Source organism: Acidovorax sp. 94 (assembly GCF_003634645.1).
In the GTDB taxonomy this organism is placed as follows: domain Bacteria; phylum Pseudomonadota; class Gammaproteobacteria; order Burkholderiales; family Burkholderiaceae_C; genus Acidovorax; species Acidovorax facilis.
On record NZ_RBJA01000001.1, the window covers coordinates 56806 to 112731 of the forward strand.

Annotated in this window: 50 protein-coding genes, 1 tRNA gene, 1 pseudogene and 1 riboswitch (1 of these 53 only partly in view); of the genes and pseudogenes, 17 read left to right on the forward strand and 35 right to left on the reverse strand. The window is 65.7% G+C overall.

What is annotated here, in order from left to right; translation table 11 throughout:
- Nucleotides 1–4 precede the first annotated feature (4 nt).
- The 4 genes from C8C94_RS00260 to C8C94_RS00275 form a co-directional block, all read right to left on the reverse strand.
- A complete protein-coding gene (locus C8C94_RS00260; RefSeq protein WP_055395087.1) occupies nucleotides 5–994 on the reverse strand; it encodes a tripartite tricarboxylate transporter substrate binding protein in 990 nt (329 codons plus the stop codon).
- Between the two features lie 80 nt (nucleotides 995–1074).
- Complete coding sequence (locus C8C94_RS00265) at nucleotides 1075–1767, reverse strand: response regulator transcription factor (protein WP_055395089.1); 693 nt, start codon at nucleotides 1765–1767, stop codon at nucleotides 1075–1077.
- Nucleotides 1764–4007 (reverse strand): PAS domain S-box protein, encoded by a 2244-nt coding sequence (locus tag C8C94_RS00270; RefSeq protein WP_233573348.1) that lies wholly within the window; start codon nucleotides 4005–4007, stop codon nucleotides 1764–1766. Before C8C94_RS00270 ends, C8C94_RS00265 begins: the two co-directional genes overlap by 4 nt.
- A gap of 11 nt (nucleotides 4008–4018) precedes the next feature.
- Entirely contained in the window at nucleotides 4019–5083 is a 1065-nt protein-coding gene (locus tag C8C94_RS00275) for a CDP-6-deoxy-delta-3,4-glucoseen reductase (protein WP_121419283.1), read from the reverse strand.
- Between the two features lie 71 nt (nucleotides 5084–5154).
- Here C8C94_RS00275 and C8C94_RS00280 point away from each other — a divergent pair, with 71 nt between their 5' ends.
- Nucleotides 5155–6111 (forward strand): NAD-dependent epimerase/dehydratase family protein, encoded by a 957-nt coding sequence (locus C8C94_RS00280; RefSeq protein ID WP_121419284.1) that lies wholly within the window; start codon nucleotides 5155–5157, stop codon nucleotides 6109–6111.
- A 25-nt stretch (nucleotides 6112–6136) separates the two neighbouring features.
- Here the strand turns inward: C8C94_RS00280 and C8C94_RS00285 are convergent, their stop codons facing one another.
- From C8C94_RS00285 to C8C94_RS00315, 7 genes are all read right to left on the reverse strand, one after another.
- A complete protein-coding gene (locus C8C94_RS00285; RefSeq protein WP_121419285.1) occupies nucleotides 6137–6874 on the reverse strand; it encodes a DUF4124 domain-containing protein in 738 nt (245 codons plus the stop codon).
- A 55-nt stretch (nucleotides 6875–6929) separates the two neighbouring features.
- On the reverse strand, nucleotides 6930–7448 hold the full coding sequence (locus C8C94_RS00290) for a hypothetical protein (protein ID WP_228899876.1): 519 nt from the start codon (nucleotides 7446–7448) through the stop codon (nucleotides 6930–6932).
- Between the two features lie 329 nt (nucleotides 7449–7777).
- A complete protein-coding gene (locus C8C94_RS00295; protein WP_121419286.1) occupies nucleotides 7778–8740 on the reverse strand; it encodes a chemotaxis protein in 963 nt (320 codons plus the stop codon).
- A gap of 160 nt (nucleotides 8741–8900) precedes the next feature.
- Entirely contained in the window at nucleotides 8901–9206 is a 306-nt protein-coding gene (locus C8C94_RS00300; RefSeq protein ID WP_055395100.1) for an antibiotic biosynthesis monooxygenase, read from the reverse strand.
- Between the two features lie 113 nt (nucleotides 9207–9319).
- On the reverse strand, nucleotides 9320–10183 hold the full coding sequence (locus C8C94_RS00305; protein ID WP_121419287.1) for a LysR family transcriptional regulator: 864 nt from the start codon (nucleotides 10181–10183) through the stop codon (nucleotides 9320–9322).
- A gap of 25 nt (nucleotides 10184–10208) precedes the next feature.
- Nucleotides 10209–10613, reverse strand: coding sequence for a hypothetical protein (locus tag C8C94_RS00310; protein ID WP_055395103.1), 405 nt, complete (start codon nucleotides 10611–10613; stop codon nucleotides 10209–10211).
- 190 nt (nucleotides 10614–10803) lie between these two features.
- A complete protein-coding gene (locus tag C8C94_RS00315) occupies nucleotides 10804–11706 on the reverse strand; it encodes a LysR family transcriptional regulator (RefSeq protein WP_121419288.1) in 903 nt (300 codons plus the stop codon).
- Between the two features lie 312 nt (nucleotides 11707–12018).
- Here C8C94_RS00315 and C8C94_RS00320 point away from each other — a divergent pair, with 312 nt between their 5' ends.
- Nucleotides 12019–12660 (forward strand): NAD(P)-dependent oxidoreductase, encoded by a 642-nt coding sequence (locus tag C8C94_RS00320; RefSeq protein ID WP_121419289.1) that lies wholly within the window; start codon nucleotides 12019–12021, stop codon nucleotides 12658–12660.
- A 54-nt stretch (nucleotides 12661–12714) separates the two neighbouring features.
- On the opposite strand, the gene C8C94_RS00325 is transcribed toward C8C94_RS00320, so the two are convergent.
- From C8C94_RS00325 to C8C94_RS00350, 6 genes are all read right to left on the reverse strand, one after another.
- Nucleotides 12715–13122: a CPBP family intramembrane glutamic endopeptidase gene (locus C8C94_RS00325; RefSeq protein ID WP_121419290.1), complete on the reverse strand. Its 408-nt coding sequence runs from the start codon at nucleotides 13120–13122 to the stop codon at nucleotides 12715–12717.
- 470 nt (nucleotides 13123–13592) lie between these two features.
- On the reverse strand, nucleotides 13593–14873 hold the full coding sequence (locus C8C94_RS00330) for a TRAP transporter large permease subunit (RefSeq protein ID WP_121419291.1): 1281 nt from the start codon (nucleotides 14871–14873) through the stop codon (nucleotides 13593–13595).
- 33 nt (nucleotides 14874–14906) lie between these two features.
- Nucleotides 14907–15476: a TRAP transporter small permease gene (locus C8C94_RS00335; protein WP_121419292.1), complete on the reverse strand. Its 570-nt coding sequence runs from the start codon at nucleotides 15474–15476 to the stop codon at nucleotides 14907–14909.
- A gap of 27 nt (nucleotides 15477–15503) precedes the next feature.
- Nucleotides 15504–16733, reverse strand: coding sequence for a fumarylacetoacetate hydrolase family protein (locus C8C94_RS00340; RefSeq protein ID WP_121419293.1), 1230 nt, complete (start codon nucleotides 16731–16733; stop codon nucleotides 15504–15506).
- A gap of 54 nt (nucleotides 16734–16787) precedes the next feature.
- On the reverse strand, nucleotides 16788–18569 hold the full coding sequence (locus C8C94_RS00345) for an IlvD/Edd family dehydratase (RefSeq protein WP_121419294.1): 1782 nt from the start codon (nucleotides 18567–18569) through the stop codon (nucleotides 16788–16790).
- Between the two features lie 70 nt (nucleotides 18570–18639).
- Nucleotides 18640–19659, reverse strand: a complete 1020-nt coding sequence (locus C8C94_RS00350) for a TRAP transporter substrate-binding protein (protein ID WP_121419295.1) — start codon at nucleotides 19657–19659, stop codon at nucleotides 18640–18642.
- Between the two features lie 157 nt (nucleotides 19660–19816).
- Between C8C94_RS00350 and C8C94_RS00355 the strand changes: the two genes are divergently transcribed.
- The 3 genes from C8C94_RS00355 (at nucleotide 19817) to C8C94_RS00365 (ending at nucleotide 22564) form a co-directional block, all read left to right on the forward strand.
- Nucleotides 19817–20791 carry a LysR family transcriptional regulator gene (locus tag C8C94_RS00355; protein ID WP_121419296.1) on the forward strand — a complete coding sequence of 325 codons (975 nt, stop codon included), beginning with the start codon at nucleotides 19817–19819 and terminating at the stop codon, nucleotides 20789–20791.
- 115 nt (nucleotides 20792–20906) lie between these two features.
- Nucleotides 20907–21392: a hypothetical protein gene (locus C8C94_RS00360; RefSeq protein ID WP_121422611.1), complete on the forward strand. Its 486-nt coding sequence runs from the start codon at nucleotides 20907–20909 to the stop codon at nucleotides 21390–21392.
- Nucleotides 21393–21528: 136 nt separating this feature from the next.
- Nucleotides 21529–21699, forward strand: a riboswitch (FMN riboswitch).
- A 316-nt stretch (nucleotides 21700–22015) separates the two neighbouring features.
- A complete protein-coding gene (locus tag C8C94_RS00365; RefSeq protein ID WP_121419297.1) occupies nucleotides 22016–22564 on the forward strand; it encodes a 6,7-dimethyl-8-ribityllumazine synthase in 549 nt (182 codons plus the stop codon).
- Between the two features lie 94 nt (nucleotides 22565–22658).
- Here C8C94_RS00365 and C8C94_RS00370 read toward each other — a convergent pair whose 3' ends face one another.
- The 3 genes from C8C94_RS00370 to C8C94_RS00380 form a co-directional block, all read right to left on the reverse strand.
- Nucleotides 22659–24260 (reverse strand): methyl-accepting chemotaxis protein, encoded by a 1602-nt coding sequence (locus tag C8C94_RS00370; RefSeq protein WP_121419298.1) that lies wholly within the window; start codon nucleotides 24258–24260, stop codon nucleotides 22659–22661.
- Nucleotides 24261–24649: 389 nt separating this feature from the next.
- Complete coding sequence (locus tag C8C94_RS00375) at nucleotides 24650–25924, reverse strand: CaiB/BaiF CoA-transferase family protein (protein WP_121419299.1); 1275 nt, start codon at nucleotides 25922–25924, stop codon at nucleotides 24650–24652.
- A 265-nt stretch (nucleotides 25925–26189) separates the two neighbouring features.
- Nucleotides 26190–27386 carry an acyl-CoA dehydrogenase gene (locus C8C94_RS00380; protein ID WP_121419300.1) on the reverse strand — a complete coding sequence of 399 codons (1197 nt, stop codon included), beginning with the start codon at nucleotides 27384–27386 and terminating at the stop codon, nucleotides 26190–26192.
- 175 nt (nucleotides 27387–27561) lie between these two features.
- Here C8C94_RS00380 and C8C94_RS00385 point away from each other — a divergent pair, with 175 nt between their 5' ends.
- On the forward strand, nucleotides 27562–28527 hold the full coding sequence (locus tag C8C94_RS00385) for a LysR family transcriptional regulator (protein ID WP_121419301.1): 966 nt from the start codon (nucleotides 27562–27564) through the stop codon (nucleotides 28525–28527).
- Between the two features lie 80 nt (nucleotides 28528–28607).
- Nucleotides 28608–28823 carry a hypothetical protein gene (locus tag C8C94_RS00390; RefSeq protein ID WP_055401611.1) on the forward strand — a complete coding sequence of 72 codons (216 nt, stop codon included), beginning with the start codon at nucleotides 28608–28610 and terminating at the stop codon, nucleotides 28821–28823.
- 25 nt (nucleotides 28824–28848) lie between these two features.
- Here the strand turns inward: C8C94_RS00390 and C8C94_RS25375 are convergent, their stop codons facing one another.
- On the reverse strand, nucleotides 28849–29112 hold the full coding sequence (locus C8C94_RS25375) for a hypothetical protein (RefSeq protein ID WP_147433210.1): 264 nt from the start codon (nucleotides 29110–29112) through the stop codon (nucleotides 28849–28851).
- A gap of 48 nt (nucleotides 29113–29160) precedes the next feature.
- On the opposite strand from C8C94_RS25375, the gene C8C94_RS00395 reads away from it, so the two are divergent.
- From C8C94_RS00395 to C8C94_RS00405, 3 genes are all read left to right on the forward strand, one after another.
- Entirely contained in the window at nucleotides 29161–30039 is an 879-nt protein-coding gene (locus C8C94_RS00395; protein WP_121419302.1) for a DUF6279 family lipoprotein, read from the forward strand.
- A gap of 166 nt (nucleotides 30040–30205) precedes the next feature.
- Nucleotides 30206–30547: a DUF1090 family protein gene (locus C8C94_RS00400; protein ID WP_121419303.1), complete on the forward strand. Its 342-nt coding sequence runs from the start codon at nucleotides 30206–30208 to the stop codon at nucleotides 30545–30547.
- A gap of 205 nt (nucleotides 30548–30752) precedes the next feature.
- Nucleotides 30753–30962, forward strand: a complete 210-nt coding sequence (locus C8C94_RS00405) for a hypothetical protein (RefSeq protein WP_010459877.1) — start codon at nucleotides 30753–30755, stop codon at nucleotides 30960–30962.
- A 236-nt stretch (nucleotides 30963–31198) separates the two neighbouring features.
- Here C8C94_RS00405 and C8C94_RS00410 read toward each other — a convergent pair.
- Nucleotides 31199–31283, reverse strand: a tRNA-Leu gene (locus C8C94_RS00410).
- Nucleotides 31284–31323: 40 nt separating this feature from the next.
- On the opposite strand from C8C94_RS00410, the gene cysM reads away from it, so the two are divergent.
- The 3 genes from cysM (at nucleotide 31324) to C8C94_RS00425 (ending at nucleotide 33136) form a co-directional block, all read left to right on the forward strand.
- Entirely contained in the window at nucleotides 31324–32226 is a 903-nt protein-coding gene (gene cysM, locus C8C94_RS00415; RefSeq protein ID WP_121419304.1) for a cysteine synthase CysM, read from the forward strand.
- Between the two features lie 98 nt (nucleotides 32227–32324).
- Nucleotides 32325–32903 (forward strand): NUDIX domain-containing protein, encoded by a 579-nt coding sequence (locus tag C8C94_RS00420; RefSeq protein ID WP_055401638.1) that lies wholly within the window; start codon nucleotides 32325–32327, stop codon nucleotides 32901–32903.
- Nucleotides 32904–32908: 5 nt separating this feature from the next.
- Entirely contained in the window at nucleotides 32909–33136 is a 228-nt protein-coding gene (locus C8C94_RS00425; RefSeq protein WP_010459874.1) for a sulfurtransferase TusA family protein, read from the forward strand.
- Between the two features lie 99 nt (nucleotides 33137–33235).
- Here the strand turns inward: C8C94_RS00425 and galU are convergent, their stop codons facing one another.
- Together galU and C8C94_RS00435 are read right to left on the reverse strand one after the other, a co-directional pair.
- A complete protein-coding gene (galU, locus tag C8C94_RS00430; protein WP_055401640.1) occupies nucleotides 33236–34123 on the reverse strand; it encodes a UTP--glucose-1-phosphate uridylyltransferase GalU in 888 nt (295 codons plus the stop codon).
- Nucleotides 34124–34220: 97 nt separating this feature from the next.
- Nucleotides 34221–37117: pseudogene (locus C8C94_RS00435) on the reverse strand (valine--tRNA ligase).
- 280 nt (nucleotides 37118–37397) lie between these two features.
- On the opposite strand from C8C94_RS00435, the gene C8C94_RS00440 reads away from it, so the two are divergent.
- Entirely contained in the window at nucleotides 37398–39263 is a 1866-nt protein-coding gene (locus tag C8C94_RS00440) for a M48 family metallopeptidase (RefSeq protein WP_121419305.1), read from the forward strand.
- A gap of 153 nt (nucleotides 39264–39416) precedes the next feature.
- Here the strand turns inward: C8C94_RS00440 and C8C94_RS00445 are convergent, their stop codons facing one another.
- On the reverse strand, nucleotides 39417–40037 hold the full coding sequence (locus C8C94_RS00445) for a VOC family protein (RefSeq protein WP_121419306.1): 621 nt from the start codon (nucleotides 40035–40037) through the stop codon (nucleotides 39417–39419).
- A 216-nt stretch (nucleotides 40038–40253) separates the two neighbouring features.
- Between C8C94_RS00445 and C8C94_RS00450 the strand changes: the two genes are divergently transcribed.
- Complete coding sequence (locus tag C8C94_RS00450; protein ID WP_233573349.1) at nucleotides 40254–42005, forward strand: ABC-F family ATP-binding cassette domain-containing protein; 1752 nt, start codon at nucleotides 40254–40256, stop codon at nucleotides 42003–42005.
- 126 nt (nucleotides 42006–42131) lie between these two features.
- Here the strand turns inward: C8C94_RS00450 and C8C94_RS00455 are convergent, their stop codons facing one another.
- From C8C94_RS00455 to hemC, 7 genes are all read right to left on the reverse strand, one after another.
- Nucleotides 42132–42710 (reverse strand): YceI family protein, encoded by a 579-nt coding sequence (locus tag C8C94_RS00455; RefSeq protein ID WP_121419308.1) that lies wholly within the window; start codon nucleotides 42708–42710, stop codon nucleotides 42132–42134.
- Between the two features lie 87 nt (nucleotides 42711–42797).
- Nucleotides 42798–43373, reverse strand: a complete 576-nt coding sequence (locus C8C94_RS00460; protein WP_121419309.1) for a YceI family protein — start codon at nucleotides 43371–43373, stop codon at nucleotides 42798–42800.
- Between the two features lie 95 nt (nucleotides 43374–43468).
- The gene (locus C8C94_RS00465) at nucleotides 43469–44053 is read right to left on the reverse strand and encodes a cytochrome b (protein ID WP_121419310.1); all 585 of its coding nucleotides are present in this window, start codon (nucleotides 44051–44053) and stop codon (nucleotides 43469–43471) included.
- 338 nt (nucleotides 44054–44391) lie between these two features.
- Nucleotides 44392–45669, reverse strand: coding sequence for a heme biosynthesis protein HemY (locus C8C94_RS00470; RefSeq protein WP_121419311.1), 1278 nt, complete (start codon nucleotides 45667–45669; stop codon nucleotides 44392–44394).
- 13 nt (nucleotides 45670–45682) lie between these two features.
- The gene (locus C8C94_RS00475) at nucleotides 45683–46828 is read right to left on the reverse strand and encodes a uroporphyrinogen-III C-methyltransferase (RefSeq protein ID WP_199731152.1); all 1146 of its coding nucleotides are present in this window, start codon (nucleotides 46826–46828) and stop codon (nucleotides 45683–45685) included.
- On the reverse strand, nucleotides 46825–47637 hold the full coding sequence (locus C8C94_RS00480; RefSeq protein ID WP_121419312.1) for a uroporphyrinogen-III synthase: 813 nt from the start codon (nucleotides 47635–47637) through the stop codon (nucleotides 46825–46827). The genes C8C94_RS00475 and C8C94_RS00480 overlap by 4 nt, the downstream gene beginning before the upstream one ends.
- Before the next feature lie 11 nt (nucleotides 47638–47648).
- The gene (gene hemC / locus C8C94_RS00485; RefSeq protein WP_121419313.1) at nucleotides 47649–48587 is read right to left on the reverse strand and encodes a hydroxymethylbilane synthase; all 939 of its coding nucleotides are present in this window, start codon (nucleotides 48585–48587) and stop codon (nucleotides 47649–47651) included.
- Nucleotides 48588–48719: 132 nt separating this feature from the next.
- Here hemC and ppc point away from each other — a divergent pair, with 132 nt between their 5' ends.
- Nucleotides 48720–51509 (forward strand): phosphoenolpyruvate carboxylase, encoded by a 2790-nt coding sequence (ppc, locus tag C8C94_RS00490; protein ID WP_121419314.1) that lies wholly within the window; start codon nucleotides 48720–48722, stop codon nucleotides 51507–51509.
- Nucleotides 51510–51729: 220 nt separating this feature from the next.
- Here the strand turns inward: ppc and C8C94_RS00495 are convergent, their stop codons facing one another.
- The 3 genes from C8C94_RS00495 to C8C94_RS00505 all read right to left on the reverse strand — a co-directional run bounded on the left by C8C94_RS00495 (nucleotide 51730) and on the right by C8C94_RS00505 (nucleotide 55095).
- Nucleotides 51730–52023 carry a hypothetical protein gene (locus tag C8C94_RS00495; RefSeq protein WP_057225447.1) on the reverse strand — a complete coding sequence of 98 codons (294 nt, stop codon included), beginning with the start codon at nucleotides 52021–52023 and terminating at the stop codon, nucleotides 51730–51732.
- Nucleotides 52024–52374: 351 nt separating this feature from the next.
- The gene (locus C8C94_RS00500) at nucleotides 52375–53694 is read right to left on the reverse strand and encodes an AI-2E family transporter (protein ID WP_121422613.1); all 1320 of its coding nucleotides are present in this window, start codon (nucleotides 53692–53694) and stop codon (nucleotides 52375–52377) included.
- Between the two features lie 165 nt (nucleotides 53695–53859).
- Nucleotides 53860–55095: a spherulation-specific family 4 protein gene (locus C8C94_RS00505; protein ID WP_147433211.1), complete on the reverse strand. Its 1236-nt coding sequence runs from the start codon at nucleotides 55093–55095 to the stop codon at nucleotides 53860–53862.
- Between the two features lie 142 nt (nucleotides 55096–55237).
- Here C8C94_RS00505 and C8C94_RS00510 point away from each other — a divergent pair, with 142 nt between their 5' ends.
- Nucleotides 55238–55926, forward strand: the 5' portion of a protein-coding gene (locus tag C8C94_RS00510) for a hypothetical protein (protein WP_121422614.1). It continues 49 nt past the right edge of the window; only the first 689 of its 738 coding nucleotides appear in the window; the start codon lies at nucleotides 55238–55240; its stop codon lies off the right edge, out of view.

The following is a 55926-nucleotide window of genomic DNA, read 5'->3' on the forward strand; positions in this document are numbered from 1 at the left end:
GGGGTCAATCCACCTTCGCGCCGGACGCCTTCACCACTTGCTGGTACTTGGCGCGTTCGCTGGCCATGAAGCTGTCGAACTGCTGCGGTGTGGTGGGTACGGGTTCGGCCAGCAAGGCGCCAAAGCGGGTCTTGGTTTCTGGCGCATTGAGGGCGGCTACAAAGGCCTTGTTCAGCTTGTCGATGATGGGCTTGGGCGTAGCTGCAGGTGCCACCAGGCCCCACCAAGTGTCGATGGAAAAGCCCTTGAAAGTAGCAGACAGGGGCGGCACGCCCGGCAGCGAGGGCGAGGCGTCCAGCGAGGTCACGGCCAGGGCCTTGAGCTTGCCGGCACGGATGTTGGGTGCGGCGGCCGCCAGGTTGTCGATGTTGAAGTCCACCTCGCCCGCCAGCAGTGCCAGCTGCGCGGGGTTGGCGCCGCGGTAGGGGATGTGCAGCGCAAAGATGCCCGCGCGCTGCTTGAACATCTCACCTGCCAAGTGGCCCGCGCTGCCATTGCCGCCGCTGCCGTAGTTGAGCTTGGCGGGGTTGGCCTTGGCGTAGGCGATCAGGTCGGCCAAGGTGTTGATCTTGAGCTGCTCGGCTTTGGCGGCGTTGATGACCAGCACGTTGGGAACACGCACCATCTGCGTGATGCCCGCGAAATCCTTGCCCGCGTCGTAGGGCATCTTGGCGTACAGCCAGGGGTTCACTGCGTGCGTGGCCGTGGCAGCGATGCCGATGGTCAGGCCATCGGGTGCGGCCTTGGCAATGGCGTCGGCACCGATGTTGCCGCCTGCACCGCCCTTGTTTTCAATGATCACGGTGCCCAGCGAGTCGCGCACGCGCTCGGCCAGTGCACGCGCCGTCACGTCGATGGGCCCACCGGGTGCGTAGGGCACGACCAGCCGGATGGGCTGGCCGGAGTCCTGCGCAAGCGCGACCGAGGCCGCGAAGGGGGATGAAAAAGCCGCTGCAACAGCGGCACTGGCGATGAGGTGGTTTCTGCGGTTCATGGTGCCATTGTGCAAAAAATAATAAGACTGCTTACGAAAACTGGTGGACGGCAGCTGTGGAGGGTGCCTGTGGAGGGCTGTCACAGCGTGCGCAACGTGTTTTCTGCCAGCCCCAGATCTTCCACCAGCATGCCCAGCTCGTGCGACGAGCGGATGTCCAGTTTCAGGAAGATGGCAGAGCGGTGCGTGTCCACCGTGCGCGGGTCGATGGGTCGCTCCGGGTCGCGCTGGGCCAGCGCGCGCGCCACCTCCTTGCTGCTGATGCCGGTGGCCAGCAGGCGCGCCACCTCTTGCTGGCGCGGGCTCAGCGTGTTCCAGCGCTCCCGCAGGGTGTTGCGCCGCTGCGCGCGCTGTGCGTCTTCCAGCGACAGGTTCGCGGCCCGGAGCACGGCGGCCAGCAGGGTTTGCTCGTCGCAGGGTTTTTCGAGCCAGTCCACGGCCCCTTGCTTGACGGCGGTGACGGCCGAGGCCAGCTCGCCATGGGCGGACAGGAACACGGTCTTGAGCACGGCATTGCGCTCGCGCAGGGCATCGAACACCTGCAGGCCGCTCATGCCGTCCATGCGCAGGTCCAGCAGCACGCAGCCCGGGTGGGCGAGGTCGGCGCGGGCCAGGAACTCAGGGCCGCTGGCAAACGTGCGGGGCGCATGGCCACCGGCCAGCAGCAGGGCGGCCAGGGAGTTGCGCACGCCCTCGTCGTCGTCCACGACGTAGACATTCGCGGGAACTGTGGTGTTGACGGTGACGGGAGTGGTCGGATGGCTGTCGGTCATGGTGGGGGCAAGAAAATGCGGGGCAACCGGATTTCAAACACGGCGCCGCCACCGTCGCGGTTGCGCGCCAGCAGCTCGCCGCCCATGCTTTCGACAATGGAGCGGCAGATGTTCAGACCCAGCCCCAGGCCGTCGGAACGGGTGGTGAAGAAGGGCTCGAACAGGCGTTCGGCGATCTCGGGTGGCAGGCCAGGCCCCCGGTCCAGCACTTCGAGGCAGGCAAACCGGGTATCGGCCGTGGTGCGCAGCAATAGTTCGTGCGCCTCGGTCGGCGTGCCATCTGCGCGCATCGCCTGCATGGCCTGCAAGGCATTGAGGCCCAGGTTCAGCACCACCTGTTCGAGCAGCACGCGGTCGGCATTCACGCGCAGCGGGCCGTGGGCCAGGTCCAGCCGCACCGCTACCCCGTGCCGCCGCGCCTCGGCGCGCAGCAGCAGGCCCAGGGACTGGTCCACGGCGGCATTGAGGTCGCAGGGCTCGCGGGCCTCGGGGTGCTGGCGCACCCAGCGGCGGATGCGGCCGACGATGTCGGCGGCGCGCAGGGCCTGGCTGGAGAGTGCGGTGAGGCTGTCGTTCAGCAACTCGGTTTTGCCCTGCGCCGCCAGGGAGCGCGCTGCGGCTGCGTAGTTGACCAAGGCGGCCAGTGGCTGGTTCAGCTCGTGGGCCAGCGTGGAGGCCATCTCGCCCACGGTGATCACACGCTGCACGCGCTGCAGCTGGGCCTCCCGCTGCTGCTGCTGTTCTTCGGCGCGTTTTTGGGCCGTGATGTCCACCACCGAACTCATCCAGCCGATGTGCTGGCCGTTGCCGTCAATGAGGCGTGCGGTGTAGAACATGGTGTACACGTCGGAGCCATTGCGGTGCCGCAGCCGGTTTTCGTTGCCCTGGGGCGCGGCTTTGCCGGCCAGGGCGGTGTCGCTGTCGTTCCAGTGCCGGTCCAGGTCGTCCGGGTGCCAGTAGGGGTAGGGCGGCAGGCAGCCGATCAGCTCGTCTGCGCTGTAGCCCACCATGTCGCACATGGCGGCGTTCACGTAGACGATGCGGCCTTCGAGGTCGCGCGCGCGCATGCCCACCAGCAGCGAGTCTTCCATCGACTGGCGAAATGCTTGCGCCTGCTGCAGTGCATGGGTGCGCTCCTGGACGCGCTGTTCCAGTTCGATGCGGGCCTGCCGGTTCTCTTGCAGGCGCCGTTCGCGCAGCTGCCAGTACAGGGCACCGAGCACCAGCAGGCCCGACGCCAGGCTCGCCAGTGCCCAGGCCTGTTGGCGCGCCAGGGCGATGGCCTTGCTGTCGGCCGTGAGTGTCAGCGTCCAGCCCAGGTCGGGCAGGCGCTCTTCAAGGGCCAGATAGCGCTTGCCGGTGCCGAGCACGAGGATCTCGGTGCCTGGCTGGCCGTCGCGCTGGAGTGTTTTCCAGGGCACGGGCTGGGGTGTCCAACGTGCGCCATACTGCTCGTCGAATTGCACCTGCTGCACGTCCTGCTCGGGCAGTGGGCGCGTGGTGTGGTACAGCCAAGGGAGGACCGAGCCGAGAAAGAGGATGCCGCGCTCATCGGTCACGAAGACCGGGTCGCGCAGTTGTGCCCAGGTGTCCACGATGGGCTGCATCCACACCTTAACGGCCACGACGCCGATCACCCGGCCGTTTTCCACCACGGGTGCCGATGCAAAAAGCCCAGGCTCGCCGGTGGTCTTGCCCACGCCGTAGAACCGCCCCGGCTGCCCTTGCAGTGCATCGCGGAAGTACGGGCGGTTGCCGTAGTTCTGGTTCACGAAGCTGGTGGGGGTGTCCCAGTTGCTGGAGGCCACCGTGAGCCCGTCGGTGTTCATCACATACAGCGTGTCCGAGCCCGCATTGGCATTGATGGTCTGCAGGTAGGCGTTGGCAGCGCTGCGCAGCGGTTGTGCGCCGGGGTTGTGCAGCAACTCGGCAATCAGCGGCTGCTGCGCCACCGTGAAGGGCAGATAGCTGTAGCGGGTGGCCACGCCGCGCAGGGCCAAGGCCTGCACTTCACCCGAGCGGCGCAGGTTGTCCCACTGGTTATCGAGTTCGCTCTGGGTTGCCCATTCTCCCGCGCCCAGCACCAGGAGCACCGCCAGCCCCACCACGGCCGCCATGGGGCCTGTGCCGCGCACTGCGGCGCGCCATCGCGAAATACGCCCTGGTGGGAGCGCAGTGCCGGGAGGCGGCAGCGCCAGCGGCGCACGGGGTGCAGCGGGCTCAGCCGGGGTGGTTGGCATGTGCGCCCCGGTCAGACGCCGTGCTTGTCTGCCTCGGAGGTGAAGGAATCCGCATAGAACTCTTCAGCGGGCAGGCCGCGCTGTGCACTGTAGGCATCGCGGGCCGAGTCCACCACGATGGGTGCGCCACAGGCATACACCTGGTGGCCTGATAGGTCGGCAAAGTCGTCCATCACCGCCTGGTGAACAAAGCCGGTGCGGCCCGCCCAAGCGTCTTCGGGCGTGGCATCGGACACCACGGGTACGTAGGTGAGGTGGGGCATTTCGGCCGCACGCGCCAGCACCCAGTCATGCAGGTACAGGTCGCCCGGCCGGCGGCCGCCCCAATACAGCGCGGTCGGGCGTGTGATGCCCTTGAACTGCATGTGCTCGATCAGCGCCTTGATGGGCGCAAACCCCGTGCCCGAGGCCAGCAGCACGATGGGCTTGTCGGAGTCCTCGCGCAGGAAAAAACTGCCAAACGGGCCTTCCACCCGCAGGATTTCCTTTTCCTTCATCGCGCCGAACACATGGTCGGTGAACTTGCCGCCCGGCATGTGGCGGATGTGCAGCTCCACGCCCGGCGCTTCAGCCTGCGTGTGGGGCGCGTTGGCCATCGAGTAGGCCCGGCGGGCGCCATCCCGCAGGATGAATTCGATGTACTGGCCCGCGTGGTAGCGGAAGGTATCGGCGGCGGGCAGCTGCAGGCGCACCTGCATCACGTCGTGGGATTTTTTTTCCAGGGTAGATACGCGCACCGGCATCTTCTTGATCGGATACGCGCTTTCGTCAGTGACCTGGCGTGATTCGAGCACCACGTCGGTCAGCGGTTGCGCGCAGCAGGTCAGCACCAGGCCTGCAGCCTCTTCATCGGCCGTGAGTGCCTTGGACTGGTGTTCGCCGTGGTGCACGGCGCCGCTGATCTTCTTGCACTTGCACGAACCACAGGCGCCGTCCTTGCAGCCGTAGGGTAGGCCCACGCCGCTGCGGATGGCGGCGGACAGGATGGCCTCGCCCGCATTGGCACTGAAAGCGCGGCCGCTGGGCTGCACGGTAATCTGGAACGCTGCGGGGGTTGCAGCCTCTGCGCTGGTCATGTGTGGGTATCCTTGGAATCGTCTTCGATCAAACTATCGGCCCAGCAAAAGCCAAGCAAACGGACCCAATTTTGCCTTCAATACAAAGCCCCCTTGGCGCCCTCCCTGCGCGCTTTCGCCGTGAACGCCTCCTGATCGTGGGTTGCGGTGATGTAGGTCAACGCATCCTGCGCGATCTGCAATCAGGCCCCGGCGCCGCACGCATGCGGGTGATGGCGCTCACGTCCAGCCCCTCGCGGGTCTCGGGGCTGCGCGCCCTGGGAGCCAGGCCCATCGTGGGCAATTTGGACGATGCGCCTTCGCTGCGCAGGCTTGCCGGGCTGGCCACCCGGGTGTTGCACCTGGCGCCCCCTCCGGGCGAAGGGGCCGGAGGAAATGCCTGGTGGCTGGACCCTCGCACCATCGCCTTGGCCCGCGCGCTGCGGCTGCGAAGCCTGCCGGTGTCCTTGGTGTATGCATCGACGAGTGGGGTGTACGGCGATTGCCAGGGGGCCCTGGTGCCTGAGACGCGGGCCGTGGCTCCCGGCACCCCGCGGGCGCAGCGCCGCGTGAACGCAGAAACTGCAGTACGCCACCTGGGCCGTGCCGGTGTGCGGGCCAGCGTGCTGCGCATTCCGGGTATCTACGCACCTGACCGTGAAGGCGGCACGCCCGAGGCCCGTCTGCGCCGAGGCACGCCGGTGCTGGTGGCCGAAGACGATGTGTTTACCAACCACATCCATGCCGATGACCTTGCGCGTGCCTGTATGGCCGCCGTGTGGAAAGGGCTGTCACAGCGCACTTACAACGTGAGCGACGCCACTCACCTGAAGATGGGCGATTACTTTGACCTGGCCGCCGACCTGTACGGCCTGCCGCGCCCCCCGCGTGTGCCCCGCACTGCAGCGCAGGAGCAGTTGTCGCTGATGCTGCTGAGCTTCATGAGCGAGTCACGCCGGCTCGACAACCAGCGCATGGTGCGGGAACTGGGGTTGCGGCTGCGATACCCCAGCGTGGCCGAGGGGCTGAGCGGGCAGCCGCAGCGTTAGGGCCTGCTGGTGCGCGCCCGTGGCATCAGCAGGGCGCCTGGCCGCCGTTTGAGCGGCAGACACCACCGGGCCCGGGAAACCGCCCCGGACCTGTGCGGGGGTAGGTGTTGCCCAGGTTGTCGGTGCAGCGAAAGTCGCCACATTGGGTGAGGCGTGGTGGGGGTTGTGGGTTACCTGCCTGGGGAAACGGATCGGGGTAGAGAGGGCGGTGCCTGGAGGGTGGGACCACCACCACACGCGGCTGGTTGGCACGTGCCTTTTCGACCTCGGCATAGCCCTGGGGGCCCAGGCAGTCCAGGTCCACCTGCCTCTGGGCCGCTTCGAGCCGCAGTTCCTGCTCATAGGTCGAGCGCGACAGGCCTGCAGCCACCATGTCGAAATTGCGCCGCGAACGTGCACATTCCGGGGAGCGGGCGTAGTCCTGCGGTTGTGGGGCTGCGGCAGCGGCCTGCGCAGCGCGTGCCCGGTCGCGCTCGGCGTTGCGGCGGGCCTCGGTCTCTGCGGCGGTGGCCTCGGCCTGCAGCCGCTGTTGCTTGCGCTCCAGCGCCTCAGCGGCCTGTTCGCGTTCCAGTTGGAGTTCTTCCGGCGTTTTGCGCGCTTCCACTTCGCGCGCCGCCGCTCCGCCCGTACAGGCCCCGTCGGTATAGGTCACCTTGCCGGTGCGGGTGTCGGTGCATCGCACCACTTGTGCGTGGGCCACTGTGCCCAGCCAGGCTGCGCACACACAGAGGAAGAGGGCGAGATGGCGGTTGCGGAGGCTCATGGTCTGCGGCCAAGGTGGGCAAAAGCGTGGCGGTGGGAGCCCTGGTCAGCCCCTGTCAGGGCTTGTCGGGGCTGTTGGACTGTTGGCGGGAGCGCCAATCGTGGGGGTCAAACGAGTAGCTGCCTGGCGCAACACGGCCTGGAGGGGGTTGGCGGTTGCGGCGATCGTCTGCGGCGCGGCGGTCGCGCTCAGCCTGCTCGCGCAGGGCCTGGTCACGGTCGCGCTGGCGGCGGTCGAGCTCGCGGGCCTGCTGTTCGCGGCGATCACGCTCGCGTTCCCGGGCCTGCCGGTCGCGCTCGGCACGTTCCCGTTCGCGTTCACGTTCTCGCCAGTCGTTACGGTTGCGGTCTCGCTCCCAGCGATCGTCCCGATCGCGTCCGCCGTAGTAGATAACGGCTGGGGGCGCCGAATACGCGGGGTACACCGGCGGGGCGTTGTTGTAGATGTAACCCGGCTGCTCATAAACACGGTACGGAGTGGGTTCGTAGTACGGGTCACCCTGCACCGTGGCGCAGCCGGTCACCGCGGCGCCCAGGACCGTGGCAGAAATAAGGCGGGCAAGTGTGTTTGTCATGGTGGTCAGACCCTGGCAGGGAGTGGCCGTTCCACCCTGCTCGTAAAGCCCCCGAAAAGCACCCCGGCGGAGTGTTACAAATTTCGGAGGCTGGCGCGTTGAAGCCGCTTTCAATGTAGCGCGTGGCCCCCCGTTTTGGTTGACCTGCCTGCCGATGTGCCGGGTAGGACGGCGCCTATTGTCCCATCCGTCGGGACCGGGCGCTGCCGTGGAGAAACTTCAAAAACAATAGCTATAAACCATTGCCCGATTAGCGGAAGCGGCCAATTTTTTACCCAATATCTGACCGTGGGGGCGGGGCGCCTGCTCCGCGGCAGGCCGCCCTGCCTTTAAGGCTTGGGCAGCACCCGGCGGATGGTTTCGGCCAGGTCTTCCGCCACAAACTTGGCGACGTACCCATCGGCTCCGACGCTGCGCACATGGTCTTCATTGGCCGAGCCCGACAGCGAGGAGTGAATGACCACGGGCAGCCCGTGAAAACGCGCGTCCTGCTTGATGTTGCGTGTCAGGGTAAACCCGTCCATTTCCGGCATTTCCAGGTCGGTCAGTACCATGGCGACGCGGTCCAAGACCGTTTTTCCCTCGGCTTCGGCGCTTTTCGCGATGGCGTTGAGACGGTCCCAGGCTTCCTTGCCGGACTTCACCATTTCATACGGGGCGTTGAGCACTTTGAGCTCTTGCTCGATGAGCGAGCGGGCCACGAACGAGTCGTCGGCTGCCAGGATGATGCAGCCGGGCTTGAGCTTGAGCTTGGCCCCAACCTTTTCTTCGGTGACCTCGTGGCCGTCCGAGGGCGAGATCATCTGAAGGATGGCCTCCACGTCCAGCACCTGGGCCAGGCGGGATTCATCCGTGTTGCCATCCAGACGGGCAATGCTGGTGACCAGCTTGCCAGCGGCACCGCTCGTTTCGGCCGAGAGCACCTGTTTCCAGTCCAGTCGCACGATGTCTTCCACCGACTCGACGGCAAACGCCTGCGTGGTGCGCGCGTATTCGGTCACCAGCATGATGTTCAGGCCCGTCTGGGGCTTGCAACCCACGATGGAGGGCAGGTCCAGCACCGGAATCACCTGCCCGCGCAGGTTGACCACGCCCAGCGAATGGGCTGTGGTGCCCGCGATCGGCGTGATGCTGGGCATGGCCACGATCTCGCGGATCTTGAACACGTTGATGCCAAACAGCTCTGACTTGCCCAGGGCACTGTCGGTGCCCAGGCGAAACAGCAGCAGTTCGAACTTGTTGGTGCTGGTGAGGTTGGTCCGCTCGTCGATATCCTGCTGCACTGCTTTCATGATGGGTCCTTCGCGCAGAAAAGAAGAAGATACGCGCGTTTACAAATTCTAGGATCAGAACGGGGTGCGCAGTGCGCTAAATGTTCAGGCAATACCCGAATAGTGCACTGCCGCATCCTTGCGTGGCAGCGCTATCACACGTTGGAGCCGGGTTGCGGGCTCAAGCCGGGGCTGGCAGGGCCACCGGCCCAAAGTGCAATACCGTGGGGAAAGGGTCGTAGAAGTGGTGCAGGAGCTGTTTCCAGTCCTGGTACCGGGCCGACTGGCGAAAGCCGATCTCATGGTCTTCCAGGGTGACCCAGCGCACCAGCAGCACATAGTCCTGCGGGCGCTCCAGACAATGGCCCAGTTCGTGTGACAGGTAACCGGGCATCGAGGCAATGATCTGTTGCGCCTGGGCAAAGGCGTGCTCGAAGGCCGCGTTCTGGCCGGGGCGAATGGTGAGGTGGGCGATTTCGAGAACCATGGTGGGCTGGGGCGTGCTGTGCGCTAGGGAAGTGCCTGTTTCTACCGCAAGACTGCCGGGGTACCGTATGCAGCCTGTTGTTCTGCGCCCACCCACACCGGGAGGCGGGAGACTCAGGCAACGCTGCTCTGGGGAATCACAGAGGCCTTCAAACTGTCGGCCAGGCGGCCCAGCAGTGCGAGCATGGGTGCATCCGAGGCATCGCAGGCCAGACCCAGGTGGCGCGAGAACGCCAGGGGGCCATCGAGGGGGCGCGTGACCGAGCGGCGAGCATGCGCCGCGTGGGACTGTGGCACCACCGCCACGCCCAGGCCGCTGTCCACCATGTGTAGCAACAGCTCTTCGCGTGCGGCGCTGGCCTGAACCTCCAGGGCGATGCCGCGCTCGGCCAGCAGGCGGATGAACGACTGGTGCAGCGGGCAGTAGGGCCATTCAAGAAGCGGCACCCCTTGCAGATCCGCCAGACCGAATTTCTTCTTGAAGCGCAGGGGATGCTGCTCGGGCAACAGCATCACATAGGGCTCGCGCCACAAGGACACAAACGTGTCGCCGGGCGGTTTGCAGTGCTCCGCCACCAGGCGCAGCCGGGCCTCCTGCGCTGTGGCCGTGAGTCGGACCAGCGTGTTGGGCAGGAGGTCGGCAATCTGCGCAAACAGCGGCGCGGCTGGGCCCACCATCAGGTCGTCCTGCAGGAACACGCCCAGCGTTTTGCGGGGCGCATCGCGAAAGTCGCGCACCATGGCGCTGGATTGCGCCAGCAGGCTGCAGGCGCGCGGGTACAGGCGGTGGGCGGCGGGGGTGGGCGCCAGACCCTGGCGGCTTCGCTCGAACAGCACGGTGTCCAGCGCGTCCTCCAGCCCCTTGATGGCCATGCTGATGGACGGCTGCGCCACAAAGCAGCGGCGCGCCGCCGTGGTCACGGATCGTTCTTCGTAGGCCGCTACGAAGTAGCCGAGGGCGCGCAGGTCAAACAGCATGGGGTTTCAGCGGCCGGGGCCACAGTCAGGTAGGGGTGATCGTGGTGACGGTTTCGCGAAAGTAGTCGAGCTGGCCGTTTTGCGAGTGGCTCAGGATCCAGGTCAGCGACTCCACTTCGCGCTGTTGTACTCCATAAAAGAAGCGTTGGCTTAGCTGGGTCATCACCCAGTCGTCGCCCAGCGGCTGGCTGTGGGTGTGAACGATTTGCGTGCCTTGCGGAAAGATCTCCGTGCCCAGGCGCTGCAGCACCGTCAGCAGATCGGCCTGGTTGCGGGCGACCTGCCAGCTGGTGTCTGCATCATCGCGGTAGTGGTCGATGCGGAAATCCAGGTCATCGGCAACGCTACCGAGCAGCGTGGGGACATCGCCTTTTTCAAAGGCGGCCAGTACGCGGTCGATGGGGAAGTTTGTGGTGAGGTTGGTCGTCATGTGCGCTCTCCAGTCGGGGGGTTAAAGGGCCAGAAGCAGGCCCTTGGGGGGCGACTGTAGGCAGCCGGCGCTGCCTGCACAACGATGGAATTTGTGGGTTTGAACGATAAAAAAATGATGGATAAAAAGTGGCAGCGATATCCCTGCGAAGGAAGGCGCCGAAGGCAGTCACCCACGGACTGTTCCCCTCTCATTCCGTGACGCCGGGCAGCTGGCTCAGATAGCGGTGCAGCGCGGCAATGGTCTGGCGCACCTTGGCGGGCTGGGCGTCGCGCTGGGGCGTCATGGCCCAGATGTCCAGGGTGCCAAACGACCAGTCGGGCAACAGCCGCACCAGCCGCCCGGCCTGCAGCGCATCCTGCGAATCCATGCTACCCACCAGCGCCAGGCCCAGCCCCGCCTCGCACATCTGCTGGATCGAAAGCTGGTTGTTGCTGGCAATGCGCGGCTCCACCCGCAGGGCCCGGGGATCGCCCGTGGGGCTGCGCAGGTCGATCAGCAGGCCGCCGTTCTCGCGCGCAAAGCCCAGCCAGCTGTGCGATAGCAGTGCGTCCGGGTGCTGTGGCACGCCGTGGGCAGCCACCCAGCCGGGCGCCGCGCACAGGTACCACTGCATGCCTCCCAGGCGCCGTGCTGCCCAGGTGGAGTCCTGCAGGCGCCCGTAGCGCACGGCCAGATCGATGCGGGCATTGATGAGGTCAATGGGCGAATCGTCTACCAGCAGGCGCAGGCGCAGCGCCGGGTGGGCGGCCAGCAGCTCGCCCAGCGCTGGGGCAATGTGGCGTGCAAACCCGACGGTAGCCGACAGCCGCAGCTCGCCACTGGGGGCATCACGCGAAGCGGCCAGCTCGGCCCGCGCCTGGTCGGCTGCGGCACACATGGCGGCGCAGCGCGCGTGGTAGCGCTGGCCTGCTTCAGTGAGTGCAAGCTTGCGCGTAGAGCGGTGAAGCAGGGTCACACCGCCATCGCTTTCCAGCTTGCGCACCTGCTGGCTCACGGCGGAAGTGCTCATGCCCAGGGCGCGGGCGGCGCCGCTCATCGAGCCGTGCTGCACCACGGCGGCAAACACCGCCATGCGTTTGAGGTCTTCCATATCAGGTCCTCTCGTCAATCCCCACTGGGCTGTTGTCCGCCCCCAGACCTTGGAACTGGCGCGACCAAGTCCAGTGCCCCCGCGCAAGGGCCGCCAAGCTTCTTGTGCGGCGCTTCGCTTGAGTGCGCTGGGGGCGTCCCCATCCCGCATGGCGCAGCCATGCGAGAGAGGGGGAGGGCGCAGAGCGACTCAGGGGGTAATTCATCCATTGTGAAGTTGAGCTTCAAAGAGAAGGCAGATTTGGCCATCTACCGCCCGCTTTGACAATCTCCTATTCTCACTACATCGCAACTTCGACCCAAGGACATCGATATGAACATCGCCCTGATTGGCGCCACCGGCTTTGTTGGCGCTGCTGTGCTGAATGAACTGCTGCAACGCGGCCACCGCGTGACGGTACTGGCCCGCAACCCCGCCAAGCTCGCCGCGCGCGAAGGTCTTACGGTAGTGGCGGCCGACGCGCAAGACGCCGCCCAGGTCGCCAAGGCCGCTGCCGGCCATGATGCTGTGGTCAGCGCCTATAACCCCGGCTGGGAGAACCCCAACATCCACGACGAGTTCCTGAAAGGTACCCGCGCCATCATCGACGGCACCAAAGCGGCTGGTGTGCGCCGCTTTCTGATGGTGGGTGGCGCTGGCAGCCTGTTTCTGGCGCCCGGCGTGCAGCTGGTGGATACGCCCCAGTTCCCCGCCGAATGGAAGCAGGGCGCCCTGGCCGCGCGCGAGGCGCTGAACTGGATTCGCACCGAAAACACGCTGGACTGGACCTTCCTCTCGCCGCCCATCCTGCTGCAGCCTGGCGAACGCACGGGCCAATACCGCCTGGGCGACGAAGCGCCGCTGATGAATGGCGAGCAACCCGGCAGCATCAGCGTGGCCGACCTGTCTGTTGCCATCGTGGACGAGCTGGAGACGCCGCGCCACGTGCAAAAGCGCTTTACGGTGGCGAACTGAGTTTTTCTTTTCATCGGGACGATGCAGCGTTTCTCGGGCGCTGCCTTTTTTCTGTCAGACAAAAACAGCCATGTCGATCAGCGTGTGGCCCAGCACCACGGGCCACAGGGTTCTCCAGTACAGGAACCAACGGCACATCACACAATGCGCAAAGAAGGCTGCAATCACGCCGTGCCTGCCGTGCTCCCAGTGCGCCAGCGCGAAGATGGCCGATACCGCGAGTGTGAACAGTAGCTCTGAAGGGCGTTGGCGTGCACTCGAATACCAGAGCCATGGCAGCCCAATGAAAAAGATGCTTTCCACCAGCCCTGCGCTGACCGCTGCGTAGGTCTGCACCGCCGCGCCCGCCAGGCCCCGGGGGGAAAACTGCGCCAGCTGGAAGCTGCCGGGTGACGGTCCGAGCGTCCGCCACGACAGGTTCCGCGCCACCAGAAAAACCAGCCCCGCGGTGACACACACCATCAGGCTCTGCCATGCAAGGGGCCAAAGGTTCTTTTCTGGCGGTACGAGTCCGTAGTGTTGGGGGCGCAGCGCTGCTTTGTGGGCAAGAAGGCCAAGCAAGACTGCAGGAAGCACTACCCACTGAATCCCGTCAACCGCCCAAAAGAGCAGTGCCCCTCCGCGCCCCACGACAGGCAGGTAAAAGCCGTTGAGTTGCCAGACGGCCAACACCGGTAGCAGGGCCCAGCCCACGAGCACCTGCTGGCGGGTGTTGAGAGTAACCGGCCGTTTCTGTGTTGAGATCAAGCGCCCCTCCGGGATCAAGATTTTTGGTGATCCCGTTCAGACGTCACGGTAAGCGCTGGCCGAAGCGGGGAAGTCCTATCTTCTCGATAAATAGACGCGCCATTTGTATCGTTCATCTCCCCGGTGTGAAATAGTCCGCGATTGGTCTCCCGCAGCGATTCAGCTGGACTGTCTGTGAAGAGCCTTCATCCCACAAACCACCGCATCGGCACCAGCACGATGGACGGGAACAGCACCATCAGGAACATCATCGCGAACTGCGCGCCCATGAAGGGGAGCACGCCCCGGGTGACTTCGTCCATGCGCATGCGTCCCACCCCCGCCACCACGTTCAGCACCGTGCCCACCGGCGGAGTGATCAAGCCGATGGCGTTGTTCATGATGAACAGCACGCCGAAGTAGACCGGGTCGATGCCTGCGGCTTTGACCACCGGCATCAGCATGGGCGCCAGGATCAGGATGGTGGGCGTCATGTCCATGGCGGTGCCCACGGCCATCACCAGCAGCATGATGGCCATCATCAGCAGGATGGGGTTGTCCATGAAGGGCTTCAGCAGGGCCACCAGCTGACGGGGGATGTCGGCCACGGTGATGAGCCAGGCGCTGACCATCGCGGCGGCCACCAGGAACATGATCACGGCCGTCGTTTTGGCAGCGCTCACGAACACGGCGGTCAGCTGGCGCCAGTGCAGCTCGCGGTACACCACCGTGGCCACGAAGAGCGCATAGACGGCGGCCACGGCGGCGGCTTCGGTAGGGGTGAACACGCCCATCTTCAGGCCCACGATCACGATCACCGGGAGGAACAGTGCCCAGGTCGATTCCCTGAGCGCCTGCAGCTTTTCGGCGGTGGATGCCTTGGGCGGTGGCGTGACGTTTTCGCGCTGGGAGACCCAGTACCAGGTGATGGCAATCGCCACTCCCATCAGCAGCCCCGGCACAATGCCGGCCAGGAACAGCTTGCTGATCGACACGTTGGCCGCCACGCCAAACACCACGAAGCCGATGGACGGCGGAATGACCGGCGCGATGATGCCCGCCGAAGCGATGAGCCCGCCCGCTCGTGCCTTGTCGTGCCCGGCCTTCACCATCATGGGCAGCAGCAGGGCCGCCAGCGCCGCCGTGTCGGCCACGGCGGAGCCTGACAGCGCCGCCAGCATGCAGGCCGCCAGGATGGCAACGAAACCCAGCCCGCCCCGCTTGTGCCCCACCAGCGTGAGCGCGAGCTTGACGATGCGCTGCGACAGACCACCCACGTTCATGATCTCGCCCGCCAGCATGAAGAAGGGCACGGCCAGCAGCGGAAAGCTGTCGGCGCCGTTGATCACGTTCTGCGCCAGGATTTGCGCGTCAAACAGGTTCAGGTGCCACATCAGGGCGACGCCGGACACCAGCAGCGCGTAGGCAATCGGCACGCCGATGGCCATGGCGGCCAGCAGGGAGCCGAGGAAGATAAAAACGGTCATGGGAGAGCGCTCCAGGTCATTGCGGTGTGGGGTTCACTGGCGCGAGGCCGTGGGCGCTGGGGCTGTGTGCGGCACTTGGCTGCCCACGGCGGCCAGTTCTTCGGATTCGGCGATGTGCAGCAGCTCGTTGTTGGGCATCTGCCCCGACACAATCCGCCACAGATCCAGCGCCAGCAGCAGCCCCGCCGCCACGGCAAACACCACGCCCGACGCATAGAAGATGGCCATGGACGCGCCCGTGACCGGTGCATCCACATCCCAGTTGATGCGCGCCTGCGCCAGCGCGCCGCTGAAGAGCAGCCAGGTGCACCAGATCATCAGCGCGTAGCTGATGGCGAGGCAGATGCGCTGGCCCAGCGGCGGCAGGCGTGCCAGCAGAAAGTCCGTGCCCAGGTGGCCCCGCTCGCGCACCGCCACGATGGCGCCCAGGAAGGTGATCCACACAAACAGCCAGCGCGACACCTCCTCGCTGATGGCGATGCCGGAGTTGAACGCGTAGCGCAGCACCACGTTGCCAAACACCATCACCACCATCACCGCCAGCGCCAGGGCAATGAGCAGGTTGATCCAGCGGCAGCAGCGGTCGATGAAGGCATTGAGCATGGGGTTGTCTCCTGTTTTTCTTTTGACTCAGAGCGCTGTGCCCTGCAGCAGCCCGCGCTGCGCCAGGTTGACCATGAAGGCGCGAAGGCCAAAGCGCCAGGGCGCCGCTGCCTCGCTGTGCGCCACGCGGTTGTGCAGGCCACCCAGCCACGCGCTCTGGATGGACACCAGGTCGCCCAGGTGGTGGGTGAAGCCACCGCCTGGCTGGTCGCGGTCTTCAATGGGCGCGAACAGCGTGCCCAGAAACAGCATGAAGCCGTCCGGGTACTGGTGCGCGGCCAGGGTCTGCGCCACCAGGTCGCTGGGGTCGCGGCTGATGCTGGCCATGGTGTTGATGCCGCGCAACTCATAGCCATCCACCCCTGCAACGCTCAGGTGCACGGTTTCGCTGCGCACCTTGTCCATCCCGAAGCTGGCGTCGAACAGGCGGATGAACGGGCCTAACGCGCACGAGGCGTTGTTGTCCTTGGCCTTGCCCAGCAGCAGGGCGCTGCGGCCCTCGATGTCCCGCAGGTTCACGTCGTTGCCCAGCGTGGCGCCCACGATCTGGCCCCGGCTATTCACCGCCAGCACCACCTCGGGCTCGGGGTTGTTCCAGGCCGAATCGGAGCGGATGCCGATGTCGTCCCCGCAGCCGACGGACGCCAGCACCGGCGCCTTGGTGAACACCTCGGCATCGGGGCCAATACCCACCTCCAGATACTGCGACCACAGGCCTTTCTCTTGCAACAACGTTTTGAGTTCCATGGCCTCGGGCGAACCAGGGCGGATGTCGGCAAGGTTCTCGCCGATCAACTCGATGACCTGGCTTCGCAAGGCTTGCGCACGGCTGGCGTCGCCCCGGGCCTGTTCTTCGATCACGCGCTCGATCAGGCTGGCCGCAAACGTGACGCCCGCCGCCTTGACCACCTGCAGGTCGCACGGCGCCAGCAGCCAGGGGCGGCTCTTGTCGCGCGTTCCGGGCAGGCTGTTGGCCAGCAGGTCATCCACGCTGCACAGGTACTGGCCGGTGGCTGCACGCACCGCCTCGGCGGGCGCCAGCGTGTCGAGCAGCGTGCTCATGGTGGGGTAGTGCGCGCTGAGGTCGAACACGCCTTCGGGCCTCAGGGCCACCACAGCCGGGCCCGCAACGGCGCCTTGGAGTGCCCACACCCGGCCCACCAGCGTGCCCTGCAGGCCGTCGTCGGGAAGCACTTGCAATGCGGTCTGGGGCGAACGGGCCCGTTCGGCAACTGCCGTCGCCGTCATGTTGTTCATGGAGAGTCCTTCGAAAAAATCCGGGTGTGGCGCTGGTGGCCCGCCCGCTCGTTGTCAGTGGTTGTGGCGTGGTGTCTTTTCGGAAATGCGCTGGAATGCCAGCGCGAAGTCGAGCGTCGCGCCATCGGCCAGCTGCCCCGTCTTCTCGCGGTACAGCGCTTCCCAGGGGGACTGGCTCGCGGGCACGGGTGGGTCGGGCAGTTCACGCTTTCGGCGGGCGATTTCCTCGGGCGCGACCAGCGCATCGCAGCGCCCGGTGTTGAGGTCGATGCGGACCGTGTCGCCGCTTTGCAGCCAGGAGAGGCCCCCACCCACGGCGCTCTCGGGCGATGCGTTGAGGATGGACGGGCTGTCTGCCGTGCCCGACTGGCGCCCGTCACCCAGTGTGGGCAGGGTGTTGATGCCGCGCCGGATCAGCGCATCGGGCGGCTGCATGTTGACCACCTCGGCCGAGCCCGGCCAGCCGATGGGCCCGGCGCCGCGCATGACCAGGATGCAGCCCTCGTCGATGTCGAGCGCCGGGTCGTTGATGCGTGCGTGGTAGTCGTCCGCGCCTTCAAAAACCACGGCACGGGCTTCGAAGATGCCCTCGCGGCCCGGCTGGCTCAGGTAGCGCTCGCGAAACGCGGGCGATATCACCGAGGTTTTCATGATGCCGAAGTCAAACAGGTTGCCGCTGAGCACCAGGAACCCAGCTTTTTCCATCAGCGGCGCGTTGAAGGGGCGAATCACTTGACGGTCGCGCGCTTCGTGGCCCTGCAGGTTGTCGCCGATGGTTTTGCCCGTCACGCTGGCGCAGTCGTTGTGCAGGCGGCCCGCTTGCTGCAGCTCCCACATCAGCGCAGGCACACCGCCCGCGCGAAAGAACCGTTCGCCCAGGAACTGGCCTGCAGGCTGCATGTTCAGCAGCAGGGGCAGGTCGTAGGCGTGGTCCGTCCAGTCCTGGGCCTCCAGTACCACGCCTGCATGGCGCGCCATGGCCATCACGTGCACCTGCGCATTGCTGGAGCCCCCGGCCACACTGATGACCGACAGCGCGTTCAAGAAGCTATCGCGCGTCAGGATGCGCGAGGGTCGCAGGTCTTCATAGGCCATATCAACAATGCGCCGCCCGGTTTCGTAGGCCATCTGGCCGCGTTCGCGGTACGGTGCAGGAATGGCCGCGCAGCCGGGCAGCGACAGGCCCAGCGCTTCGGCCACCGCGTTCATGGTGGATGCCGTGCCCATGGTGTTGCAGTGGCCCGCCGACGGTGCGCTGCTGCAGGCGCGCTGCAGAAACTCTTCTTCATCAATCTCGCCCGCGGCCAGCTGGCGGCGGCTGCGCCAGATGACGGTGCCCGAACCCACCAGTTGTCCGTCGTGCCAGCCATCGAGCATCGGCCCGCCCGAGAGCACGATGGCCGGAATGTCCACCGTGGACGCGGCCATGACGCCAGCAGGCGTGGTCTTGTCGCAGCCCGTGGTCAGCACCACGGCATCGATGGGGTAGCCGTACAGGATCTCCACCAGCCCCAGGTAGGCCAGGTTGCGGTCCAGTGCGGCCGTGGGCCGGCGGCAGTTTTCAAAGATGGGGTGAACAGGGAACTCCATCGGAATGCCGCCCGCATCGCGGATGCCGTCGCGCACGCGGCGCGCCAGGTCCAGGTGGATGCGGTTGCAGGGCGACAGGTCGCTGCCCGTCTGCGCGATGCCGATGATGGGCCGGCCCGAGCGCAGTTCCTCGGGCGTGAGCCCGTAGTTCATGAAGCGTTCGAGGTACATCGCGGTCATGTCCGAGCGCTCGGGGGCGGCAAACCAGTCGCGGGAGCGGAAGGGGCGGCGGGGTGTTTTGGTCATGGGGTCGGGACGTCGCAAAAGGAGGGGCGGGGCGCAGCTGCAACCAGCTGCGCCCCGGGAGGCGAATCGCTTACTTCCCGCCCCGCGCCTTCGCCAGCTCGCCCATCATTTCGCTGGTGGTCTCTTCACCAAACTCCTTGCCGTACTTGGCCAGCACGGGCTGCAGCTTGGTGCGCAGCTTGGCCTGCTCGGCAGCAGGCAGCTCGGTGATCTGCATGCCGGCCTTCTTCAGCTCGCCCAGGGCGGTTTCGCTGAAGGCGCGGATGGTCTTGCGCTCGAACAGCGTGGCCTCGCGGGCAGCCTCCTGCACGATCTTGCGCTCGTCGGCCGAGAGGCCGTCCCAGGTCTTCTTGGAGATGAGCAGCACCCACGCGCTGTACATGTGGCGCGACAGCACCAGATGCTTTTGCACCTCATAGAACTTGCTGGCCAGGATGGTGGCAGGCGGGTTTTCCTGGCCGTCCACGGCCTTTTGTTCCATGGCGGTGTACAGCTCGGTGAACGGCATGGGCGTGGCGTTGGTGCCCAGCGCGTTGAAGGTGTCGAGGAACAAGGGGCTCTGGATCACGCGCAGCTTCAGGCCTGCCAGATCATCGGCCGTATTGATGGGGCGGCGCGAGTTGGTTACATGGCGAAAGCCGTTTTCCCAAAAGCCCAAGCCGATCAGGCCCTTGTCGGGCAGCATGGCCAGCAGCTTCTGGCCGAAGGGGCCGTCGAGCAGGGCATCGGCTTCGGCCTCGGTGTTGAAGGTGAGCGGCAGGTTCAGCACGCCAAAGGGCTTGATCAGCGACATCAGCGTGGACGAATCGGGAATCGTCATCTCCAGCGTGCCGCCGCGCAGGGCCGAGGTCATGCTGACATCGTTGCCCAGCGCACCGCTGGCGAACAGCTTGGCGTTCATCTTGCCGCCGCTCTTGGCCTGCAGGCGCTCGGCAAAGTGGCGCACGGCCTGGGCCTGCGGGTGGTCGTCGCTCAGGCCGATGCCGACCTTGAAGGTGTGTTCCTTGACTTGGGCCGCGACGGGGGCGGCAAAGGCGGCCAGCAGCGTGGCAGCAAGCGCCAAGGATTTAGCGAGGGTCTTGAATTGCATGGTGTCTTGTCTCCGTTGGAATGGCGGGACCCCGTTGGCGAGGCCTTTGGCGCCTGCGGCTTTTTTGGGGCCAGCCGTTATCGACGCAGAGCGAAGGTTAGGTTTCACGCCCCGGCGGGTCCACTGAATGTTTTGCGACAATCCATTCCAAACGCTTATGAGTCCAGACGAATTTCCGGGTAAACCCTTGTCTTTGGCGCAGGCCTGCGCGCGGCTGCGCTTTCGGCATTTGCAGTTTCTCGACATCCTGGGCCGCACGCGCAACCTGCGGCTCACGGCCGAGCAGATGCACGTCACGCAGCCTGCGGCCACCAAGATCCTGATGGACATCGAGGAGATCCTGGAGGCGCGCCTGTTCGACCGCCTCTCGCGCGGCATGCGGCCCAATGAGTTGGGGCTTTTTACGCTGCGCTACGCCAGCGCGGCGCTCGATGGGCAGCGCAAGTTTGTGGACGAGTTCAATGCGCTCAAGCAGGGCGGCCACGGCCATGTGGCGGTGGGCGCCATCACCGGGTCAGCCGCGCATGTGCTGGTGGCCTCGGTGGTGGAGATCCAGCGCCTGCGGCCCCTGCTGGTCATCAAGATCCTGGAGCAGAGCAGCGACCAGCTCATCGCCTGGCTGGCCGAGCGCAAGATCGACCTGATGATCGGCCGGTTCACCACCGAGGACCAGCGCAGCCAGTTCCACTATGAGCACCTGTCCGCCGAGCCGCTGCATGTGGTGGGCGGGCAGCACCACCCGCTGCGCGGCGCCACCGACCTGTCGCTGACCGAGCTGGCCCACTGGCCCTGGATTCTGTACCCCGCCTCCACGGCGGTGCGCAAGGTGTCGGACGACCTGTTTGGCGGAGCGGGCCTGGCGCTCACGGCGGGGGTGGTGGAGACGCCGTCCTTTTTGTTTGCGCTGGAGCTGATGAACACCACCCACATGATGTCGCTGCAGCCCGCTGCGCTGATCCAGAAATATGTGGACCGGGGGCTGCTCTCGCGCATCCCCGTCGAGCTGCCCGACCGCATGCCTAGCTACGGCCTCATCACCCGGCTGGGCGAGCCGCCCACCCCTTCGGCACAGGCCTTTATCGATGTGCTGCGCGAGGCGGCGGGCGTGGCGCCGGACGCTTTGGGGGAGTGACCAGACCTGCGCTATGCACGGCCTTTTTCGATAACCAATGGTTATTGAAAATCCAGGCTACCGGGCCCTGCCGTTATGCTCTGCGCCCTTTCCCGCCATCCAGACCTTTTTCTCCATGACCGACGCACCCGACACGCCCGACACCATCCAGGAACCCCGCTGCTGGAGCGATGGGCGCTGGACGGCGCAGGTCATCAAGAACGAAGACGACGATGGCTGGGCCGTGTCCATGACGCTGAAGGGGGAGTCCGAACCCGCGCTGGTGGGCCCCTGGACCATGGGCCGCGACAAGAAGAACCCCAAGCCGCTCGATGTGTCGGCCTTCCACACCCTGGTCAAGACCGCCAGCGAGGTGGTGCGCCGCCATGAGCAGCAACTGCACGCGCAGCTGAACAAAAGCGTGCACATCACCACCGCCGACGGCCAGCGCTTGCGCGTGGCGTTGGCCATCGTGCCCGATGAAGAAGGTGCCACAGCCACGCTGAGCGCGCAGGACGAGCTGGGCGAGGAACTGGCGCGTGCGTCTGCGCCGCCCACCTTCAAGCTCACGCCTGCCAGCGCAGCGGCCTGGGCCGAAGGCGGGTTTCAGCGCGTGCGCTGAGCAGACTTCGGCGTTCAACACAGCCCGAGCCACAGAAGCCGTCACTGCCAGTGCAGGCAATCGCCTGCGCGACGGCATTGCGCCACCCAGCCGCCTAAAATCCCACCCGTCGGCCCCGAATGACCTTCGGGGCCGACAGCGTTCTCAGGGCGGGGCGGAATTCCCCACCGGCGGTATTTGTGGGCTGAAAAGCCCGCAAGAGCCCGCGAGCGCCTGCGGAGCTGTTCTTCGGAACAAGCCTGCAGGGTCAGCAGATCTGGTGCGAAACCAGAGCCGACGGTCACAGTCCGGATGAAAGAGATCGCGAAACTTGGGATGTCCTGCATAACCCTCGCGAGTCGGTGGTAGTGCGGATTGGGATGGGCTGCAAGGCGACTTTTTGCAGCCAATAGCGCGGCTATTGGTAAGAAAAGCAACGCAGCGGACCGCCCGAGACCGCGCCATCACGGACCGCAGGGAGTTATGAAGGACATCCCTAGAGCACCCGCCATGGGTGGCTGGGCCCTTGGCGTTTGCCTGCGTGTTTTTTGCCCGCTCGCAAGCGCCGTGAGGCCTGCGCCGCCCTGTGCAGGCGCCGTGTTCGCGCGCGCCCTGATTCTGGTCTGACCTGTTTTGAGGAACCCATGAATCAGTCTTCTTCACCTTCCGTTTCCCCCCTGGCCCCCGTCGCCGCCCACCGTGGCGCCCGCGTGGCCATCATCAGTGCCAGCTGGCACCAGGACATCGTGCACCAGGCGCGTGACGCGGCCCTGGCCGAGTTCGACCGCCACGGCCTGCCACCCGCGCAGGTGGCGCTGTTCGATGTGCCCGGTGCGTTCGAGATCCCGCTGTTGGCCCGCAAGCTCGCGCGCAGCGGGCGCTACGACGCCATCGTGGCCTGCGCGCTGGTGGTCAACGGCGGCATCTACCGCCACGAGTTCGTCACCACCGCTGTCATCGACGGCCTGATGCGCGTGCAGCTAGACACCGAGGTGCCCGTGATGTCGGCTGTGCTCACCCCGCGCGACTTTCACGACCACGAAGACCATGTGCGCTTCTTTCGCGAGCATTTCGTGAAGAAGGGCACCGAGGTGGCCCAGGCCTGCCTGCAGACCATGGCCTACCTGCGCAAGCTCGCCTCGCCCACGTTGGCCTCCGTGCAGCAGGCTTCGCCGGTGCTGGCAGAAGTCTGAGTCGATGGCTTTTTGATTGCTATCTTTTGGATAGCTTTTAGCGCTTGATGGTAAAGCGCTAGAAGCCGATTTGGCCTGGAATTTTTGCGCGACATCAGCCAGCGGCCAGACGGGGCTGGTGCTGCCCGGGCACTGGCAAGTGGGCGCGTGTGGGAGCGCTGGCTTCAGAGTCCGCCAGTCGGAACACCGCCACCGCCTGCACCAGCTGCTGCGCCTGCACCTTCAGGCTGTCGGCAGCTGCCGCGCTCTGTTCGACCAGCGCCGCGTTCTGCTGCGTGGCCTGGTCCATTTCGGTGATGGCGTCCCCCACCTGGGCCACGCCTGCACTTTGCTCGCTGCTGGCGGCGCTGATCTCGCCCACGATGTCCGTCACACGGCGGATGGCGCTGACCACCTCGCTCATCGTGGCGCCCGCCTTGTCTACCAGCGTGGTGCCCAGCTCTACGCGCTCCACGCTGGCGTGGATCAGGGTCTTGATCTCCTTGGCGGCGTCTGCGCTGCGCTGGGCCAGGTTGCGCACCTCGCTGGCAACCACCGCAAAGCCCCGGCCCTGCTCGCCCGCGCGGGCTGCTTCCACGGCGGCGTTCAGCGCGAGGATGTTGGTCTGGAAGGCGATGCCGTCGATCACGCTGATGATGTCGGCAATCTTCTTGCTGCTGTCGTTGATGCCCTTCATGGTCGTCACCACCTCGGCCACCACATCACCGCCCTGCACGGCCACGGTGCTGGCGCTCACGGCCAACTGGTTGGCGGTGCGCGCGTTTTCGGCATTGGCCTGCACGGTGGAGCTCAACTCCTCCATCGACGCCGAGGTTTCTTCCAGCGCGCTGGCCTGCTGCTCGGTGCGGGCGCTCAGGTCGTTGTTGCCCTGTGCGATTTCGGTACTGGCGGCGGCCACGCTGTCGGCGTTGTTGCGCACATTGCTCACCACGTGCGACAGGCTGATCTGCATGTCGTGCAGGGCATTCAGCAGCAGGGCGATTTCGTCCTTGCCCTGCACTTGCCGTGCCACGGTGAGGTCGCCGCTGGCCACGGCCTGCGACACGCGCACCGCGTTGTCCAGCGGGTTCACTACGGTGCGGCTGAAGGCAATGGCGCCCGCAATGCCCAGGGCGCACACCACCAGCATCACCACCAGGCTGATGGTGGTGGCGCGCTGCGCTGCTTTGGCGGCGCGCTCGGCCACTTCGCTGCTGGCCTTGGCGATCAGGCCACCGGCCTGGTCCAGCAGCTGCGAGGGCTCGCGGTCCATGCCCGCGACGGCCTTGTCGCCCGCCTGCGGGTCGTGGTCGGCGGCCTTGAAGGCCTCAAACCCCTTGCGGTAGGCCGCGCCCATGCGCTCGTGGGCCTGGGCAAATTGCTGCACGCGTTCACGGCCTTCGCCGGGGGGCAGGGCGACCACGAGCTTTTGCGCCTCGTCCTTGATGGCCTTTTCCTGCTTTTCAAACGCGGCCCAGTAGCGCGTGAGCTGGGCCGGGTCCTTGCCGCGCAACAGTACGTTCTTCCACTCCTGCACTTGCACCTTGAAGTTGTTGAGCATGTCCGCCGCCATGCGCTCGTGCTCAAAGCTCTGGGCCACGGTGGTCTGGTAGGTGTCGAGCGCCTGGTTCAGGCGGCTGATGCCAAACAGCGCCGCCGCAAACAGCAAAAGCAGCGACACGGTAAAGGCCAGGGGGAGCTTGAGGCTGAGCTTCATGGGGAACTCCTGTGGGGTCCACGATTCGCCGCTGGGGCGGGGCAAAGTGCATGCGGCCCAGCCGGACTTCCCCGTACGTTGCGGCGGTTGTCCCACTGCGCCTCTCGTCTCGGTCAACCGGCGCGTGCTGTGCGCCGCGCCGGAGAGATTCCCGCTGCCATTATGGAGAGATGTGTAAATTTTTGTACATGTCTTTTTTACCAAGGTGCGAACACATGTAGGCGCCGAGAGCACCAAGATTTGTTATCAAATTGATAGCTGTTAGCGCTTATTGGATAGGCGCTAGAGCCTGTTTTGGTTCAGATGGTGCAGACAAAAAAGCCTTGCCGGTCAGGGCAAGGCTGTTCAATGGCGGGTGCGTTGCGCAGCTCGGTGCCGCGTGGGGCTAGCTACAAAACCCCGCTGGCCCGCAGCGCCGCAATGCGCGCCGAGTCCAGCCCCATCTCCCGCAGCACTTCATCGGTGTGCTGGCCCAGTGCCGGTGGCGCGTTGCGCAGCACGGGTGGCGTAGCCGACAGGCGCAGCGGGCTGGCCACGCCGGTGATCTGCTGCACCTTGTCGGTGGCGGCCTCGCCGTCCTTCCAACGCGGCAGCGTCACGGCCAGGCCACGGGCCTGCACCTGCGCGTCGTCAAACGCCTGGGCGATGGTGTTGATGGGGCCGCAGGGCACGGCCTTGTCTTCCAGCAGTGTGATCCAGTCGGCCGTGGTGCGCGTACGCGTCACGGCCTCCATGGCGGGGATCAGGTCGGTGCGGTTTTGCACGCGCAGCGTGTTGGTGGCATAGCGCGGGTCGCTGGCCCACTGGGGCTGCTCGGCGGCGGCGCAAAAGCGCTGGAACTGGCCGTCGTTGCCAATGGCCAGCAGCATGTTACCGTCCTGCGTGGGGAAGTCCTGGTAGGGCGCGAGGCTGGGGTGGCTGTTGCCCATGCGGCCGGGCGCCTTGCCGGTGGCGAGGAAGCCCGAGGCCTGGTTGGCCAGCACGGCCATGCCCACGTCGAGCAGCGCCATGTCGATGTGCTGGCCCTGGCCCGAGCCATTGGTGGCGTTGTCGCGCACGTGCAGCGCGGCCAGGATGGCGTTGCTGGCATACAGGCCAGTGAACAGGTCAATGACGGCCACGCCCACGCGCATGGGGCCGCCGCCGGGTTGGTTGTCGGCCTGGCCGGTGATGCTCATCAGGCCCGTCATGGCCTGCACCATCAGGTCATAGCCCGCGCGCTCGGCATAAGGCCCGTCTTGTCCAAAGCCGGTGACCGAGCAGTAGATGAGGCGCGGGTTCAGCGCGCGCAGGCTCTCGTGGTCCAGGCCGTATTGCTTGAGGCCGCCGACCTTGAAGTTCTCCACCACGATGTCCGCCTCTTGCGCCATCTGCTTGATGAGCGCCTGGCCCTCGGGCGAGGCCATGTCGATGGTGACGGAGCGCTTGTTGCGGTTGCAGGCGGTGTAGTAGCTGGCCTGGTTGGTGTCATTGCCCTCGGCATCTTTCAAGAAGGGCGGGCCCCACTGGCGCGTGTCGTCGCCCACGCCGGGGCGCTCCACCTTGACCACATCCGCACCCAGGTCGGCCAGGATCTGCGTGCACCACGGGCCTGCGAGCACGCGGGAGAGATCGAGCACCTTGATGCCCGCGAGGGCGCCAGCGTTGGGGGAGGGTGTGGTCATGGGGGATCGGTTTACTATTAAATTGATAGCTGTTAGCGCTTATCTATAAAGCGCTAGAGGCCTAAAACACTTGAAATATGCGACGATGGGCCCTGGAAACTCCCTCTCCCCCTCGCGGGAGAGGGTGGGGGAGAGGGGGGCGATCAGGCACAACGTATGCGCCGCTGCCCCCTCTCCCCCGGCCCCTCTCCCGCGAGGGGAGAGGGGAGTTCTCACCGCCGCAGTGGGCGGCGATGAGAGCCGCAGGGGGGAGGGGCTTCCTGCCTCAGTTGGCAAACGCCGCAATGCCCGTCTGCGCCCGGCCCAGGATCAGCGCGTGCACGTCGTGCGTGCCTTCATAGGTGTTCACCACCTCCAGATTCACCAGATGGCGGGCCACGCCAAACTCGTCGCTGATGCCGTTGCCGCCCATCATGTCGCGTGCCAGGCGGGCAATATCGAGCGCCTTGCCGCAGCTGTTGCGTTTGATGATGGACGTGCCTTCGAGGCTGGCGGTGCCAGCGTCCTTCATGCGACCAAACTGCAGGCAGGCCTGCAGGCCGATGGCGATCTCGGTCTGCATGTCGGCCAGCTTCTTCTGGATGAGCTGGTTGGCGGCCAGGGGGCGGCCGAACTGCTTGCGGTCCAGCGTGTACTGGCGGGCGGTGTGCCAGCAGAACTCGGCCGCACCCAGGGCGCCCCAGGCGATGCCGTAGCGCGCGCTGTTCAGGCAGGTGAAGGGGCCCTTGAGGCCCTGCACTTCAGGGAAGGCGTTTTCTTCGGGCACGAACACGTCGTCCATCACGATCTCGCCGGTGATGGAGGCGCGCAGGCCCACCTTGCCGTGGATGGCGGGGGCTGTCAGGCCCTTCATGCCCTTTTCCAGCACAAAGCCGCGGATGGGGCCCACGGCGCCGCCTTCGGACACTTCCTTGGCCCAGACCACGAACACGTCGGCCACGGGGCTGTTGGTGATCCACATCTTGCTGCCCTTGAGCTTGTAGCCGCCATCGACCTTGTAGGCGCGCGTAGCCATGCTGCCGGGGTCGGAGCCGTGGTCGGGCTCGGTCAGGCCAAAGCAGCCGATCCACTCGCCGGTGGCGAGCTTGGGCAGATACTTCTGCTTCTGCGCTTCGGTGCCGAATTCATGAATGGGCACCATCACCAGCGACGACTGCACGCTGGCCATCGAGCGGTAGCCCGAATCCACACGCTCCACTTCGCGGGCGATCAGGCCATAGGCCACGTACGACAGGCCAGGGCCGCCGTACTGCTCGGGGATGGTGGGGCCCAGCAGGCCCACTTCGCCCATCTCGCGGAAGATGCTCACGTCCATCTTTTCGTGGCGGAAGGCGTCCAGCACGCGGGGCGCCAGCTTGTCCTGGCAGTAGGCAGCCGCCGCGTCGCGGATGGCGCGCTCGTCGTCGGTCAGTTGCTGGCTCAGGAGGAAAGGGTCATCCCATTGAAAAGCGGCGTGGGCCATGTGTGTCTCCGGTCGGAAAGAAGGTGAAAGAAACGGGTCTGAAGCGCATCGTAGGCCCTGGTGTTCCAGCCCGCAAGCGAGTTCTTTTCATCCAGATATGCGTTGTTGGAATGTATGGAATACTCGCGTCCATAGGTTGCAAGTGAGATAACCTCGTTAAAAGTTCCTCTTCATCATGCGTCGCAACATCCCATCGACCCAGGCCCTGGCCTGTTTTGAAGTCGCCGCCCGACACGAGAGCTACACCCGCGCCGCGCAGGAGCTGTCGCTCACCCAAAGCGCGGTGTCGCGCCAGATCCAGGCGCTGGAAGAATTTTTGGGCGTGGCGCTGTTTCGCCGCACGCGCCACGGCGTGGTGCTGACGCCTGCGGGCGCCCACTACGGCCGCCAGGTGGCGCGCTGGCTGCAGGGCCTGGAGCGCGATACGCTGGATGTGATGGCCCACCAGGGCGAGGGTGGCACTCTGTCGCTGGCCGCAGTGCCCACCTTTGCCACGCGCTGGCTCATCCCACGCCTGCCGCTGCTGGCGCAGGAGCATCCGGACATCGTGGTGCACATCGACACGCAAACGCGGCCTTTTCTGTTTGCCGACACCACCTTCGATGCCGCCTTGTATGCAGGCACACCCGAGCAGGTTGCCAACTGGCCCGGCGTGCAGGCCCTGCTGCTGATGCACGAAGACGTGGTGCCCGTGTGTTGCCCCCGCCTGCTCGAATCCGCCGCGCCCCGGGGCCGCGGCCGCGCCCACCAGCCGATCGCTGCCGAGGCGCTGGCCGAGCTGCCGCTGCTGCAGCAAAGCACACGCCCCTATGGCTGGCGCCAGTGGTTTGATGCGATGGGTGTGGATGCCCCGCATGCGCTGGATGGCCCGCGCTACGAGCTGTTCTCCATGCTGGCCGTGGCCGCCACGCATGGCATGGGCGTGGCGCTGATGCCGCCTTTGTTGATCGAGGCGGAACTGGCCAGCGGCGAGCTGGTGGTGGCCTGCAACCGACCGCTGCGTGGCGAGCGTGCCTACTACCTCATCAGCCCCGCGCAAGCCCAGCCGCCGGTGTTGGGGGCGTTTGCACGGTGGCTGCAGGGTATGGCAGCGGCGGCAGGCGGAGTGCCGCCGGTCGCCGGGGCAGACGGCAAGGGATGACGCGCTTGCATCCGCCCAGGGGCTGAACTAATCTGGTGGCGCTGGAGTCTGTCTGCACATACCGATCCGGGAGTGACCCCATGACCACCTACCATGCCCCGCATTTCGACCCCACCGTGGACGAGATCGAGACCCTCAAACAACTCGAAATGGGCCAAGTCATTACGTTGCCCCATGCGCTCAAGGACCACGTGTCTGGCCGCCTGCTCGAATGGGGCTTCATCACCAAAGGCTCCGGCGGCGAACTGGCCATTACGCCCAGCGGTCGGCAACTGATTCGCCGACAGGACAACTAGTGTGGTGTTGCACGCTATCCGGCACTTAAAACCGCGTCTTTTCGACCAGGGCTGCGCTGCAAATCCGCGCGATACCTACGGGTATCGCTGTGGTTTGCGCCTTGCCCTGGCCAAAAAATCCATCGGTTTTAAATGTGCCGTCAAGCATGCAACAACACACTAGCCCCAAGGCGCCGCAGAGCGCCCCCGATGGATAGGTCACCGCCGCCTGCTCCCCAGTGCCGGGGCTGTCGCCAATCCTCGCGCAGTTGGCGGGGTATTGCAGCCCGCAAATTTCGCCGTGCAGCATTGGCCCTATCCTGCCTCTTTCGCTTTCCTTTCTTCACGAGGAGCTTCTGTGCGCGCACCGTCCCTGATTCGCAAAGCACTGTGTGCTGCCACCCTGGCGGCATGTGGTCTGCTGTTGCAAGGCTGCAGCACTGTCAAGCTGGCCTACAACCAGGTGCCGCACCTGGCCTACTGGCAGCTGAACAGCTACCTCGGCCTGTCAGAAACCCAGACCGAGCGCGTGCGCGATGAACTGGGCGACCTGCACCAGTGGCACCGTGACACCATGCTGCCCCGGCATGCCGAGCTGCTGCAAAAGGTACAGCAACAACTGCCATCCGCCATATCGCCCGGCCAGGCCTGCCGCACCTACGACGCAGTGCGCACCCAGATCGACAAGGTCATCGCCCAGGCCGAACCCAAACTGGCCTGGCTGGCCGCCCAGCTCACCGACACCCAGATCCGCAACCTGCAAAAGAAGCAGGCCGACAGCAATGCTGAATGGAAGAAGGAGTGGATAGACATCACGCCCGACAAGCTGCGAGAGCAGCGCTTCAAGCAGATCTTGTCCCGCGCCGAAGGCTTCTACGGCGCCTTGGACGAACCGCAAAAATCCGCATTGCGCACCTTCATCGCCCAGTCGTCCTTTGACCCACAGCGCACCTATGCCGAACGCCTGCGCCGCCAGAAAGACCTGGTGCAGGTGCTGCAGAAAATCGCCGAAGACCGCACCAACACCGACCAGGCCCGGAGCCTGCTGCGCGGTTACCTCGCACGTTTTCAAACATCGCCCGACGCGGCCTACCAGCGTTATGCGCAGGCGCTGGTGGAAGAGGGTTGCGAAGGCTTCTCTAACGTGCACAACGCGATGACGGCTGCGCAGCGGTTGAAAGCAGTGCAGTCGGTAAAGGGGTATGAGCAGGACTTTCTGGTGCTGGCGGCGCAGTGAGCGTTGGAAGGTAGAAATACGAACAAGAGATGAACAAAAGGCCGCGTTGCCCCTGAAGCCGCTCAGGGCCGCCTGTGACGCCCGACCGTGTCCCGCGTGTGGCATCGAGGTCGCCCGCGCCAATTGCTGTCATGCTCAGCCCCCATTCCCTCAGGTACTTACTTGTATGCGTTTCAGCGGCTATTGCACTTTGGTCATCGCGATAACCGTGGCAGGTTTCGCTATCGCTCAGCCTGCGAATCCGGTGGAAAACCACACTTCGTGCACTGCAGAAAAGGCGGACGTCGAAAAACGCATGGAAGTCGCGCGATCCAAGGGTCAGATGCTGCTACGTAGGCAACTGGCGGACCAACTGGCGGCGCTGCAATCGAGCTGTCAGCCGTTCGCGGTTGATCAGGGCCACGCGGCGAATATTGAAAGGCTGGAGAAGGAAGTCCGAGCGCTCAGGGCAGAGCTTGAAGCTGCCGAAGAGCAATTGCGCAAGTTGAAAAGCGAAGCAAATCGCTAGACGGTGAATGGACTGCAGGAGCCGCGCCAGGGGACGCAGACTCGGCGTCACGCTGCGGGTTGAGAGATTTCCATGCCAGATGGCAGCCGTAAAAATGAACCCGGGGTGTGGGGCTGGTTGGATTCTGGTGCCGGTGGCTATCGGCCTCGCAGACCACCCCAAAGTAACGCGCTGAAAATGGCACTTTAGAAAATGGAAAGCCCCTGTGAATCAACCTGTTGCCCATGCCGAGCTGATCGCCACTTTCAAAAGGGCGCAGGCTGACGCCGCCCACAAGCAGGGACTCATCAAGGCTGTCGGCGCCAAGGGCCCAAAAGCCATTCAGGCGGCTGTTGATACGGCAGCCAAAGCAGCGAAGCGCAGGGATTCGTATGCGGAAAAGCTCGCTGCGCTGGGGGTGGTTCTCAAGGATTGAGCGGGGTACGGCGATGGCATCTGCCATGCCAAGGCGATCGGAATCGCCGAGGTACCGGCTGTGGGCACCGGGAACGTATCAATCTGCCCCCCTTTTTTGAAAATGTACCCCCAGATATGCCCCCACCCGTTGCGGATGGGATGGATAGGTCTCGGCGGGTATGGGCGGCTAAGGTGCGGATTTCAAAGGCGCAAGAAAAAAGTCCGCAAGAGCCTGCGCTCTTACGGACTTGTTCGTGGTGCCCGGGGCCGGAATCGAACCGGCACGCCTTGCGGCGGGGGATTTTGAGTCCCCTGCGTCTACCAATTTCACCACCCGGGCTGGAATTCGTGAAGCCCCAAATTATGGCACAGTAGGGCGCATGAAATATCCGACGATTGAAGATGCAGTGGGTAACACCCCTCTGGTCGCTTTGCAGCGCATTGAGGCCAAGGACAACGCGGCGCGCGGCAATGTGGTGCTGGGCAAGCTGGAGGGCAACAACCCGGCCGGGTCAGTCAAGGACAGGCCCGCGCTGTCGATGATCCGCCGGGCCGAGGAGCGTGGCGACATCCGCCCCGGCGACACGCTGATCGAGGCCACGTCGGGCAACACCGGCATTGCGCTGGCGATGGCGGCGGCCATCAAGGGTTACCGCATGGTGCTCGTGATGCCCGAAGACTTGTCCATCGAACGCGCACAGACCATGAAGGCCTTTGGTGCCGAACTTGTGCTCACGCCCAAGAGCGGCGGCATGGAGCACGCACGCGACCTGGCCGAGGCCATGCAAAAGCGCGGCGAGGGCAAGGTGCTCGACCAGTTCGGCAACCCCGACAACCCACGCATCCATTACGAAACCACCGGCCCCGAGATCTGGGAGCAGACGGGCGGGCGCATCACGCACTTTGTGAGCGCCATGGGGACCACGGGCACCATCACCGGCGTGTCGCGTTTCCTCAAGGAGAAGAACCCCGGCATCCAGATCATCGGCGCGCAGCCAGAGGAAGGCTCGCGCATCCCGGGCATCCGCAAGTGGCCGCAAGAGTACCTGCCCAAGATCTATGACCCGAGCACGGTGGACGAGCTGGTCTATGTGAACCAGGACAGCGCCGAAGACATGTGCCGCCGTCTCGCGCGCGAAGAGGGCATCTTTGCAGGCATCTCGGCCGCAGGCGCGTGCTGGGTGGCGCAGCAGATTGCGGCGCGCGACAGCAATGCCACCATCGTGTTCATCGTGTGCGACCGGGGCGACCGGTATCTGTCTACCGGTGTGTTTCCGGCGTGACAGGCGGCCGTCGGCTGCCGGGTTCGAAGGTTTTAATGAAATTGGCTGCTAGCGCTTGATGGATAAGCGCTAGCAGCTATAAAAATAATAGTATTACCATGCACTACGAAGTCCGCCACTGCACCCACTGCGGTACCGCGCTACAGCCCATCACCCTGGCCGAAGACGGAGGCGACAAGGAGCGGCTGCGCTGCCCCGCCTGCGGCTGGACCCACTGGAACAACCCCACGCCCGTGCTGGCAGCGATTGTCGAGATCGACGGCAAGGTGCTGCTGGCGCGCAACGCGGCCTGGCCGGGCAAGATGTTTGCGCTGATCACCGGCTTCATGGAGGCAGGCGAGTCGCCCCAGGAAGGCATTGCGCGCGAGGTGAAGGAGGAAACCAACCTCGACGTGCAGTCCACCACCCTGGTGGGCGCCTATGAGTTCCTGCGCATGAACCAGATCATCATTGCCTACCATGTGGTGGCCACGGGGCAGGTTCAGTTATCGCCCGAGCTGGTGGATTACCGGCTGTACGATCTGGCAGACCTCAAATGCTGGCCGGCGGGCACGGGCTACGCGCTGGCCGACTGGCTGCGCACCAAGGGGCACGAGCCGGTGTTTTTTACCGCTGAAGAAAATGCAGAACGGCGGCGCGGCCTGGATGAACAACCGCCGCAGCCGCCAAAGGATTGACGACCATGGACATTCACAAAGAAATCGACACCCGGGGCCTGAACTGCCCCTTGCCCATCCTCAAGGCCAAGAAGGCGCTGTCCGACATGGCCAGCGGCCAGTTGCTGAAGGTGGTGGCCACCGATGGCGGGTCGCTGCGGGATTTTCAGGCGTTTGCCAAGCAGACGGGCAACGAGCTGGTGGAGCAGCAGACGGTGGGCGAGGAATACATCCACATCCTGCGTCGTCGGTAGATTTAAGAAAAAATAGCTGCTAGCGCTCTATGGATAAACGCTGACAGCTATTAATTTGGAAGCGTTTGAGGCGCTTCCAGTGTGAGCCCGGACTGTGGCTTACAGCGCCAAGGTCTTCAGATATTCCCGGAACTGCGCGCCCACCTGCGGGTGTTGCAAAGCCAGCTCCACCGTCGCTTCCAGAAACCCTTCCTTGCTGCCGCAGTCGTAGCGCTTGCCTTCGTATTGAAAGGCGTACACGGCTTCGTGCTGCATCAGGCGGGCAATGCCGTCGGTGAGCTGGATCTCGCCGCCCACGCCGCGTGGCTGGTTGCGGATCTCGTCGAACACGCCGGGCGTGAGGATGTAGCGGCCGGCCACGCCCATGCGCGAGGGGGCTACGTCGGCCTTGGGCTTTTCGACGATGCGTTCAATGCGGATCAGCGGGCCGCCAGCGGGCTCGCCGGCCACGATGCCGTATTTGTGGACCTGGTCTTCCGGCACTTCCTGCACCGCGATGACCGAGCGGCCTTGCTGGCGGAAGGCGGTGGCCATCTGGGCCAGCACGGGCTGGCCGCCTGGGGGGCCCACCATCAGGTCGTCGGCCAGCAGCACGGCAAAGGGCTCCTTGCCCACCAGCGGCTCGGCGCACAGCACGGCGTGGCCCAGGCCCAGCGAGCGGGGCTGGCGCACGAATGCGCAGTCCATGTCGTCGGGCTGGATGGAACGCACCAGCGCCAGCAGTTCCTTCTTGCCGGCGGCTTCGAGTTCGGCCTCCAGCTCATACGCCGTGTCGAAATGGTCTTCGATGGCGCGCTTGCTGCGGCCGGTCACGAAGATCATGTGGCGGATGCCAGCGGCATAAGCTTCTTCCACCGCGTACTGAATCAGCGGCTTGTCAACCACGGGCAGCATTTCCTTCGGAGACGCCTTGGTGGCAGGCAGAAAACGGGTGCCCAGGCCAGCGACGGGAAATACGGCTTTGCGAACGGTGGTGGCAACAGTCATGAGACTCCTTGAGTGAAGACAGGGATTCGGGGTGTTGTGGTCGTCGTGGATATGCAAGTGTCAGGCCAGAGTCGCCCGGCCCTTCACTTTTGTTCTGTCAGCCCAGGCGGCCCAGCTGGTCGCGCAGGCGGGTCAGCGTGGCGCCGAAGTCAGCGATGCGCTTCTTTTCCTGGTCGATCACGGCCGGTGGGGCCTTGGCCACAAAGGCTTCGTTCGAGAGCTTGTTGTTGGCCTTGGCGACTTCGCCTTCGATGCGGGCGATTTCCTTGGACAAGCGGGCCTTCTCGGCGGCCACGTCAATCTCCATGTACAGCGCCAGCCGAGCTTCGCCCACCACGGCCACAGGCGCTGCCTGCGCGGCAGCGGCCCAGGCGGCCTCGTCGTCAAACACCTTGACCTCGCTGAGCTTGGCCAGGGCCTGCAGCACCGGGCCTACGCCGCGCATGAAGTCGGTGTCGCCCACGGTGTACAGCGGCAGGCGGGTGGACGGGGACACGTTCATTTCGCCACGCAATGCGCGGCAAGCGTCCACCAGGCCCTTCACGCGGCCCATGTGGGCTATTGAAGCATCGTCGATCTTGTCCAGTTGCGCCTGCGGGTAGCGGGCGATGCTGACCGATTCGCCGGGGATTCCGGCCACAGGCGCCACCACCTGCCACAGGGCTTCGGTGATGAACGGGATGATGGGGTGGGCCAGGCGCAGGATGGCTTCGAGCGTGCGGATCAGCGTGCGGCGCGTGGCGCGTTGCTGCGCTTCGGTACCGTTCTGGATCTGCACCTTGGCGATTTCCAGGTACCAGTCGCAGTACTCGTTCCAGACAAAGTCGTAGATCGTGTTGGCCACGTTGTCCAGGCGATATTCCTCAAAGCCCTTGGCGACTTCGGCCTCGGTCTTTTGCAGCAGCGAGGTGATCCAGCGGTCAGCCTGGCTGAACTGCATGTAGCCGTGGGCGCTGCCGCCGGGCTGGCACTCTTCCTTGGTGTGCTCCTTCAGGCCGCAGTCCTGGCCTTCGCAGTTCATCAGCACAAAGCGGCTGGCGTTCCAGAGCTTGTTGCAGAAGTTGCGGTAGCCCTCGCAGCGCTTGCTGTCAAAGTTGATGCTGCGGCCCAGTGATGCCAGCGCTGCAAAGGTGAAGCGCAGCGCATCGGCGCCATAGGCCGGAATGCCCTCGGGGAATTCCTTTTGCGTGTTCTTGCGAACCGTGGGCGCGGTCTCGGGCTTGCGCAGGCCGGTGGTGCGCTTGTCGAGCAGCGGCTCCAGGGCAATGCCGTCGATCAGGTCCACCGGGTCGAGCACGTTGCCTTCGGACTTGGACATCTTCTTGCCCTGCGCGTCGCGCACCAGGCCGTGGATGTACACGTGCTTGAACGGCACGCGGCCCGTGAAGTGCGTGGTCATCATGATCATCCGGGCGACCCAGAAAAAGATGATGTCGTAGCCCGTCACCAGCACGGTGCTGGGCAGGTACAGGTTGAAGTCGTCGGTTTCGGCGGTGCCTTGGTTCGGCCAGCCCATGGTGCTGAAGGGCACGAGCGCGGACGAGTACCAGGTGTCCAGCACGTCTTCATCGCGGCGCAGCGTCTTGCGGGGGGCTTTGGCCTGGGCCTCGGCTTCGGTGCGGGCCACGATCACATTGCCCTCTTCGTCGTACCAGGCCGGGATCTGGTGGCCCCACCACAGCTGGCGGCTGATGCACCAGTCCTGGATGTTGTTCATCCACTGGTTGTAGGTGTTCACCCAGTTCTCGGGCACAAAGGTCACCTCGCCGCTGGCCACGGCATCGATGGCCTTTTGCGCAATGCTCTTGCCGGTGGGGTCCTGGTCGCTGACCTTGCTCATGGCCACGAACCACTGGTCGGTCAGCATGGGCTCGATCACCTGTCCGGTGCGGGTGCAAATCGGCACCATGAGCTTGTGCTTCTTCACCTCGACCAGCGCGCCGATGGCTTCCAGGTCGGCCACCACGGCCTTGCGGGCCACGAAGCGGTCCATGCCCTGGTACTTGGCGGGCGCGTTCTCGTTGATGGTGGCCTGAAGGGTCAGCACCACGATCATCGGCAGCTTGTGGCGCTGGCCCACGGCGTAGTCGTTCTGGTCGTGCGCAGGCGTTACCTTCACCACGCCCGTGCCGAACTCCTTGTCCACGTACTCGTCGGCGATCACCGGGATCTGGCGGTCGCACAGCGGCAGGTTCACCATCTTGCCGATCAGGTGCGTGTAGCGTGAATCCTCGGGGTGCACCATCAGCGCCACGTCGCCCAGCATGGTCTCAGGCCGGGTGGTGGCCACCGTCAGGCTGCCCGATCCATCGGCCAGCGGGTAGGCGATGTGCCAGAGCGAGCCGTCTTTTTCTTCGCTCTCGACTTCCAGGTCGGACACGGCGGACTGCAGCTTGGGGTCCCAGTTCACCAGGCGCTTGCCACGGTAGATCAGGCCCTGCTCATACAGCTTCACGAAGGTGTCGGTCACCACGGCGCTCAGCTTGTCGTCCATGGTGAAGTATTCGCGGCTCCAGTCCACGCTGTCGCCCATGCGGCGCATCTGCGTGGTGATGGTGTTGCCGGACTTTTCCTTCCACTCCCACACCTTGCTCACAAAGTTCTTGCGCGCCTCGGGGGGGTGGGGCCCATGTCGTAGCGGCTGATGCCTTGCTCCTGCAGCTGGCGCTCCACGACGATCTGCGTGGCGATGCCCGCGTGGTCGGTGCCCGGTACCCAGACGGTGTTGAAGCCACGCATGCGGTGGTAGCGCGTGAGGCTGTCCATGATCGTCTGGTTGAACGCATGGCCCATGTGCAGCGTGCCCGTCACATTAGGCGGGGGCAGCTGGATGGAAAAGGCGGGCTCGCCCGCCTGGGGCTGGCCCGTGCCACGGTGGCCTGCGGTGCCATACCCGCGCTTTTCCCATTCGGGGCCCCAGTGGGCTTCCAGCGCGGCGGGTTCAAAGGACTTGGACAGGCTGTCGAGGCCGGGTTGTGCTTGGGGCGTGCTCATGGGGTTTGGCAGAAGGAAGAGGCAGGCACAGGGCGTGCCTCAACGGTCAAGAGGGTGGACCGGGCATTTTACGGGAGCGCCAGCCGGTCTTCCCCTGCGCTCGCATCCCACCGGCATTCCGTCTGTCGGGCATTTCTCGCCAATTGTTACCTTGTCGCTCGACCTGCCCGCCGTGGCGTCTTGATAATCCCGCCCGGTGGAGCGATAGGGCCCCTGGAGAGGGGGGGGCGGGCTCCACGCATTGCCCGGGTCAAAAACATACAACCAATCGTTCCCATCCATGCATCTTCCATCCGCACTCCGCGCGGGCCTTGCCAAGGTCTTTGTCTACGCGCTGCTGGCGCTTTTTCTCATCCCGGCGTTGACCTATGGGTTCACCGTCTACGCGCAGCGCGACCAGGACGCGAACTTTGTGGCCGGCATCAGCCAGCGCATCGACGCTGAAAAGGGCATGCCGCCCGCCGAAAAGCAGGCGCGCAAGGACTACTACCGCAGCAATCCGCCGTCCACCATTTGCAGCAGCACCGACCCCGACGCGCAGGACTACCGCGAAGCCCTGTGTGAGCGCTATTCCGACGTGTGGCAGTTCCACATGGCGCGAGCCGTGTCGTTCTGGACCCTGGTGGCCAGCGGCGTGCTGCTGGTGGCGGTGCTGGGCCTGGGCGCGCTGGCCTTTGCCGACCGCACGCTGCAGTACACCAGCTTTGTCGCGGGCTGGCGCCTGACCACCTGGGCCAGTGCCGCCGCGCTGGTGGTGCAGGGGGCGATGGCGGTGTGGCTGTCGTTCTGGGTCACGGCGTTCTTCTTTCACAAGTATTCGCCCAAGCTCATCATCGTCGTGGGGCTGGCCGTGGCGGTGGGTGTGTTTGTGGCGGTGGCTGGCATCTTCAAGCGCGTGCAGTCTGACAACCATGCCGTGGGCGAGCTGGTGTCCGAAGACGATGCGCCCCTGCTGTGGAAGCGCATCCGCCACATGGCCCAGCGCCTGAAGACCGAGCCTCCGAAGAACATCGTGGCGGGCATCGATGCCAACTTTTTCGTGACCGAGGCACCGCTCACGGTGGGCAACCACACGCTCACGGGCCGCACGCTGTTTGTCAGCCTGCCGCTGCTGCGCATCCTCGACCAGGCCGAGGCCGACGCCGTGTTCGGCCACGAGCTGGCCCACCTGCGCGGCGGCGACACCCAGAGCAGCGCCCGGCTGGGCCCGAAGCTGGTGCAGTTTGACCACTACCGCCACGCGATCCGCAGCGGGGGGCTCTCGGCCGTGGTGTCGCCAGTGCTGGACCTGTACCGCACCATCTTCGAAATTGCCCTGGCGCGCGACAGCCGCGAGCGCGAGTTCAAGGCCGACCGCATCGCTGCCAAGCTCATCTCGCCAGCGGCCATTGCGCAGTCGCTGGTCAAGATCGCGGCCTACGCGCAATACCGTTTCAAGATCGAGGACGAGCTGTTTGGCCGCAATGAGCGGCACGACACCACCACGCTGGGCATCGCCCGCTTTGTGGCCCAGGGGCTGGCGCCCTATGCGGCGTCCAGCGATTTTGTGGATGCGATGAAGACGGCCAATGTGCCGCACCCCTTTGACTCGCACCCCGCCATGCCCGAGCGCCTGCGCAACGTGGGCATGGCGCTGAAAGAGCAGGACTACGGTGCCATCGCCGTGCGCGCGCCCGCTGCCACCTGGGTGCAAGAGATATTGACGGCGGACGCGATCGAGCAGCGCCTGTGGAGTGACTACGAACAGCAGTTTGCGCAAGACCATGAGCGCAGCCTGGCCTACCGCTACGAGCCCGCCACCGACGAAGAGCGCGCGCTGGTGCTGCGCTACTTTCCGCCCGTGGTGTTTGCGCTCAAGGGGGAGAACACGGTGGAGGTCAGCATCGACGGCATCCGCACCTCGGCCGACCAGACCACGGTGTTCTGGGACGCCATCAAGGCGCTGGAATTCAAGGAAAGCAGCTTCGGCAATGCACTGGTCGTGACGCACCCCGAAAAGAACGCCCTGGGCCTGGGCGCCAAGACCAGCAAGATCAAGCTGTCCGGCCTCACCAAGGAAAAGGACCAGTTCAACGCCGTGGTGGGGGCCTACTGGCAGCGCCACCAGATCATGCGGGCGCAGCAGCAACAGCCTCAGGAAGGCTGATTGCGACCGGCGGAGTGGTTGGTGGAGTTTTGCTACTAAATAAATAGCTGTTAGCGCTTGTTGGTAAAGCGCTGGAGGCTATTTTTACCTGTATTTTTATCGCTGACGCCACGTTGCACGTTGGGTGTGCAACGTGGCGGCGCCAAAGGCTTGTCAGCCTTTGACGAACTCTGGCCGGTCGTTCTGCTGCGGCTTGAGCGGTTCCACAGCCTTGCCTTCAGCGCGCTCCTTGCGCCACTGCTCCTTGCGCGCCGTCCATTCGGCCAGGCGGGCGTGGGCCACGGTGCTGTCCTTGGCCATCTGTTCCTCGTCGGCCAGTTGGGCCGACAGCTCCAGACGGATACCGTTCGGGTCAAAGAAATAGATGCTGTGAAAGATGTGGTGGTCCGTTACGCCCAGCACCTCGATGCCGTGGGCTTCCAGGCGCTTCTTGGTGTTCTCCAGCTCCTGCACCGTGTCCACGCGAAAGGCGATGTGGTTGACCCACAGCGGCGTGTTGGGTGAGGGCTCTGCCTTCACGTCGTCGCCCAGGTCGAAGAAGGCGATGAAAGAACCGTCCTTGAGGCGAAAGAAGAAGTGCGTGTAGGGGCAGTATTCGCCCGTGCTCGGCACGTAGTCGCTCTGGATGATGTGGTACAGCGGCAGGCCCAGGATGTCCTCATAGAACTGGCGCGTTTCCTCGGCGTCACGCGCCTTGTAGGCGTAGTGGTGCAGTTGCTGGATGGGCGCGGGCGGGGGCAGGGTGGCCAGATCAGGTTTCAGGATGGCGTTCATGCAGAGTCTCCTCAAATCGGTTTTGCGATTCTACTATCCGTAATTGATTTACGTTAAGTTAATTTTTTGAGGGCCGGGATTGAGGTACATTCCGCAGTCGTCCTTCTTTGCCCCTGAGGTATTCGTCCGATGCGCCTGTAAGCCCTTCAAGCCTTTCCTTCCTGCTTGCCCATTGCCGGGCCAGGCGGTTGTATGTCTTGTCTGGAGTGCTTTTGCATGGCGACACCTTCAATGCCGGGCGATTCCGCCCATCGCAGCCGCAGCGCTGCCGCAGCCTCGACGGCTGCCTTCCCTCCTCGGCCCTCTATTGCCGCCCCCCGCAGTGCGGCTTCGTCTGCGGGTCCCGTTGTCCTTCAGTTCCACGACGTCACATTCAGCTTGCCTGATGGGCAGGCACTGTGGGCACGCCCGCTGAATGTGGCCCTGGGCCAAGGCGTGACCGGCTTGGTGGGCGCCAACGGCGTTGGCAAAAGCGTTTTCTTGCAGCTTGCGCAGCGCACGCTCCAGCCTGCAAGCGGTGTGGTGGCGGGCAGCCCTTCCATGCACGCGGTGGCGCAGGAGGTCGGCGCAGCCCCTTCAGCCACCGTCGCCGATATTGCGGGCTTGGGCCCGGTTCTGGGTGCACTCGACCGACTGGAAGCGGGCCGGGGCACGCCTGACGATCTGCTTTTGGCCGACGGGCGGTGGGACCTGCCCTCGCAATGGCAGCAGGCGCTGCACGCGCTGGGGTTGGGCCACCTGCCGCCGGGACACGCGGCGCAGCACCTTAGCGGTGGCGAGCGCATGCGCGTGGCACTGGCGGGGGCATTCCTGTCGGGCGCCGAACTGCTGGTGCTGGATGAGCCCACCAACCACCTGGACCGCCCGGGTCGGCGCTGGTTGATGGAGTCGCTGGCGCAGTGGCGCGGTGGCGTGCTGGTGGCCAGCCACGACCGCGAATTGCTGGGCATGGCGAACAACATGGTTGCGTTGTCTGCAGCGGGGCTGCAGCGCTACGGCGGAAACTGGTCCGTGTACGAGGAACAGCGCCAGGCCGAGGCTGCTGCTGCCCAGGCCGCGCTGGACCACGCGCGCACCGAGCGCGAGCGGGGCATGCGGGCGCTGCAGCGCGAGCACGATGCCCAGCAGAGCTGCGCCGCGCGGGGGCGCGAGGCCGGCCGCACTGCCAACCAGGCATCCGTCCTGCTGGACCGCAAGAAGAACAACGCCCAGGCCCACGCGGGTCGCGAGCACGAGCGGCAGCAGCAGGAGCGCCTGCGGCTGAACGATGCGGTGCGCGAGGCCGCTCAGCGTGTTCCTGCAGGGGGCGCTACGGCGCTGGTGCTGCCCCAAAGCGCCGTGCCTGCGGGCAAGCAGGTGCTGGCGTTCGAACAGGTCCATGTGCCGCATGCGCCGCCCGGCTTTCCTCCGCTCCATGGAGTCTGGAACGGGCCCATCCGCATCGCCATCACTGGGCCCAACGGCTGCGGCAAAAGCAGCCTGCTGCGCACCATTGCCAACCCTGCGTTGGCCACTGCGGGGCGGGTGTTGCGGGGTGTGCGGGCCGCCTGGCTGGACCAGCACAACGCCGACCTGCTTCCACCCCAGCACGGTGTGTTGGCGCGCCTGCAGGCGCTCGGTACGCCCCTGCCCGAAGCGGCGCTGCGCACGCACCTGGCCCAGATGGGCTTGGGCGCGGACAAAGTGCAGCGGCCTGCGGGCGTGCTCAGCGGTGGAGAGCGCATCAAGGCCGCCCTGGCCTGCGCCCTGTGGTCGGGCGAGCCCGCGCAAATGCTGCTGCTCGATGAGCCCACCAACCATCTCGATGTGGATGCCATCGAAGCGCTGCAGTCCGCCTTGCAAGCCTTCACGGGCGCGCTGGCCGTGGTGTCGCACGACGTCACCTTCCTGCGTGCGCTCGGGCCTGATGTGGTGTGGGCCTGGCAGCCCCAAGGCTGGAACCTGGATGCCACGCTGGACGCTGCCTGACACGCCCGGCGAAGTGCGCGTGCATGAAAAAGCCACCCGCTGCGTGAACGCAGGGGTGGCCCGTGGGTTTGGCGCGCAGCAGCCGCCCTTCCGGGGCGAGCAGCCCGCGTGCCTGCCGATGGTGGATTACTGCTTCACAGCTTCAATCTGCACCACCAGGCGCACGTTCTTGGGGAAGCCCCATTCCACGCCGTAGTTCATGCCCCACTGGGTGCGGTCGATGGTGGTTTCAAAGTCGCCACCGCACACTTCGCGCTTGAGCATGGGGCTGTCGTAGCAGTTGAACTGCGTGGCCTTGAGGGTGACGGGCGCGGTCTTGCCCAGCAGCGTGAGCTGGCCGGTCACTTCGCTGACCTTGTCGCCGGTGAAGCTGAACTTGTCGGACACGAACTTGATCGTGGGGTGCTTGGCGGCGTCAAACAGGTCGGCGCTTTGCAGGTGCTTGTCAAAGGGAGGCGTGCCGGTATTCACCGAGGTGGTGTCGATGGTGATGTCCACTTTGCCGGTCTTGGCGGCGCGGTCAAATTCCACAGTGCCTTGCTTCTTGTCGAAGCGGCCACGGTTGGTGGTGGCGCCAAAGTGGCTGATCTCGAACGTCACGAAGGTGTGCGTGGGGTCGATGGCGTAGTTGGCGGCCTGGGCAGCGCCAGCGGTCATTGCGGTGGCAGCGGCCACGGCGAGCAGGGAGAAGAGGGACTTGCGCATGAAAAAGACTCCTTGAAAAGAGGAACTACGAAACGAACCAGGGGAAAAACGGAGGATGAAAGAGGCGGAGCTGGAGCCAGAAGCTGGTCAAAGCTTGCCGACGCCAGTCAGTGCGAGCTTGAACTTCACGGTGACGTCGTCGGCCACCATCGAGGTGTCGGCCCACTCGTTTTCGCCGATCTTGAAAGCCAGCCGCTTGATCGGCAGCGTGCCGGTGGCCGTGGTGGTGGGGCCGCTTTGCGTGAGCGCCACGGGCACCACCACGTTCTGCGCGGTGCCCTTGATGGTGAGCTTGCCCGCCACCTCAAACTTGCCGCCGCCCAGCGCCTTGATGGCCGTGGATTCGAACTGCGCCTGCGGGAACTTGGGCACGTTGAACCAGGTGGGCTTGGGCAGCTCGGCATCGGTTTCGCGCGAGCCCAGCGTGGCGCTGCCGGTGTCTACGGTGAAGGCGATCTTGCTCGTGGCCAGCTTGGCGGGGTCAAACGCCACCTGGGCGCTGAACTTCTTGAAATGGCCATCCAGCGGCACGCCCATCTGGCGCGCGGTGAACTGCACCTCGCTCTGGGCGGGGACCAGTTGCTGCTGGGCCAGTGCGGCCTGCGCGCTCAAGGCTACGGCGGCCACCAGGAGGGTGCGAGACAGTTGGGAAGACAGGTTCATGCAAAAAACTCCGTTCAAAAGACAGAAAGTGAAAGCCAGATCCATGATCTGGAGGGCGGTGCGTTGCCCCGCCATGCACGCGACTCAGGGGTGTTTCATCTGCCCGGCAGCATGCGGGCGATGAGCCCATCGCGGTCCACGATCTGGTGCTTGAGCGCGCCTGCGATGTGCAGCAGCACCAGGCCCGCCATCGCAAAGGCGGTGTATTGGTGCCAGGGTTTGATCGCCTCGGCCAGCTCCTTGCTCACGGGCACGAAGTCGGGCAACTGCCACAAGCCCAGAAACACGATGGGAAAGCCTGCTGCCGAGCTGTAGGCCCAGCCAATCAACGGCACGGCGAAAAACAGCGTGTACAGCAGCCCGTGCGTGGCGTGGTGCGCCAGCTTTTGCCAGCCCGGCATGGCGTTTTCGATGGCTGGCGGCAGCTCGGGAGGGCGGTGCGTGGCGCGCCACAGCAGGCGCAGCACCGAGAGCACGAGGATGGTGACCCCCGCCCACTTGTGCCAGTTGTAGAGCTTGAGCCGCTGCGGCGAGAACGGCAGCCCGGTCATGTAAATGCCCACGCCAAACAAGCCAATCAGTGCCAGGCCCAGCACCCAGTGCAAAAGCATGGCGGTGCGCGTATAGCGGCGAGGCGGTGCGTCGGCAGCGGTGCGGGTGGCGGTGGCTGAAGCAGTCATGAAGAGAGGAAACGTGGGGCTGTTAGACGGAGCGCCGGGCGGGGTCGCCAGCCCGTTCGGGGCTGACATGCGTCAAGCGATGGGGCAGTGTAGGAAGCCGTTGCCGCATTCGGCTTCAGGCAGATTGATGCTTCAATTCAAAAAAAATGAATTGATAAGGCCTGAGCGCTCAAAGTTCCCCAATGCTGTGCACGTTGCACCAGCGTGTATCCGATGGGGTGTGAGGGCGGCGGATTCACCAGGGATGCCCTGGTTCGGTGCGGCCCAGAGCGCTGCGGCCCGGGCTTTTTTACGCAAAGGGCTGCGCCTGGAAGGCGCAGCCTTGCAAAGAAGGCCGTTTACCGGCCGAGCGCGGCCTTCTTCCAGGCCTCGGCGGCGGCGCCGTCGTCGCCGCGTTGTTCTGCCAGCTCGGCCAAGTGGCGCCAGGCGCTGGCCCGCAGGCTGCTGTCGCCCAGCTGCTGCGCCGCCTGTGTGAGCAACTGCTGGGCCTTGCCCCACAGCTGGCGCTTGAGGCAGGCCATGCCCGCCAGGTACTGCAGGCGGGCGTCGCGGGGATTTCCCTGGTAGGCCGATTCGATGCGCGCCAGCCAGGGGGCGTCGAGGTCGTCCAGCCCGGCTTCGAGTGCGCGCACCAGCTTCAGCGCGTGGTGTTCGGCCAGCGCGTCGGGCAGGTCCACCATGCGGTCCCACACGGGCAGCAGCCAGGCGCGCACCTGCGTCGCGTCGCCGCCCAGGGCTGCCAGCCGCTGTGCGGCGTGGATGGCCAGCTCGGGCATGCTGCGCTCGGACGATTCCAGCGACATCCAGGTCTGCTGCAGCTGCGCGGTGTCGTGTGCGCTGTTGATGAGTTCAATGGCCAGGCCCCGCACGATGCTCTGGGCCGCAGCGGGAGAGAAGGCGCGGTGCTTGCCCAGCAGGCGTGCGGTGTCCAGCGCCTCCTGTGTCTGGCGTGCCAGGCGTGTGGCTTTGAGCTTGATGCGCAGCGACAGTGTGCGGCGTGCGGCACCCTGCGGCAGGGCGGCCAGGCGGTCGAGCGCAGCGTTGGCATCGCGGTCGTCCAGCGACCAGCGGGCGGCACGCATCTGGGCGCCCTCGCGCATTTCCTGCTCATTCACGGTGCCGCGCAGCGGTGCCTCTTGCAGGGCGTCCTGCAGATGGCTTTCGCGCGTGGCGCTGTCTTGCAGCGCGTGCGAGGCCTCGGCCGCAATCATGTGGGCCAGGGCGCGCAACTGGCGGCCGTGGGGCACGGCCTCGCCAGCGGTGGCCAGCGCGTTTTCTTGCGACAGCGCAGCCACCGCGGCCTTGCGCGAGCGGATGAAGCGCCCGCCCAGCATGTGCGTCAGGGCGTCCAGCAAGGCCGCATGCATGGCGCGCTCCTTTTGCTGCACGCGCCAGCGCCGGGCCTGGTGGGGCAGCTCCAGCAGCGCCGCCAGGGCGCGCAGCGCGGCGTACACGGTGACAAACCCGCCCACCAGCAACAGCACGACCAGGTTCAGCGACAGGTCGATGCGGTACGGCGGCCAGTACAGGGTGACGGTGCCCTGGTTGTTGCCCGCAAACAGCGCGGCGGCCACCGCCACGCCAAACAACGCCAAAAGCCAGAGTGCTGCACGCATGCGTACCGCTCCCTTACCGGCCGGCTGCAGCTGTTGCCAGCGCAGAGAGCGTTTCGTCCAGGCGCGGCTGCTCGGCCGCCTTCATGCTGGCCTGGGCGGTCTGCAGCGTGCTGGCAGCGTTCTGCGTGCGGCGCGATGCCGGGTCAAAGTATTTGTTGAGCGCAGCGTTGGCGGCGGCCAGGTCGGCGCGGGCCGATTCGAACTGGCGCGCCAGCACGCCCAGGCGGGCATTGAGCAGCTTGAGCTTGAGGTTCTCGCGCAGGAAAAACGTTTGCTCGGGCGCCAGCAAGATGGCCTCGGGCTGGTCGATGCGGCTCACGCGCACCAGGCCCCGGGCCTCGTCGCGCACCACTTCCCAGCTGCGCTGCAAGGCTGCCTGCCACCAGGCCAGGTCGCCCTGGTTGAGCGGTGGCGTGTTTGTGGGAGCGGGTGTGGCTGCCAGGCGGCGTGTGGCGGCCGCCTGGGCCACGGCGTTCAGCACGGGCAGCTCGTCCACCTGGCGCACCAGGTCGTCCAGGCGGGCCAGCAGGCCGGCGGTGTCGGTCACGGTGGCGCGGGTCAGGCGGTCCAGGTCGCGGCCAATGGCGCGCTGCACGGGCGCCAGGCGGGGCTGGGCGGCGCGTTCGATGCGCTGGTTGGCGCTTTTGAGCGCGGCCACCAGGGGCTCCAGGCTGCCGGTGAGCTGCGCCTGTTGCTGCGCCAGGCGGATGGCCGATTCGATGTCCACCACCAGGTTCTCGTCGCGCGAGCGCGACAGGCTTTGCATGAGTTCTTCGAGCTGGCTGCGCTGCAGCGCCACTTCGCTCACCCGCGCTTCTGCCACCGACAGGCGGGCTGCCGTCTCGCGCACCAGTTCTTCGGCCTGGCGGGCCATGGTGCGGGCCTCGATGGCCTGCGCGCCCGAGTCGGCGGACTGACGGGCAAGTTGCTCTTGAATGGCGCTGAGCTTTTGCCACAGCATGCCGCTGCTGACCAGCGCGGCAGCGGCCACCGCGCCCAGGAGCAGCGTGACGGCGCCACCCCGGCCCGGGGTAGGTGCTGGAGGGGCGGGCGAGGCTGCCGGGCCCACGGCCGGTGCGCCCACGGATGCCGCGGCAGGTACCGCCATGGGCGCTGCGGTGGGTGCGGGGGGCAGATCGTTGGGGGGCACGGAACTCATGCGGCCGATTCTATCGAGGCCACCACATCCTCCAGCGCCGGACGGCATTCCCGCACGGTGCCAAAGCCCGCTGCGCGGGCCGCTTCGGCGATGCGCGGGTGGGTGGCCAGTGCGTGCGCGGCGCCCCAGTGCTGGCCGGGCAGGGCCTCGGCCAGGTGGGCTACGGCTTCAGAGCTGCTCAGCAGCCAGATGGAGCCATCGCACGCTGCCTGTTGCGCCAGCGCCACCTCGCGCGCTGAAAAATGCGGCGCGCCGCGTTGGTAGGCCACCACAAACTCCACCGTGCCGCCCGCCGCCTCGATCTGGCGCGCCAGCCAGTCGCGGCCGTTGCCTAGGCTTTCATGCACACCCTGGGGCGTGGAGGACCTCCCGCGCACGATCAGCACGCAGTCGCCGGGCCGGATCTGCCCAGAGACCTGCTGCCACAGCGCTTCCGAGTCGAACTGGGGGGCATCCGGTGCCGGGCCGTCGATGCAGCCAGGCGGCACACCGGCCTGCTCCAGCGCACGCGCCGTGCCGGGGCCCGGAGCCCATGCTCTTGTTTTGATAGCTGCTAGTGCTTGTCCATCAAGCGCTAGGGCCTTATTTGGCTCAAAAAAATGAAACACCGCATTGCCACTGACAAACATCAGGGCCCGGTACTGCGCAAGCCGCGCATGCGCCTGGGTGAGTGCTTGCTCTGCCGCTGCGTCACGGCAGGGGCCGATGGCGATGAGCGGCAGGGCCACGGCATCCACACCACGCGCGCCCAGCAGCTTGACCCAGTGCGCAGCCTCGCGGGCGGGCCGCGTGACGATCACCCGGGGCATGGCATGCGCGTTCAAACCAGGGGTTCGGCGCCCCGGGCACCACCGGCACGCAGGCGCTGCGCAATCGCGTCGCCCAGCGCTTCGGCCTGCGCCAGCGTGGTGACGGCGGCGCTGGCCGCTGCGCGCACCAGGGGGGCCTGCGCGTCCACGTCGCCCCAGGCGGCGTCGAGCTGCAGCACGCCATCGGTGAACGTGCCGTGCGCGGCCAGCGGCATGGAGCAGCTGCCGCCCATGGCGCGGCTCACGGCGCGCTCTGCGGCCACGGTCAGCCAGGTGGGCTGGTGGGCCAGCGGGGCCAGTGCTGCGATCAGGTCTTGCCGGTCGCTGCGCACTTCAATGCCCAAGGCACCCTGGCCGGCTGCGGGCAGCATGGCCGTGGGCGGAAACGTGGCGCGGATGCGGGATTCGAGCCCCAGGCGCTTCAAGCCCGCAGCCGCCAGCACGATGGCGTCGTACTGGCCTTCGTCCAGCTTGCGCAGGCGGGTGTCCAGGTTGCCGCGCAAGGGCTCAATCTTGAGGTCGGGCCGCAGGGCCTGCAGCAGCACCTGGCGGCGCAGGCTGGAGGTGCCCACCACCGCGCCCTGGGGCAGGGCATCAATGTTCGGGTAGTTGGGTGAGACAAACGCATCGCGCGGGTCTTCGCGCTCCATCACGCAGGCCAGGGCAAAACCCTCGGGCAGCTCCATGGGCACATCCTTGAGCGAATGCACCGCAATGTGCGCGCGGCCTTCTTCCAGCGCCACTTCCAGCTCTTTCACAAACAGGCCCTTGCCGCCCACCTTGCTGAGCGAGCGGTCCAGGATCTGGTCGCCCTTGGTGGTCATGCCCAGCAGCTCCACCGTGTGGCCCTGTGCGCGCAAAAGAGCCTGTACATGCTCGGCCTGCCACAGCGCCAGGCGGCTCTCTCGGGTGGCAATGACGATGGAAAGGGGGGAATGGGCGAGGCTCAAGTTCGTAACCTGTTTGTAATCATTCAGGGGCGGGCGATGCTAGCATGCGCCCGCACTGGGGCCGGTGCGCCCCGGGGGACGCGGGGGCAGGCGGCGCCAGGTCACCTACCCACCTCCGGAGACCCACGCACCATGAAACGATCCGACAAGGACCAGCCCCTGATTGACGACATCCGCCTGCTTGGCCGTATTCTGGGCGATGTGATCCGGGACCAGGAGGGCGTGGCCGCCTATGAATTGGTCGAGCAGGTGCGCAAGCTTTCGGTGGCCTTCCGCCGCGATGCCGACCAGGAGGCCGACCGCGCGCTCAAGAAGCTGCTCAAGTCCCTGTCGGGCGACCAGACGGTGAGCGTGATCCGCGCCTTCACCTACTTCAGCCACCTGGCCAACCTGGCCGAAGACCGCCACCACATCCGCCGCCGCGCCGTGCACGAACGCGCGGGCGACACACAAGAAGGCAGCATCGAAGTCGCCCTGTCGCGCCTGCGCTGGGCCGGCATTGCGCCCAAGACCATCTCGCAGACGCTGGCGGGCAGCTACGTGGCCCCCGTGCTCACCGCCCACCCCACCGAGGTGCAGCGCAAGAGCATTCTGGATGCCGAGCGCGACATCGCCCAACTGCTGGCCACGCGCGACGACATCCAGGTGCGCGCCCAGCTCTACAACAGCGCCAAGGATGCCCTGACCCCCCGCGAGCTGGCCGCCAACGAAGCCCTGCTGCGCGCACGCGTGGCCCAGCTGTGGCAAACACGCCTCCTGCGCTACAGCAAGCTCACCGTGGCCGACGAGATCGAGAACGCGCTCTCTTATTACGAAGCCACCTTTCTGCGCGAGATCCCCAAGATCTATGCCGACCTCGAAAACGAGCTGGGCCAGTACCCCGTACACAGCTTTCTGCGCATGGGCCAGTGGATCGGCGGCGACCGCGACGGCAACCCCAACGTCACCGCGCAAACCCTGCAATACGCGCTGAGCCGCCAGGCCGAAGTGGCGCTGCGCCACTACCTGACCGAGGTGCATTACCTGGGCGGCGAGCTGTCGCTGTCGGCCCGCTTGGTGCAGGTGTCCGCCGAGATGGAGGCCTTGGCCCAGCGCTCGCCCGACACCAACGAACACCGCGTGGACGAGCCCTACCGCCGTGCGCTGACTGGCATCTATGCGCGCCTTGCCGCATCGCTCAAGGATCTGACCGGTGGCGAAGCCGCGCGCCATGCCGTGGCGCCGCAGAACGCCTATGCCAGTGCCGAGGAGTTCCTGGCCGACCTGCGCGTGATCGAGGCTTCATTGAAGTCGCACCATGGCGAAGCCCTGGCCGCAGAGCGCCTGCACCCGCTGATCCGCGCCGTGCAGGTGTTCGGCTTTCACCTGGCCACGGTGGATTTGCGCCAAAGCTCTGACAAACACGAAGAAGTGGTGGCCGAGCTGCTGGCCAAGGCCCGTATCGAGCCCAACTATGCAAGCCTGCAAGAGGCCGCCAAGCGCGCACTGCTTATCAAGCTGCTGAACGACGCCCGCCCCCTGCGCGTGGTGGGTGCCGAATACTCTGCCCATGCCAAGGGCGAGCTGGTCATCTTCGAAACCGCCCGCGTCATGCGCGAGCGCTTCGGCCACGAAGCCATCCGCCACTACATCATCAGCCACACCGAAACCGTGAGCGACCTGCTGGAAGTGCTGCTGCTGCAAAAGGAAGTGGGCCTGATGAATGGAACCTTGGACACCGAGTCCAAGAACCACCTCATCGTGGTGCCGCTGTTCGAAACCATTGAAGACCTGCGCAATGCCGCGCCCATCATGCGCGAGTTCTATGCACTGCCCGGCGTGGCTGCCCTGGTGCAGCGCAGCGGTGGCGAGCAGGACATCATGCTCGGCTACAGCGACAGCAACAAAGACGGCGGCATCTTCACCAGCAACTGGGAGCTGTACCGCGCCGAGATCGCTCTGGTCGAACTCTTCGACGAACTCGCCACCACCCACGGCATCCAGCTGCGCATGTTCCACGGCCGGGGCGGCACCGTGGGCCGGGGCGGCGGCCCCAGCTACCAGGCCATCCTGGCGCAACCCCCCGGCACCGTGCGCGGCCAGATCCGCCTGACCGAGCAGGGCGAAGTCATCGCCTCCAAATACGCCAACCCCGAGATCGGCCGCCGCAATCTCGAAACCCTGGTGGCCGCCACCCTCGAAGCCACCCTGCTGCAGCCCACCAAGCCCGCCACCAAGGCCTTCCTGGACGCCGCCGCGCAGCTGTCGCTGGCCAGCATGGGCAGCTACCGCGCGCTGGTGTACGAGACCCCGGGGTTCACCGACTACTTCTTCAACTCCACCCCCATCCGCGAAATCGCCGAACTCAACATCGGCTCCCGCCCCGCCAGCCGCAAGGCCAGCCAGAAGATCGAAGACCTGCGGGCCATCCCCTGGGGCTTCAGCTGGGGCCAGTGCCGCCTCACGCTGCCCGGCTGGTACGGCTTTGGCTCGGCGGTGGACGCCTTTGTGAACACCGAGGGCAAAGACCCCAAGACCCAGCTGGCCCTGCTGCAAAAGATGTACCGCCAATGGCCGTTTTTCCGCACCCTGCTGTCTAACATGGACATGGTGCTGGCCAAAAGCGACCTGGCCCTGGCCTCACGCTACAGCGAACTCGTCACCGACGCCCGCCTGCGCAAAAAGGTGTTCACCAGCATCGAGGCCGAATGGCACCGCACGGCAGAGGCCCTCACCCGCATCACCGGCGACAAACAGCGCCTCACCCACAACACGGCCCTGGCCCGCTCCATCAAGCACCGCTTTCCGTACATCGACCCGCTGCACCACCTGCAGGTCGAACTGGTGCGCCGCTGGCGCGCAGGGCAGGGGGATGAACGGGTGCAGACGGGGATTCACATTTCTATTAATGGGATTGCTGCGGGGTTGCGTAATACCGGCTGAGTGGCGGACAGCGCAGCGCGATTCGAACCTGCGCATCGCGGCCTGTTTTGATCGCAGGCACCCATAACAAAAAGGGCTCCCAAAGGGAGCCCGATCTGCCTGCCCGCCCCTGCGGTTCAGTTAACACTCCCCATGGCAACAGCACCTGCAAATGCAAAGTGCCACCACCATGGGAAGTCCCGCAACTGCTTCAACCAAACTCAAGCAGTTGGTCTACCAATTACATGGCGCTGAATTCGCCCGAAGGGATCTTGCCGGTGCGCAGGGCTTCCGCAGCCTGGGCACGCACGGCAGCGCGGTCGGCGGTGGAGGTGTAGGTCACCACACGCGAACCAGCAGGTTCCTGGCTGCGCGTCTGGGCGACGGTGGCGGCTTCAGCGGCCACTTCAGCGCGGGTGCGGTTCGTTTCGAACTTCAGGGCGAATTGCGAGCTGTCGGCTTCGTCAGCCTGGGCGCCAAAAGAAGCGAAAGCGGCAACGGCAGCGACGGAGAGGAAACGGGCGGTCTTGTTCATGATGAAAATCCTTGAAAGTTAAAAAGCGTCTCAAAAAAGCCGGGTCAAAAACCATTCCTGAACCGGGTTCGGTGAGTCGCCTTGCGGGTTCGGCTCATCGATGGGATGAACTGTACGCCGATGGTGTTCACGGAAAAACTATCTGGTCACGAACTAACTGTTCCAGTATTGGAAACAATCTTTGAGGCCACCTTGACCTCCTGGGCCACGCAGGTGCGCCGTGATGGCGAGTGATGTGGGTGATGTGGGTGATGTGGGTGATGTGGGTGATGTGGGTGAGGTGGGGCTGAGATGCCCATCGCCCCGCAGCGTGGCGGGGGGCATCTGCCGGTTTGCGGCAGATGCCGGGTATCAATCCCCCAGCAATTCGCCCACGGCCTTCAGGTCTTCGACCCGGTCGCACACGGCCTTCACGGCCATCATCACCGGGATGCCCAGCAGCAGGCCCCACAGGCCCCACAGCCAGCCCCAGGCGAGCACGCTGACGAACACGGCCACGGGGCTCATGCTGCTGGTGCGGCTGGTGAGCCAAGGGGTGAGCAGGTTGCCCACCAGGGTGTGGATGACCAGCGATGCACCGCCGATGGCCAGGGCCATGTCCAGGGTGCCGAACTGCAGGAAGGCCACCAGGGCCGATGCGCCGGTGACCAGGGCGGAGCCGATGTAGGGCGCGAGGTTGAGCACTCCGGCCGCCACACCCCACACGGCGGCGTTCTCCAGGCCCAGGGCCCAGTAGGCAAGGCCGGTGGCCACGCCCACCAGCACGCTGGTGAACACCTGCACCATCAGGTAGCGCTGGATCTGGTTGGTGATGTCTTCCAGCACGTGGATGGTGACCTTGCGCCGCTCCAGGCTGGTGCCCGCGATGCGCAGCAGCTTGTTGCGAAACAGGTTGCCCGATGCCAGCGCAAAGTAGGTAAGGAACACCACCACCGTGAGCTGCCCCAGCGCGGACATGAGCCCCATGGTGCCGCTCCACAGGTAGTCGCGGATGTTGAAGGGCGGGCGCTCTACCACCACGCGCTGCACGCCGCGCCGGGGTGGGCTGGCGGTGGCGCTGTTCTCGTTGGCGGCCTGTTCGATCTGCGTGGCGGCCTTTTGCATGGTGTCGAGCGGGCTGCTGGCGCCGGTGCGCGCCTTGAGGCTGTCGCGCACCTTCTTGGCAGCCACGGGCAGCGAGTCCACCAGTTGCGCGGCGCCGTCGCTCAGCGACCAGGCGGCGCTGGCCAGGCCCAGAACGATGGCGATCAACAGCACACCGGCCCCCAGCCAGCGGGGCACGTAGCAGCGCCGCAAGACTTCCACCAAGGGCCGCAGCGCCGTGGTGAGCAGCAGGCTGAGCATGATGGGGATGAACACCGCGCTGGCCCAGTGCAGCAGGGCCACGCTGGCAAACAGCGCCAGCAACGCGAGCGAGAGGTTGCGCACGTCCACGGGCATGTGGAGCATGAGCGGGCCAGGGAGGGATGCGGTGGCTGCGGGCGCGCCGCTTGGTGGTTGCGCAGGCGGTGGGGCCGCTTCGTCCGCTTGGGCCATTTGGGCCACTGGTGCGGGGCCGTCCGCCGCAGGCGCGTGCGGGGGCAAATTCGGGGCTGCGTCAGCGGCGGGGCTGTCTGGCTGTGGGGGCTCGGCAGCGGGGGCGGGTGGGGATGCAGGGGTGGGCTCGGTCATCATGCGCGGATTGTGATGGGACTCGGGCCTGCTGGGTTGTAGGTCGGGCTGACATGCAGCGTGTCGGCGGCGGGATGCGGTGGTTCGTACGCTCTGGCGGGTGGTTTGCCCGGCGACCCGCCAGCGGTGCCTGTGTGGCAGGGTTCGGCGCCCTGCCCGGTGACATCAGCACAGCGGCAGCGGGCGCTTCTTGTTGAGTGCATCCACCGTGCCCAGCAGTTGCTGCCAGTAGGTGGGCAGTGACGACCACGAGGCGCCGATGGCCAGGTTGGTGGCATAGACCATGCCGGTGTTCAGGCGGGGCCGGTGGGCGTGCTTCACGGCGGCCTGCATGTCGGTGCAGGTGCTGGCGGTGTGGACCAGCATGGCCTGGGCGGTATTGTCCTTGGCGTAGACCCAGGTGCTGGCGGGCTGGGGGTCTGTGGCCTGGTAGGCGGCGGCATTGCCAGCGTAGGTGACCAGCGTGTCGGCCACGCCCGCATAGGCCGCTACGGGGTAGGTGCCTGGGTTGCCGATCACGGTGGGCGCGTTGGGCGGCGTGGCGCCTTTGCTCATGCCCGAGGCCCGGGCCTTGGCGTAGTTGTAGACGTCCTGAAAGTACGCCAGCCGTGCGCTGTCGGTGGCCATGCCGTCCAGGAAGAAGCCGTCGAGCTGGTCGGGGTAGAGGCGGATGTAGTTGTCGATGGTGGCCTTCACGTCAGCCACCGAGCGCGACCCGCCGCTGCCCGAGGTGGCCACGTAGGCGACGACTTTGTTGGTGGTGCCCGCCACGGCCTTGAAGTCTGTGATGGCCGTGAGCAGGTCGTCGTCAACCTCGGAGTCCGCGGTCAGCACGCCGTCGCTGGCGCTGGCCACGGCAGTGATCTGCACGTCCGGGTAGCTGGCTGCGCCGCTGGTGAGGGTGGCCCAGGGCGATGAGGTGCCGCTGGCGCTGAAATACGCGGGCACCAGCACCTGCAGGTTTTTGTGGGTGGGGCGCACGTAGTACGTGAGGCTGTCGCCCGCCGTGTTGGCGCTGCTGGTGGCCGTGGCGCTGACCTGGAAGGTGGCGCTGGGCGGCAGGCTGCTCACGGTGAGCGTGGTGCTGGCCACGCTGGCCACGGTGGTGGGCGCCACGGGGGAGAAGGTGGCGGCTGCGGAGGGGTTGACGGTAAAGGTGACCACCGTGCCGTTGGGGGCTGCGCCGCCGTTGACGGTAACGTCGGCCGCCAGCGGCTCGGAGGCGCCGGGTTCGAGCACGTTCTCGGTGGGCTGCACGAAATGCAGCGTGACGGGCGCGCTCGCGGGTGGCGGTGGGGCGGTCGTGTTGTTGTCCTTGTCCGTGGCGCCGCCGCAGCCCGCCAGAGCCGCAGTGAGGGCCATCAATGACGCGAGGCGGTGGGTGCGGGTTGTGGTGAGCATGGTCTTCACGGAGGGTTGGTATGAATGGGTTGATTGTGAAGGTTCGTGCGTGCGGCTCCAAGGGCCGAAACGGCCGCTTTGGCCGGGAAAAACGGCCTTGTTGCGCCGATTGCCGCAGGCGGGCGCCAGTACCATGGCCCACATGCCATCCTTCCTTCACCGCATTACGGCCGCCGCAGCAGCCTTGCTGTGCGCAGCGCTGCTGGTCGGCTGCGGCACGCTGGACGTGCCGCGTGCCGACAACTACCCCGCCACCGGCCAGAAGAAAGCCCGCGCCGTGCACCACTGGGATGTGCTGGCGGGCGATGTGGCCGGGCGCGTGGCCGAAAAGATCGCATCCTGGCCCGAGGGCGAATACCCGCTGTACGTCACGGTGGCGGACAACTCCAGTTTCAACCAGAGCTTTCTCAAGCTGCTCAAGGTGCACCTGCTGAATCGGGGCGTGGCGGTGTCCACGGTGCCCACCGCAGTGGAGCTGGAGGTGCAGACGCAACTGGTGCAGCACGGGTCTGGCTCACCGCGCGGCCTGCCCGTGCCCATGGCCGGCACCATCATCGGCACTGGCGTGGGCGTGTGGCGCGACTGGGCGGTGCACTATTCCGACCGCACCCTGTTGCCGGGTGTGGCCACGGCCCTGGGCGTGGGGGCAGGGGTGGCGCTGGACATGGCCCAGCTCTACACCCAGGGCGCCGCCGCAGGCGGACCCACGCGCACCGAGGTGCTGATCACGTCCACGCTCAAATCGCGCGACCGGTACCTGGCCGGCACGGCCGATCTGTATTACATCGAGGGGGCCGACGCGGTGCTGTATCAGCCCGAGCGGCCGCCCGC

Coding starts and splice junctions, on each gene's coding strand:
- C8C94_RS00400 (WP_121419303.1), top strand. CDS start 30,206: ATGCGTTTCAGCGGCTATTGCACTTTGGTCATCGCGATAACCGTGGCA.
- C8C94_RS00330 (WP_121419291.1), bottom strand. CDS start 14,873: ATGACCGTTTTTATCTTCCTCGGCTCCCTGCTGGCCGCCATGGCCATC.
- cysM (WP_121419304.1), top strand. CDS start 31,324: ATGAAATATCCGACGATTGAAGATGCAGTGGGTAACACCCCTCTGGTC.
- C8C94_RS00455 (WP_121419308.1), bottom strand. CDS start 42,710: ATGCGCAAGTCCCTCTTCTCCCTGCTCGCCGTGGCCGCTGCCACCGCA.
- C8C94_RS00460 (WP_121419309.1), bottom strand. CDS start 43,373: ATGAACCTGTCTTCCCAACTGTCTCGCACCCTCCTGGTGGCCGCCGTA.
- C8C94_RS25375 (WP_147433210.1), bottom strand. CDS start 29,112: ATGCTGCACGGCGAAATTTGCGGGCTGCAATACCCCGCCAACTGCGCG.
- C8C94_RS00365 (WP_121419297.1), top strand. CDS start 22,016: ATGAATCAGTCTTCTTCACCTTCCGTTTCCCCCCTGGCCCCCGTCGCC.
- C8C94_RS00350 (WP_121419295.1), bottom strand. CDS start 19,659: ATGCAATTCAAGACCCTCGCTAAATCCTTGGCGCTTGCTGCCACGCTG.
- C8C94_RS00310 (WP_055395103.1), bottom strand. CDS start 10,613: ATGACGACCAACCTCACCACAAACTTCCCCATCGACCGCGTACTGGCC.
- C8C94_RS00445 (WP_121419306.1), bottom strand. CDS start 40,037: ATGAACGCCATCCTGAAACCTGATCTGGCCACCCTGCCCCCGCCCGCG.
- C8C94_RS00265 (WP_055395089.1), bottom strand. CDS start 1,767: ATGACCGACAGCCATCCGACCACTCCCGTCACCGTCAACACCACAGTT.
- C8C94_RS00425 (WP_010459874.1), top strand. CDS start 32,909: ATGGACATTCACAAAGAAATCGACACCCGGGGCCTGAACTGCCCCTTG.
- C8C94_RS00315 (WP_121419288.1), bottom strand. CDS start 11,706: ATGGAAGACCTCAAACGCATGGCGGTGTTTGCCGCCGTGGTGCAGCAC.
- C8C94_RS00370 (WP_121419298.1), bottom strand. CDS start 24,260: ATGAAGCTCAGCCTCAAGCTCCCCCTGGCCTTTACCGTGTCGCTGCTT.
- C8C94_RS00320 (WP_121419289.1), top strand. CDS start 12,019: ATGAACATCGCCCTGATTGGCGCCACCGGCTTTGTTGGCGCTGCTGTG.
- C8C94_RS00325 (WP_121419290.1), bottom strand. CDS start 13,122: ATGGTGTGTGTCACCGCGGGGCTGGTTTTTCTGGTGGCGCGGAACCTG.
- C8C94_RS00335 (WP_121419292.1), bottom strand. CDS start 15,476: ATGCTCAATGCCTTCATCGACCGCTGCTGCCGCTGGATCAACCTGCTC.
- C8C94_RS00470 (WP_121419311.1), bottom strand. CDS start 45,669: ATGCGTGCAGCACTCTGGCTTTTGGCGTTGTTTGGCGTGGCGGTGGCC.
- C8C94_RS00450 (WP_233573349.1), top strand. CDS start 40,254: ATGGCGACACCTTCAATGCCGGGCGATTCCGCCCATCGCAGCCGCAGC.
- C8C94_RS00340 (WP_121419293.1), bottom strand. CDS start 16,733: ATGAACAACATGACGGCGACGGCAGTTGCCGAACGGGCCCGTTCGCCC.
- C8C94_RS00345 (WP_121419294.1), bottom strand. CDS start 18,569: ATGACCAAAACACCCCGCCGCCCCTTCCGCTCCCGCGACTGGTTTGCC.
- C8C94_RS00505 (WP_147433211.1), bottom strand. CDS start 55,095: ATGCTCACCACAACCCGCACCCACCGCCTCGCGTCATTGATGGCCCTC.
- galU (WP_055401640.1), bottom strand. CDS start 34,123: ATGACTGTTGCCACCACCGTTCGCAAAGCCGTATTTCCCGTCGCTGGC.
- C8C94_RS00295 (WP_121419286.1), bottom strand. CDS start 8,740: ATGAAAGCAGTGCAGCAGGATATCGACGAGCGGACCAACCTCACCAGC.
- C8C94_RS00495 (WP_057225447.1), bottom strand. CDS start 52,023: ATGAACAAGACCGCCCGTTTCCTCTCCGTCGCTGCCGTTGCCGCTTTC.
- ppc (WP_121419314.1), top strand. CDS start 48,720: ATGAAACGATCCGACAAGGACCAGCCCCTGATTGACGACATCCGCCTG.
- C8C94_RS00305 (WP_121419287.1), bottom strand. CDS start 10,183: ATGCTGTTTGACCTGCGCGCCCTCGGCTACTTCGTAGCGGCCTACGAA.
- C8C94_RS00260 (WP_055395087.1), bottom strand. CDS start 994: ATGAACCGCAGAAACCACCTCATCGCCAGTGCCGCTGTTGCAGCGGCT.
- C8C94_RS00270 (WP_233573348.1), bottom strand. CDS start 4,007: ATGCCAACCACCCCGGCTGAGCCCGCTGCACCCCGTGCGCCGCTGGCG.
- C8C94_RS00475 (WP_199731152.1), bottom strand. CDS start 46,828: ATGAGTTCCGTGCCCCCCAACGATCTGCCCCCCGCACCCACCGCAGCG.
- C8C94_RS00420 (WP_055401638.1), top strand. CDS start 32,325: ATGCACTACGAAGTCCGCCACTGCACCCACTGCGGTACCGCGCTACAG.
- C8C94_RS00360 (WP_121422611.1), top strand. CDS start 20,907: ATGACCGACGCACCCGACACGCCCGACACCATCCAGGAACCCCGCTGC.
- C8C94_RS00440 (WP_121419305.1), top strand. CDS start 37,398: ATGCATCTTCCATCCGCACTCCGCGCGGGCCTTGCCAAGGTCTTTGTC.
- C8C94_RS00385 (WP_121419301.1), top strand. CDS start 27,562: ATGCGTCGCAACATCCCATCGACCCAGGCCCTGGCCTGTTTTGAAGTC.
- C8C94_RS00375 (WP_121419299.1), bottom strand. CDS start 25,924: ATGACCACACCCTCCCCCAACGCTGGCGCCCTCGCGGGCATCAAGGTG.
- C8C94_RS00390 (WP_055401611.1), top strand. CDS start 28,608: ATGACCACCTACCATGCCCCGCATTTCGACCCCACCGTGGACGAGATC.
- C8C94_RS00300 (WP_055395100.1), bottom strand. CDS start 9,206: ATGGTTCTCGAAATCGCCCACCTCACCATTCGCCCCGGCCAGAACGCG.
- C8C94_RS00465 (WP_121419310.1), bottom strand. CDS start 44,053: ATGACTGCTTCAGCCACCGCCACCCGCACCGCTGCCGACGCACCGCCT.
- C8C94_RS00285 (WP_121419285.1), bottom strand. CDS start 6,874: ATGAGCCTCCGCAACCGCCATCTCGCCCTCTTCCTCTGTGTGTGCGCA.
- C8C94_RS00500 (WP_121422613.1), bottom strand. CDS start 53,694: ATGACCGAGCCCACCCCTGCATCCCCACCCGCCCCCGCTGCCGAGCCC.
- C8C94_RS00480 (WP_121419312.1), bottom strand. CDS start 47,637: ATGCCCCGGGTGATCGTCACGCGGCCCGCCCGCGAGGCTGCGCACTGG.
- C8C94_RS00275 (WP_121419283.1), bottom strand. CDS start 5,083: ATGACCAGCGCAGAGGCTGCAACCCCCGCAGCGTTCCAGATTACCGTG.
- C8C94_RS00290 (WP_228899876.1), bottom strand. CDS start 7,448: ATGACAAACACACTTGCCCGCCTTATTTCTGCCACGGTCCTGGGCGCC.
- C8C94_RS00380 (WP_121419300.1), bottom strand. CDS start 27,386: ATGGCCCACGCCGCTTTTCAATGGGATGACCCTTTCCTCCTGAGCCAG.
- C8C94_RS00355 (WP_121419296.1), top strand. CDS start 19,817: ATGAGTCCAGACGAATTTCCGGGTAAACCCTTGTCTTTGGCGCAGGCC.